The sequence below is a fragment of the Hydrosulfovibrio ferrireducens genome, from assembly GCF_046883345.1.
Classification (GTDB): domain Bacteria; phylum Desulfobacterota; class Desulfobulbia; order Desulfobulbales; family Desulfurivibrionaceae; genus Thiovibrio; species Thiovibrio ferrireducens.
On the sequence record NZ_JALKCW010000006.1, the window covers coordinates 1 to 57,209 of the forward strand.

Sequence of the window (57,209 nt, forward strand, 5' to 3'; positions counted from 1 at the left end):
CGCCAAACTCGGGCCGCTGAATGCCGGTTCCGCCAATTTTTACCTGACCGCCAATCTCACGGCTGTTCCCAAGATGGGCATCAAGGTGAAGAGCGGTCTTCTGGGGGATCTCGATCTCGCGGCCAGCGGCAATGGCCTGAAACTCGATGTGCCGGCGGATTGCCCGCTGCGGCCCATAGGGTTTACCGCGAATATTACGGATCTGAGCCTCACGGATTTTCCCATCACGCCTGATCTCAAGGATTGCTATTCCAAGGAAATCATGGGGGTGATCAATGGCACCGTCGCGATTGCCTCCGATGTCGGTGAAACCGTGGCGAATGGGGCAGCCGAGACCGCCAAGAACTTGAGCGATGAGGCGCAGAAAACCTACACCGCGCTGCATGTGGATCGTGTCGCTGCTTGGGGGCCGGCGCTGGCCACCCATGCCGCCGAGGTCAGGTCGGCAAAGGATGCCGTGCAGGCCGCGGACCAGGCCGTCAATGCGGCGGGCAAGCTGATTAAGGATTTGGGTGCGGAGATCGGCAAGCTCGATGACCGAATCCGTGATATATCCAACGAGATCGGAAAGCTGCTGAAAAAGCTCTGGAGCTTCGTTTCCGGACAGGTCAAGTCACTGAAAAAAGAGAAAGCAACAAAAGAGTCCGAGCGGGACAAAAAACGCACCGAACAGGCGGCGGCGGAACAGCGCAAGAAACAGGCCGAGGCGGTGAAGGCCGAGGCGAATACAGCCCTGCGGGAAATCCCCGGGCCGAATATCACCGGACGGGTGGCGGAACTCAATCAGCAGATGCTCGGGGTGCAGGCGCAGCAAGAAGTGCAAGCGCATGTGGCCATATACGCCGCCAACCTGGCCAGCGACTTCAAGAACCCAGGCAAGCGCAAAGAGATCTTGGGCGGAGTAGATGCCAAGGCGTTCATCGATGAACGCAAGACCCAATTTACAACCGATTACCCAACCCTGGCAAAGCTTATGGAGAAGGACAGCACCGGCAAGACGCAAATGGAGCAATTCGTTGATGGCTCAAAGAATGCACTGGTTGTGAAAGCGGTGTCGCAGAAGATCGAGGATGAGACCGAACGAAAGTTGCGGGAAACCGTGCCCACACTCCCGACCATGGATTTCGATGTCCCGGTCAATATCGTGTTTGGGGAGGGGAGCAATGCCCGCTGTTTGCAGGCGCCGGCACTCCTGCAATGTACGTATACCAACGAAAAAAACAAGCTCGTGCCGTGCACCGGCGCGCAGAATCAAGTTTTCAGGTTCCGCGCGGGGGGGGATTTGGTGGCTGGGAATGCCTGCATGATGTTTGTTAAATTTCCAACTGATCGAGGCTACACCACAGGCGGAATGCAATATCTGATGAAAGACTGTGTGGATGAGAAACTGAACTGGGCCAGTTATATTTTGTCTGCCACGAAATTCTTCTTCGATCCCATAGAGGGGAATTTCACCGCCTATTTCTCGAATCCTGGGAATCCCAAAGGGTTTGCGGCATGTATAACCGCAACCAACGATGTGTTGAACTTTACGAGTGAATGCTCAACACAAAAAGAGGGGACGAAGTGGCGTTTGGTTCCGGTGGGGCAGGTGAAGGGCAGGCAAGCCCCTCCTGTGCAGGCAATAAAGGCCAGGGGAGCGAAGCCGTCACCAGTGCCTCCGACAACCAATCTTGCGCCTCTGCAACTTCGCTGAGGCATGACTCAGCCATTGGAAAGGCAGGGACTCGATTGAGTGAGAGAAATGCCCCCGGATAGGTTTTTTCCCGACCTATGCCGGGGGCTTTTTTGTTTCCAGGCCGAGAAGTTTAGACGCAACCGGAATAAAAAAAGGGTTTCCGTGATGAACGGAAACCCTTGATATTTTCTGGCTGGGGGACAGGGATTCGAACCCCGATAGGCAGAGTCAGAGTCTGCAGTCCTACCATTAGACGATCCCCCACTATGTGCCGGGCAAAGAACCGTCGAAAAATAGAGGAACAGGGCGATTATGTCAAGGAGAATTGTGGTTCTTTAGCAGGTTTGTTTATGAGCAACTGAGAAGTCGGGACCGGAAAAAAGCATAACCAAGAAGGCATAACGGTCCAGCAGCACCGCAGATGCGCGAAAGAGGTCTGCGAAGTGTGCTATTGCACATGAGCAGGCCGATGACAAAGCAGATGCGGTGCTGCTGGACCGTTATGTTCAGGAAATCACCATGCCCGCGTAGCCAACTACCTGGTTGGTGTCGCCGCTGGCCTCGCCGGAGTCGGTGTACCGGATGAGCCTGGCCTGGGTTGCCCCCAACCGGAGGGCGGCGACCAGGGCGATGGTGGTGGGCATGATCCCGCACATGGTGATGCCCTTGCCCAGCACCGTGTTGTACAACCCTTCTGGGTCCAGGGCCTCAAGCCGGTGGATGGCCAGGGAATCCTTTGCCGTGGCGGACTCTCTGGATTCGTAATGGGTCATGTCCGAGCTGGCCACGATGAGGACGGGCTTGTTGTATTTCCGGATCGCTTCGGCGAGCGTCTCGCCTACTTCCTGACAGGCCTTGAAGGAGAGATGGGAGATCACCATGGGGGTCAGGGTCATGTCCGGCCGGAAATACTGCAAAAACGGCACCTGCACCTCCAGGGAATGTTCAAACCGGTGGGCCAGGGTGTCCGGTTCGATGAGGTCTGTCTGGGCGAGGAGGGTTTGGGCCAGGACGGTGTTGATCTGTATCTCGCCCAGGGGCATGTTCCAGGAGCCCGTGTGCATCAGGGATACCGGGGCGCCGTAGCCGTGGTGGTTGGGGCCCAGGAGCACGATGTCCTTGGGGATCTCCACCGCGGCGAAGGTTTCCCCTGCCACGGAGCCGGAGTAGATATAGCCGGCATGGGGCGAGACCACGGCCAGGGCTTTTTGTTTGGTTGCTGTGGAAGGGATGAGGCGTTCGAGGGTGCTTCTGAGGGTGGCGGGATCTCCGGGGTAAAACTGATGGGCAACCGCAGGCTCTCGTTTCATGGCGGACCTCCAGGACGCAACCGGGGGAAACAGGCAGAAAAGGTGTTTCACCCATTATAGTCCAGAACGCACTACTGAATCAAAAAGATATGCGGAAAAAAACAGCCTACGGGAGTTTAACCTGCCAGGAGGTTCCGGTGGGGCCATCCTTCAGCTCGATGCCCTGGGCTAAAAGCCGGTCGCGGATTTCGTCGGCGTGACCCCAGTTTTTTGCCTCACGGGCAGCGGTTCTGTCCGCGATGGCTTTTTCGATCTCCTCGGGGGTAATCGAAAGGGTCTTGAGGATTTTTTCCTGCTCTTTGCGCATGTATTGCACCGGCTCTTCGCTGAGCAGCCCCAGGGTGTTGGCCATTTCCCTGACGGTATTGGCGCCGTTTTTGAGCAGTTGCAGGTCGGATCTGGCCGGTTTACCAGGCAGATGCTGGCGGATTTTGTTGAGCAGCTTCACCCCTTCGAAGAGATGCCCCAAGGCTTGGGCCGAGTTGAAGTCGTTGTCCATGGCCTTGAGAAACCGCTCGGCCAGGGTTTCGATCTTCTCGCGGTCCGGTTTGGAGACGGCGGAGGCTGCCTGATCGTTGCCGGTGGCGGGAAGTTGTTCGATCTCGGCCAGGCAGGTGTATAGACGGTTGAGCCCGGCCACCGCATCGAGCATGGCCGCTTCCGAGTAATCCAGCGGGTTGCGGTAGTGGGTGGAAAAGATGAAAAGCCGCAGGGATTCCGGGGAAAACCTGTCGAGCACCTCCCGGATGGTGAGGAAGTTGCCAAGCGACTTGGACATTTTTTCGTCCTTGATCGTGACAAAGCCGTGGTGCACCCAGTATTTGACGAATTCTTCCCCGGTGACGCCTTCGCTCTGGGCCATTTCGTTTTCATGGTGGGGGAAGACGAGGTCCTTGCCGCCGCCGTGGATATCAAGCGAGTCGCCGAGGTACTTGCGGCTCATGGCCGAACATTCGATGTGCCAGCCGGGACGGCCCGGGCCCCAAGGGCTTTCCCAGGTGGGTTCCCCAGGCTTGCTCCCTTTCCAGAGGGCGAAATCCATGGGGTGTTCTTTTTTCTCGTTCACCGAGATGCGGGCGCCTGCCTGCATGTCTTCCAAGTTGCGGCCGGAAAGGGAGCCGTAGCCGCCGAACCCGGTCACCCGGTAGTAGACATCGGTGTCCACCTGGTAGGCAAGTCCCTTGCGGATGAGATCTTCGATCAGTTCGATGATCTCCGTCACATGTTCGGTGGCCTTGGGCTCGATGGTGGGGGGGAGAATGTTGAGAGAAGCCATGTCTTCATGGAACATGGCGATGAAGCGGCTGGAGAGCTCTTCGCAGGTGGTGTTCTGTTCCTGGGCCCGCTTGATGATCTTGTCGTCGATGTCTGTGAAATTGCGGACAAAGGTGACATCGTAACCCCGGTAGCGGAGGTAGCGGACGATCATGTCGAACACCAGGGCCGACCTGGCATGGCCTATATGGCAGTAGTCATAGGCGGTGATGCCGCAGACATAGAGCTTGACCTTGCCCTCTTCCAGGGGAATAAAAAGGGATTTCCGGCCGGTTTTGGTGTTGTAGATCTCGATACTCATGGTCTGTTCCATCGAGTTGCCATGCAAGACAGGAAGGCCGGGGCAGTGGAGCGTTTTTCGCTTGCCACCGCTTCTTTCTGCTGTGTTCGGGCCATTTCCCGGCATTGTTTCTGTATTTATGATAAAGGAGTTAGCCCCTTTGTAAAAAGATATGTTATATACCCGTTTCCAGGAAAGAGAGCAAGCCTTGTTGCGTGCATATGCAAATATCAAAACAGGGATTTTGCCCAAACGGTTGAGCTGTTGAGGAGTTTTGGCCATGGATATACTTGCGCAACGCACACTTGAAAACAACATGACCCTGACCGTCTATGACCAGTCGAAAAGAATGGTCGGAGACCGTTGGCTGATACGGATTATCTGTGAGGCGGAACTGCCGGTTGACGAGGGGTTTTTCTCCCGGGTGGTTGAGGAGGATAGCGCCCTGCAGGCAGAGGTCCGCGAGAGGATGGCCGGGTCGCTCACGTTTTCGGTCACCAAAGAGCGGACCTTCATCGCCGAGACCGAACGGGCGCCGCTGGTGGAACGCATGGTGACGGAGATCATGAGCAACATGGTGACCTACCTGAACAGGCCGGAATTTCCCGAAAGGCTCTTTGCCCGCAAATATGCGGAGCTTCGGGAAGCCTGCGCCACGGCCCGGCATTACCGGAACCTGCCGGAGGCAGAAGGGGAGGGGGACGCGGATGAGGGACCGGCCGATTTTTCCGCCTGTTTCAAAGACTAGGAGAGGCGCGCCAAGGCAGGGCTGGTGTACATGTTTTATTCTTGACAAACTTCCCGTATCACATAATATTCGCCTTTTTAGAGTGCCATAAATTCTGGTTGTCTCAGGTTTTTTTGCTTGTAATGTCCGTGCGCTATCCATTTGCCAGGGTCAGGAAATGACCGTGGCCGCTTTTCTTATATAAAGGAGAAACAATGAAAGTTCTGATCAGTGACAACCTGTCGCCCATTGGTGTTCAGATTCTCGAGGAGGCTGGGCTTGAGGTTGATGTGAAAACAGGCCTTTCCCCGGAGGAGCTTAAAGCCACTATTCCCGAATATGACGCCCTGGTCATCCGCAGCGCCTCCAAGGTTACCGAGGAGATCATCGCGGCGGGAGAAAAGCTGAAGGTTGTAGGGCGCGCCGGTATCGGTCTTGATAATGTCAATATCCCCGCGGCGAGCAAGAAGGGGATCATCGTGATGAACGCCCCGGACGGCAACGCCACCACCGCGGCGGAACACGCCATTGCCATGATGATGTCGCTGACCAGGAACATCCCCCAGGCCACCGCCTCCATGAAAGACGGCAAGTGGGAGAAGAAAAAATTCGGTGGCCGGGAAGTAACCGGCAAAACCGTGGGTATTGTCGGCATCGGCCGGATCGGCAGCATCTTTGCCGAGCGGGCCCAGGGCTTGAAGATGAAGGTTATTGCCTTTGATCCCCATATGCCCAAGGAATTGGTCGAGAAGATCGGCGTGGAGCTGGTGAGCCTGGACGAGCTGTGCAAGCGGGCCGATTTCATCTCCGTGCATGTGCCGCTCACCAAGGAGACCAAGCATCTGCTCTCCACCGAGCAATTTAAGATGATGAAGAAAGAGTGCGTCTTCCTCGATTGCGCCCGCGGCGGCGTGGTTGATGAGGAGGCCTTGTACGAGGCTCTTAAAAACGGAGAGATCCGCGGCGCTGGCCTGGATGTCTTCGAGGTGGAGCCCACCACCAAGGAAAACTGCAAGCTGCTGAGCCTGGATAATTTCATCTGCACCCCGCATCTGGGCGCTTCCACGGCGGAGGCCCAGGAGAATGTCGCCGTGGCCATTGCCGAACAGGTTGCGGCCTATCTGCTCCGCGGCACCATCACCAACGCGGTCAACGTGCCTTCCGTGAGCGCCGAGGTTCTTTCCCAAGTCGGCCCGTACATCACCCTGGCCGAGATGCTGGGTTCCTTCCACATGCAGATCGCCAAGGGCGGGGTTGAGGAAGTCACCATCGAATACTGCGGCGATCTCTCCGAAATGATCACCAGCCCGATCACCGTCGCCTTCCTGAAGGGGTTGTTTACCCCGATCCTCAAAGACGCGGTCAATTATGTCAACGCTCCCATCATCGCCCAGGAACGGGGCATCCGGGTGGTTGAGGCCAAGACCACCAAGAGCGACGACTTCCTCAATCTGGTGAACATCCGGGTGAAAACCACCGAGGGCGAAAATGTCCTGGCCGGAACGGTGTTCGGCAAAAACGAGCCGCGCCTGGTGCGCCTCAACGGCTTCCGCATGGAAGCCCTGCCCGCCGGGCCCATGCTCTTTGTGCAGAACAACGATGTGCCCGGGGTGATCGGCCTGCTCGGCACCACCCTCGGCAGTGCAGGGGTGAACATCGCCAGGATGACCGTCGGCAAGCAGCGGGAAGGGAACATGAACCTCAATGTTATCCTGCTCAACACCGATGAGGTGGTTCCTGACGCCCTGCTGGACAAGGTCCGTTCCCTGCCGAACATCAACGAGGCCATGGTTCTTGAGTTGCCGGAGTTGGTAGGGGCCTAGCGGATTGGTTTTTTCCTTTTGCCCTTTGGGATAGCCCATGACTGAAAACGAGAAAAACGAGAAAGAGTGCTGTCCGGAGGGGTATGTCCGGCAGGGCGGAAAATGTGTGCTGCCGGAGGTTACCTTTACCACCCTGATCATGTCGTTGAATACCTCGGCTCTTTTTCATCTGGGCGATCTCCAGGACCCGGAAACCGGCAAGACCGGGAGGGATCTCGTTTTGGCCAAGCATACCATCGACACCCTGCAGTTGCTCAAGGACAAGACCAAGGGGAACCTGACCGGCAAGGAGGAGGAGCTTCTTGGCCATGTGCTCGCCGATTTGAAACTGCGGTATGTGAAAGCCAACAGTTGATTCTTTTCCCGCCGCCAATATTCGAGATCGCCTGGGTTTCAATCCGCTGAAATCAGGCGATCTTTTTTTGTGGCGACCGGAAAGGGTGTACGGAGCCTGTGCTGAAGATGAAAAATGATGGCGCAATGGAGCTTGTCTGCGAGGCTCCGGCAAAAATAAATCTCTACCTTGCCATCAAGGGCAAACGGGCGGACGGGTTTCACGACCTGGAAACCCGGATGCTCAAAATCACCCTGGCAGATCGTCTGTGTCTTGCCGCACGGGATTCCGGCATCACCGTGGAGTGTCCGGGAAGCGAGCTGCCCGCCGGGGAAGGCAATCTTGTCCATCGGGCCGCGAAACGGTTTTTCGCCGCCCATGGCAGAGGCGGGGGCGTGCATATCGTCCTGGAGAAAAAAGTCCCCATTGCCGCGGGGCTGGGAGGAGGGAGCAGTGATGCCGCCGCTGTACTGCGCGGCCTGAATACACTCCACGGTTTCCCTTTTTCCTTGCGCCAGCTTGCGGACCTGGCGCGGCCGCTGGGAGCCGACGTGCCGTTTTTTGTGCATGATTGCACCGCGGCCTGGGCCACCGGGATCGGCGACGAGATCCAGGCCGAGGATATTCCCTTTCTCGGATGGATCGTTCTGGTAAACCCTGGATTTGCCGTGTCCACCAAGTGGGTGTATGAGAATTTTACGTTGACAACGGGTGGCAATCCATATATCTTAGGCCGCGACTTCGTGCATGGTAATGATGCATGTGCCGGGCCGGGGAATCTTCCTTTATATAACGACTTAGAGGCCGTGACCATCGGGAAATATCCGGAGCTCGGCCGCATCAAAGATGAGCTTCTGGCTGCTGGCGCCCACGGGGCATTGATGTCCGGCAGCGGCCCCACAGTGTTTGGTCTTTTTGCAGACGAGGCGCAAGCGCGGAAGAGCGTTGCTCGTTTTGCCCAGCGTTACGGCCGGAATGTCTTTCTGGCAAGACCACTGAGCACACAGGAAAAGCTTTAAGGCGTTGGGGCGTCGTCAAGCGGTAAGACACAAGACTTTGACTCTTGCACTCGCAGGTTCGAATCCTGCCGCCCCAGCCATTTTCTTATTCTCTGGCGCGCATATCTGGGTGAGGCGGGTCGAAGCGGCGGAAACACGATAACCCGAACTGCAGGCAACAGCATGAAAGATATGAAGGTCTTTGCCGGTAACGCCAACCCAGCCCTGGCTGGGGATATATGCAACTATCTCGGGGTGCCCCTGTCCAAGGCGGAAGTCCGCCGGTTCAGCGATGGGGAAATCTTTGTCGAGATCGGCGAAAACGTCCGCGGCCGCGATGTGTTTATCATCCAGCCGACCTGCCCGCCCGTGAACGACCATCTCATGGAGCTGGTGATCATGGTTGACGCCATGCGGCGCGCCTCTGCCCGCCGGATTACCGCGGTGCTTCCCTATTATGGCTATGCCAGACAGGATCGCAAGGTTGCCCCCAGGGTGCCCATCACCGCCAAGGTGGTGGCCGAGATGATGATGGTGGTCGGGGTGCGGCGGGTTCTGACCATGGACCTCCACGCCGGGCAGATTCAGGGATTTTTTAACATCCCGGTGGACAACCTGTTTGCCGCCCCGGTACTGCTTGATTACATCTCGCAGAAGTTGAGCAACGACGTGGTCATGGTTTCTCCGGATGCCGGCGGGGTTGAGCGGACCCGCGCATTCGCCAAGCGGTTGAATGCCAGCCTGGCCATTGTCGACAAGCGGCGGGAGCGGGCCAACGAATGCAAGGCGATGAACGTCATCGGCGACGTTTCCGGCAAGACCGCGATTTTGCTGGACGACATGGTCGATACCGCCGGAACCCTGTGCGCCGGGGCCGATGCCCTCATCGATGCGGGCGCTACGGATGTGTATGCCTGTTGTTCCCATGGCGTGCTTTCCGGGCCGGCCATTGAGCGGCTGGAAAAGTCGAAGATCAAAACCCTGATCATCACCGACAGCATTCCCCTGAGCGAAGCCGCCCGGAATTGCAAGAAGATCAAGGTGCTTTCCGTCTGCAAGCTGTTGGGTGAGGCGGTGAAGCGGATTCACAGTGAGGATTCTGTCAGTTCATTATTTGTCTAGTGAGTAAGACAGAGATATCTATACAACCGGAGGCCACTGCTATTGTGGCCGTTGCTGGTTTTTTGTTATGAGAATCGGTACATGAGGAGGTCAGTTCAATGTTACAAATCGATATGACGGCGCGGGTCCGGAAAACTGTTGGCAAAGGTGCGGCAAGGACAATGCGCAGGGCAGGGAACACTCCTGCTGTTATTTATGGTCCGCTGGGCGCTCCTGTTGCCCTGGAATGCAACACCAAGGATCTCACCCAGGGGTTGCTCTCGATCCACAGAAAGAATGCCTTCATCAATCTGGAGATTGATGAAGACGGCAAGAAATCGGTGCGCCACGTTATTACCCGGGAGATTCAGACGGATCCGGTGCAGGACAATGTTCTGCATGCCGATTTCTATGAAGTTTCCCTTGATAAGCCCATGGTATTCAAGGTGCCGCTCAAGTATGTCGGCAAAGCCAAGGGCGTTGACCTGGGCGGCGATATGACCATCGTCAAGAACAAGATCACTGTCTCCGGCAAGCTGCTTGATATCCCCGATGTTATCGAGGTTGATGTAGCTCCCCTGGATCGGGGCGTGGCTCTGACCTGCAAGGAGCTCGGTCTTTCCGCGGGCGTAACCCTGGTGACCGACCCGGATGCTGTTTGCGTTTCCATCTCCGGCGTTGCAGAGTAGACGCCGGAAATACGTTTCTTCAATACAGCGTTGTCAAAGCCGAAGAGAGGAGCTTCCTTTTTTCGGCTTTTTTTTATCGGGCTGGGCCGCAGGCGCGTTCCGATGGCGTAAGAGGAAAGAGGGCACTATCGTGTACGTCGTGGTTGGCTTGGGAAATCCCGGCAAGGAATATGCTGCTACCCGGCATAATATCGGTTTTATTTTCCTCGATTATCTGGCGGAAAAATACCGGTTTGCTTTCAAGGGAACAAAATGGCAGGCGGAAGCGGCAAAGGATCTTTCCTGGGGCTATCCGGTTCTTTTTGTCAAGCCGCAGACCTATATGAACAGAAGCGGCGTTGCGGTACGGGCGATTGCCGACTTTTATCAGGTTGAACCCAGCCGGATCATCGTGATCCACGACGATCTTGATCTGCCCCTGGGGCGGACCAAGATCATGCTCAACCGAGGGGCAGGCGGCCATAACGGCATCCGCTCCCTGATCGAGCATCTTGGCGGCAATGATTTCGTGCGGGTGCGGGTTGGCATCGGGCGTCCGGACAATGCGGAGCGGGTGAGTGATTTTGTGCTTTCCCGCTTTGGGCAGGATGAAGCGGAGATGGTGCGCGAAGAACTTGCGCGCATTGAGACCGGGGTGCGTCTTATCATGGAACAAGGGGCCGCCGCTGCCATGAACCGTGTCAATTCGGAGTAGTCGTAGTATAACGCCTTGTAATATCATGTTTTTTCAAGTTTGGATTGATAATCCCGAGATCTGTGGTATAGTGCCTCCTAATCTTCATTTCTTCGCCGGTGTTGGAGTGCTTCCTTGTAGAAAAAGGAACAGGGTGTTCCGTAATCGGCGAAAGGGAGGCACGTGTGTTTAACGTTGGTGATATGGCAGTATATCCGGCCCATGGCGTTGGCAAGATAGAGTCCATCGAGCAGCGGCAGGTCGGGGACAAGCAGCAATCCTTTTATGTGATGAAGATTCTCGATTCAAGCATGGTGATCATGATCCCCACCGCAGGGTGCAAGAATGTGGGGCTGAGAAATATCATCAGCTCCAAGGATGTGAGCAAGATCTACGACATCCTGAATGAAAAGGACGTGGCCATTGTTTCCCAGCCCTGGAACCAGCGGTATCGCGAGTACATGGAAAAAATCAAGACCGGGTCTGTTTACGAAATTGCCTCGGTGCTGCGCGATCTTTTTCTTCTGCGGGTGGACAAGGATCTTTCCTTTGGCGAACGCAAGATGATGGACACCGCCAAAAGCCTTCTGGTGAAAGAAATCGCCCTTGCCAACGAAGCCAGGGAAACCGAGACCCAGGTGGAAAAGAACATCGAGCAGATTTTTTCCTGATCCAGGCCTGTCTGGCCCATGGTTTTTTCGTAAATTGCTTTTGACCTTCCCGCCTGTGCTATCCTTCGGTAGCACGGGTGTTTTTTTGTATGCTGAAACGTTTCCCCCTATTTTCTTATGAAGCCACTTTTTTCTCCCCGGGATCCTATGATTGAGAAGAGCCTCTTTACCATCGAAAGGGGGGGGCAGCGTCTTGATCAGTATCTGGCAAGCCGATTCGAGCGGGAAGGATTGACCCGTTCGCGGATTCAGCAGCTTATCCGGAGCGGAATGGTATTGGTGAACGGGATTCCCCTGAAAGCCAAACATATTCTCCAGGCTGGGGACGCGCTTACGGTGACGATCCCGCCGCAACTCCCGTCCCACCTGATTCCCGAGCAGGTCGATTTCGTTACTCTCCACGAGGACGAGGATCTCATCGTCTTGATTAAGCCCCCCGGAGTCGTGGTGCATCCTGCCGCCGGACACAGCACGGCAACCCTGGTGCATGGCCTTCTCCATCATTGCGGGGGGTTATCCGGGATAAATGGGGAACTGCGTCCCGGGATCGTCCACCGGCTTGACAAGGACACCTCCGGAGTCATGGTGGTGGCCAAAACGGATTATGCCCACCAGTCCCTGGCCGCGCAGTTCAAGGAGCGCGAGGTGACAAAGATCTATCAGGCCTTGGTCGACGGCAGGCTCATCGGCGAATCCGGCAGGGTTGCGCTGCCCATTGGCCGTCATCCGGTGCATCGGAAAAAAATGGCGATTCGGGAAGATGGCCGGGAGGCCGTGACCAACTGGCGTGTGCTGGAGCGCTTTGCCCAGGGGTTGGCCCTTTTGGAGCTTGGCCTGGAAACCGGGCGCACCCATCAAATTCGGGTGCACATGGCCGCCCTGTCCCATCCGGTGGCCGGTGATCCGGTCTATGGCCGGAAAAACCCCTGTTATCAGGAGCTGGGGATAACCCGCCAATGTTTGCACGCTCATACCCTGGCCTTCTCCCATCCCAGAACCGGAGAGGATTTACGGTTTACCGCGCCGCTCTGGCCGGATATGCTGCAGGCCTTGGAGTTGTTGCGACAGGCGGGCGGCGTATAGGGGCCGTTAGGGAAACGAGTTCTCTTCTTGGTCATCGCCGTTTCGTTTGTTAGTATTTGAGTTATTTGTGAGGGTGCGACAGTGGTGCAGCAGGCGCGCAAAGCGGTGGTTGCCGTTACCGGGGGCATGGGCTCAGGCAAGAGTTCCGTGGCAGCCTATCTGTGTGAGATCGGCGGGGCCATGGGGCTTAGTGCCGATGCCCTCTGCCGTCAGCTCCTTGAACCAGGGGCTGCCGGTTGGTTGGCCATGCGCACGGCTTTCGGCGAGAGATTTTTTTTGGCGGATCAACGCATCGATCGACCCTTGTTGCGCACGGTTCTTTTTGAGGACCGCGAATTTCGCCAGAGGCTCGATGCCCTGCTTCATCCCCTGGTGCGAGACGAGATAGCCGGTTGTCTCGAGAGGGAGAGCGGCCACACTTCCGGAAAACAGACTCGCTTCGTGGTCGAAGTGCCCCTGTTGTATGAAGCGGGCTGGGAACATGATTTTTCTCAGGTTGTGGTGGCATATGCGGATGAGAAAACCTGTCTGCGCCGTCTTATGCTGCGGGACCGGATAAGCGAGGCTGCGGCCGTAAAGGCCATGGAGACGCAGATGCCCCTGGCGGACAAGACTCTCCTTGCGGATTACGTCATTGATAACAGTGGTCCCTGGCCTGATACCTGTTTGCAGGTTGAACATCTGCGAAACCTCCTGTGGTAGGGCGTTGACCGTGGCCTTACGGGCGGCGTTCCGCGGAGTATCCTGGCAAGTGTTGCGAGGAAACAGCAGGATGCGAGAAAAAAAGTGTTTAAGCAAATGATTTAAGGTTGTAAGATACTGTGACATGAGACCGCTTGCATATGTGCGGTAACGAATGACGGACAACAGAGCGGATATAAGGCGGCACTGATTTGAAAAGTTCGGGTTTTCAGGATTCGGCTGAAGATACAGAAAGGGGAGAGGCATGTGCTTTTTCGGAAAATGATTCCGTGCCCCACCAGCGGGCGGCAATGTCCTATCTTGCCGGGAGCCGTTTTTCGCAGACCTTTCTTGATTGTGCCAATGATTTGATCCAGAGCATCGACCGGAACGGGCGATTCCTTTATGTCAACCGGGCCTGGCGGGAAACCTTGGGCTATGATGAGGCCGAGATTGCCACCCTTTCTGTTTTCGATATCCTTGACCCGGAGTGCCGCGAGAATTGTGCCACCCTGTTTCGCGATATAGCCGCGGGCAAGATTTCGCACACCTACGAGGTGGTCTTTGTCGCCAAGAGCGGACGCCGCATCCCGGTGGAAGGAAAGATCAGCACCGATTTCAAGGATGGCGAACTGGTGGCGACCAGGGGAATATTTCGCGACATCAGCAAGCGGAAAGCAGCGGAAGACCTGTTGCGGGATCAGAAACTGCTCACGGAGAAACTGATCCGCTACTCCGCAGTGCCCATTTTTGTTTTGGACCCGCAGCACCGGGTCACCGACTGGAACCGGGCCTGCGAGATGCTCACCGGCATTCCCGCGGAACGGATGGTGGGAACTTCAAACCACTGGCAGGCATTTTATGGGGAAAAACGGCCGTGCCTGGCCGATTTGGTTATTGATTCCGCCGACCGGCACAATCTCGACGCCCTGTATGCCTCGGCCAAAAAATCCGAATTGCTGGAAGAAGGCATCCAAGCAGAGGAATGGCTGGACGCGGTGGGGGGAGAGCGCCGCTATCTCTCCTGCGATGCGGTGCCTATCTATAACCACAACAAGGAGCTTGTCGCGGTTATTGAAACCCTGCATGATCTTACCGAGCGCAAAAAGATGGAAGAGGCGCTCACCCGCCTTGCCACCACCGATACCCTGACCGGCATTTGCAATCGCGGTAAAATCGAGGAATCGTTGCGTCAGGAAATGGCCAGGTCCGCTCGATATGGCAGCCCCCTGACCATTCTCCTCTTTGATCTTGATTTCTTCAAGAAGGTCAACGACACCTTTGGCCACTCCATCGGTGACCAGGTTTTAAAAGAGGTGGCTGCCACCGTGGGTAAGCAGATCCGGGAAACGGATACCCTGGGGCGGTGGGGCGGCGAGGAGTTCATGGTGCTTTGCCCGGGGATCGTGGCCCAGGATGCGGTGGCCATAGCGGAAAAACTGCGGCAACGGGTGGAGGAGCTGCCGATTGGCGTCACCATCAGTTGCGGAATTGCCGGATGCCTGCCGGGGGAGAGCATGGACGGGCTGATCAACCGGGCGGACAAGGCGCTGTATGCGGCCAAGCACTCAGGCCGTAATCTGGTGCGGCTGGCCGCCTGAGATAAGGTCTTCCAAATTTTTCGGTAACTCAAGGAAGAGTAACCGCGGGCAGTGCTGCAGATGCGCGGAAGAGGCCTGCGAAGTGTGCTATTGCACACGAGCAGGCCGATGACAAAGCAGATGCGGTGCTGCCCGCGGTTACTTTTCAGCGGATCTCGTCGCTGTCCACATAGGCATAGGCGCTGTGCTTGTGGATGGATTCAAAGCTTTCCACACTCACGGAAAACCAGGTGATGGCCGGATGGGCCATGGCCTGTTCCGCCACTTTGCGCACCGCGTCTTCGACAAACATCGGGTTGTTGTAGGCCTTTTCCGTCACGTATTTCTCATCCGGCCGTTTCAGCAGGGAATACACCTCGCAGGAACCGCCCGCCTCGGCCATGGCGATGAGCTCTTCCATCCAGATAAATCCCGAATATTTGACAGTGAGATTCACCTCGCCCCGCTGGTTGTGGGCGCCGCAATCGCTGATCTCGCGTGAGCAGGGGCACAGGGTGGTCACCGGCACCCAGACCGAGAGGATGAAATCCTCATCCTTGCCGATGCCGCCGGTGAACCGGCAGGTGTATTCCATGAGCCCTGGGGTGCCGGTGGCCGGTGCCTTTTTTTCCAGAAAATAGGGAAAGGTCATCTCCACATGGGCTGATTCCGCCCGCAACTCTTCTTTCACCTCGGCCAGTAGATTCCGGAAAATCCGGTTGCTCATCTCGTCTTGATAGGTGTTCAGGACCTTGATGAAGGTGGAGACGCAGGATTCCCGGTACTGGCTCGGCAGGCTGACCTGCAGGCTGATGCTGGCCACGGTCTCCTGCATGCCTCCGGATTTTTCGCGCACCCGCACCGGATACCTGATATCTTTTATGCCGACGGTATTGAGTTTCATGGTGCCCAGATATATACACCATTTGCTTGCGTGCGGAAAGCGGTAAGCCATTGTCTAAAAATAACATGGCCGTTTTGGGCAGCCAGATGGCATAAGGAGCACGCCAGGCCGCGGATGGGGCTTGGCCCGAGGGCCTGAGCTGTGGTAGGTTGAAGGCAATGGGGGAGGGGGAATTAACGATGACAGAGACGCAGGTCCGGCTGGACAAATGGCTGTGGGCCGCCCGTTTTTTCAAGACCCGCGCCCAGGCCTCCCAGGCAGTGGCCGGGGGCAAGGTGCAGGTGGGCGGTTTGCGGGTGAAGCCCTCCCGGCTGGTGGCTGTGGGCGATAGGGTGCGGATTCAGAAGGAGCAGGAGGAATTCGCCATCGTGGTCCGGGCTCTCAGCTCCCAGCGGCGGGGTGCGCCGGAAGCGCAACTCCTCTATGAGGAAACGGCGGAAAGCATCGCTGCCCGCGCCGAGGCAAGGGAAACCCGGCGGCTCTTGCGGGTTGTTGGCGCTGCGCCGCCAGGGCGGCCAGGCAAGCGGGACCGGCGTTTGATCAGGAGGTTTACCAAAAAAGAGCAATAAGGCTCGGGGGCGGCAAGGACGGCTTTTTTTCGCCTGCCCATCTGTTTGCTTTGCGTCTTCGCCTCTTTGCGTTACAGTGTCGGTGCAAGGTTTGCGGGGTCGTCGCAACTCGAAACTTGCTTCAAACAGGTGCTTCGACAGGCTCAGCACGAACGGAATATCAATGCGTTAAGGCAATGCCCGTTCGTGCTGAGCCTGTCGAAGGGCAGTAATTTTGATATGGCATTCAGGAGAAAACCATGAAAAAGATAGAAAGGGCATTGATCAGTCTCACCGACAAATCCGGGATCGAGGGGTTTGCCCGCGAGCTTGAACAACTGGGGATCGAGATCCTCTCCACCGGCGGCACCGCCAAGAAGATGCGGGACAACAACATCAAGGTCAAGGATGTTTCCGAGTTCACCGGCTTTCCGGAGATGCTCGATGGCCGGGTCAAGACCCTGCATCCCAAGGTGCACGGCGGCATTCTCGCCCAGAAAACCAATCCGGACCATGTGCGGCAGATGCAGGAGCATGGCTTGCAACCCATCGACCTGGTGGCGGTCAATCTCTACGCCTTTGAGAAAACCGTGGCCAACCCGGCCTGCACCCTGGGCGAGGCCATCGAAAACATCGACATCGGCGGCCCCACCATGCTGCGTTCAAGCGCCAAAAACTTTCAGGATGTCACGGTGATCGTCGATCCGGCTGATTACCCGCAGGTGCTTGCCGAGATCAAGGCCACCGGCAACACCACCCTCAAGACCCGCTTCCGCCTGGCGGTAAAGGTCTTTGCCCTGACCAGCGCCTACGATACTGCCATCGTCAACTGGCTGAAGAGCGTTGATGTCGATGCCAACCCCTATTTCAAGGGAAGTATCTAATGTTTTCTACCCCTTGAATCGACAAGAAACCTAGTCCCCTCCCCCCTCGCGGGGGAGGGTTAGGGTGGGGGGGAACTCGTTACGGAGACGCCCACATTGTTACTTCACCCGCCCCCTAACCCCCTCCCGTCAAGGGAGGGGGGATGCGAAAAGAAAACACTACATTTCAAGTAGGTGGCGCAAATGAAGATGGCGGTATTGCTCTCCGGCTCCGGCCGGACCCTGGACAACTTTCATGACCGGATTGCCACGGGCGCCATGCAGGGAAGCATCGAGGTGGTGGTCTCCAACGTGCCCGATGCCCTGGGTCTGACCAAGGCCAAAAACTACGACTATCCGGCCTTCCATGCCAAGGACAATGAGGCCACCAATGCCATCCTGCAAAAGTACGGGGTTGAGCTGGTGCTGCTGGCCGGCTATCTCAAGCTCTACCAGCCCCCGCCCCATCTGCAACGGGCAGTGCTCAACATCCATCCCTCGCTGATTCCTTCCTTCTGCGGGGCCGGGATGTACGGCATGCGGGTGCATCGGGCCGTCAAGGCGCGCGGGGTCAAGGTGACCGGCTGCACGGTGCATTTTGCCAACGAGGTGTATGACGAGGGGCCGATTGTGGTCCAGCGATGTGTGCAGCTTGACGAGAGCGACACTCCTGACGATATCGCCCATAAGGTTTTTGATGCCGAATGCGAGGCATATCCCGAGGCGATCAACACGGTGGTGGCGCGGGGCATCGATTCGTTCTGGCCGTAACCCGGCGGGTGTTGTTTTTTAATCCTGGAGGAAAAATGATGGAAAAACGGATCATGTCGGCTGAGGACATAGACCGGTCATTGCACCGGATCGCCTTGCAGATCGTGGAAAACAACCACGGGGTTGCCAACCTGGCCATCATCGGCATCCATACCGGCGGGGTTTTTCTCGCCGATCGGATCCAGAAGCTGATCCAGGACCGGGAAAAGATCGAGCTGCCCACCGGCACCCTGGACATCACGCTCTACCGCGACGACTGGAGCCTGGCCAGCCAGAATCCCATTGTCAAGAAAACCAGCATCGCCTTTCCCATGGAGGAGATGGTCGTCGTTCTGGTGGACGATGTTATCTTTACCGGCCGCACCATCCGGGCCGCCATGGACGCCCTGATGGATATCGGCCGGCCGCAGTGCATCCAACTGGCTGTTCTCGTTGACCGGGGCGGGCGGGAGCTGCCGATCCAGCCCGATTATGTGGGGATGGATATCCCGGTCAAGGCCGATGAGCATATCCATGTGCGCCTTGCCGAAAAGAGCGGGAGTGATGAAATTGTGCTTGTTGGCCGGGATTAGTCTTTTGCCTGTGCCGGCTCAGGTGATACAATGCTTTCGGTAGCCTAGGGAAATCATGCAGTACGCTCTTGCCGGTCAGGGAAATCATGAGCCAGGAACCCCAGTCAAGCATGGATTTGCAGCAGATCAGGCTGCGGATTAGGGAAAAGCAGCGAAATTACGCGAGCTATAACCTTAGCCCTGCCCAGAACGACCTGTTGCGGGCGTTCTTCGACCTTGCCCAGGAATTCGACTCCAACGAGGATTTTTACCGGGTCTGCGTGGCAGCCCTTTCCGAGTTTCTCGGCTTGCACAGCCGCCTCTATCTGTTTGACAAGGATAAGGAAAAGCTGGTTCTTGTTTGCGAAAGCAAAAAAGGGCTGCGGGCAAAACCGGTTGCTGCCCCACCCCATGTCCGTTTGAGCTTCAAGAACTACGAGGGCGAGCATTCGCTGTTGGTGCCGATTCACAGCAAGCCCTCCACTGAAACGCAGGACGAAGGGCAGCAACCCATCAACATGCAGGTCATGGGGGTTCTTGAGGTCTATCCCCTGGAGAAGATCTCCAAGGCCGATCGGTTTTTTTTGCGCAAATACGCGAACCGCATCGGCTACAATCTGCATAATCGTCTGATTTCACACGAAAACATCAGGCATCTGCGGTTTATCAACAATCTGGTGATGGACATTGAGCACAACGTCATCACCCCCAACATGTATTTCAAGCATCTCTTCAACCAGCTCAAAGCCCGTATCGGGGATATCGACGAACTGGAAAAAATGATAGCCGGGTTCAAGGCCGCCCAGGGGGTGCCCAGCGGAAGCTGTGAGCTGGTGATCAGCAAGGTGAGCAGCCTGCACCGGAGCTTGCTTGAGAATCACCGGGAGTTGCTGGAGCACCATGCCAATTACAGCCTTTTCCTGGAGAGCCTGTTTAGGCGCGATCACTTTGCCCAGGGCCGTTTCGTGCTGCGCCCCAGGAAATGCTCCATTGACCGGGAGATTGTCGCTCCGCAACTCGATCATTTTCTGAGCAGATTCGGGGCCCGGGGGATTGCGGTGGAAAAGCCTCGGGATATGCAGGAGGAAGAACTTTTTCTGCGGGTGGATGTCGGGCTGCTGTCGCAGGTCTATGCCAATCTTTTTTCCAACGCGGTAAAGTACACCGGGGAAATAATAAGCCGCGACGGGAGGGCGAGAAAAGCCATCGCCTATGGCCGGGAGCTGCTTGCCGATTATTTCGGCCCAGGCAAGGGTGCGGTCAAATTCAATGTTTTCACCACCGGCGAGCATCTTTCCGAGACCGAGGCGAAAACGGTTTTTGCCGATGGCGTCCGGGGCGAACGGAGCAAGGCCGTGCCCGGCACCGGGCATGGCTTGGCTTTTGTCAAGCAGGTGGTGGAGATCCATGGCGGCGTCGCCGGCTACGAAGCCACGGAAGAGGGAAACAACTTTTATTTCATCCTGCCCCTGCCAGACCCGAACAACGTTCTTGTTGACCAGAGCTGAGGGGGAATTGCCCCGGCATGTTCCCCCTCAAGGATGATATTCCCTCCCAGCATTTTCCCGTGGTCAATCTCTGGCTCATCGTCGTCAATGTCCTCTGCTTCGTCTATCAACTGAGCCTTGGCCCCGAACTGGAAGGCTTTATCATTGCCCATGGTTTTGTTCCGGCTCGTTTCGTCGCGGAACTGACGGGAAACGGTATCTCCCTTGCCAGCTACGGTCCGGTTTTCAGCGCCATGTTTCTCCACGGCGACGTGCTCCATGTTTTTTCCAACCTGTGGATGCTGTGGATATTCGGCGACAATGTGGAAGACCGGATGGGGCATGGCCGCTATCTGGTGTTTTATCTTCTCTGCGGGGTTGGCGCCGCCTTTGCCCAGTTCTGGGCCAATCCCCAGGCCCAGGTTCCGATGATCGGGGCGAGCGGCGCCATTTCCGGGGTGCTCGGCGCCTATTTTCTCCTCTATCCCCAGGCCCGGATTCTCACCTTTATTCCGATCTTTATTCTTTTTTATCTGGTGGAGATTCCGGCCTACTTTTTTATCGGCTTCTGGTTTCTCATGCAGTTTCTGCAAGGCGCTGTTCAGCAGGTGGCGGTGGGCAGGCTGGCCGAGGGCGGGGTTGCCTGGTGGGCCCATGTCGGCGGCTTTGTGGCCGGGGTGTTGCTGCTGTATTTTTTCAAGCGGGGCAACGGGAAAAAGGCAGGGCAGGTGCGGGGGTAATTTGAAAGCGCAGCTTGTAGGAGCGGCTTCAGCCGCGAAACCGCAAGATATCGCGGCTGAAGCCGCTTCTGCGTTTCGTAAGAGTATTGTCGCTTTGAAATGGAATCAGCATACTCCGGAAGGCGGATATTTTTCCGCTCATTCCCCGCCCTTTTTGTTCTCCACATAATGGGCCGCGGCCAGGGCCGCTGTGCAGCCATCCGCAGCGGCAGTGACGATCTGCTTGGCGTATTTTTCCTTGAGATCCCCAACAACAAAGATGCCCGGGGTATTGGTTTCGCATTTGTCGTCAGCGATCACATAGCCGTTGGCATTCATCTTGGTTCCCGCCGGAACCAGGGAATTGTTCGGCTCAAAGCCGATAAAGACGAAAACCCCGTCGGTGGCAAGGGGGGCGGTTGTTCCATCCACGGTATTCTTGGTGATCACCCCGTTCACCCCCTGACCATCCGCCTGGATCTCAGCCAGCACCGTGTTCCAGAGTACGGTGATCCGTTTTTCAGCCAATACCCTTTTTTGCAGGATCATCCCGGCCCGGAAAGCGTCCCTGCGATGGGCTATGTACACCTGTTTGGCGAGCTTGGCCAGATAGAGGGATTCCTCCAGGGCGCTGTCGCCGCCGCCCACCACCACCACGGTCTTGTCGCGGAAAAAGAAGCCGTCGCACACGGCGCAGTAGGAAACCCCCCGGCCATAATTCTGGTCTTCCCCTGGAATGCCCAGCTTTTTCGGGCTGCCGCCGGTGGCAAGAATAACCGCGTGGGTGGCAAGGGTTTCGCCGTTGTCCAGGGTGACGGTGTGGCGATCCCGGCCGGGTTCAATACCAACAACCTCGCGATTCATCACCTCAAGGTCATAGGCGGCCGCATGCTGGGAAAATTTCACGGCCAGTTCCGCGCCGCTGATCTTTTCGGTGCCAGGCCAGTTCTCCACCTCGTCGGTGTTGTTGAGTTGGCCTCCGGGGATGCCCTTTTCGATGAGCAGTGTTTTCAGGGCGGCCCGCTGGGCATAGATGCCTGCGGTATAGCCGCCAGGGCCGCCGCCGATGATGATAAGGTCATGGATGGTGGATTCCGGCATGGTAAGTCCTCCTAATGCTGGGTGCAGGATGGCTCTTGGTTTGTCTGTTGATGGACTCTTGAGTAGCCCTGGATTTGCTTTAAACAGGTGCTTCGACAGGCTCAGCACGAACGGAATATCCATTTATCAAGATATAACTCCGTTCGCCCTGAGCCTGTCGAAGGGTGGTTGTTACGAGTATTCCGTCCTTTATTTGCTGGTAAAGGTGAAGGAGCCGTCCCAATCGTCCGGCGGCGGATTGATCGCGAAATGGGCGAGTCGATCGAGATAGAGGTCGTAAATTTTTAAGCGTGTTGTCGTGTTGAGGGCGAGGATGATTTCCGTCGCCTCTTGAAATTCACGGTTTGCGTAATGGCGCAGGGCCTCGGTAAAGGCCTCGGTTTCTTTTTTTAGCTCCGGCTCCGGTTCGCCCTCGCAGAGGGGCTCGTATATCCGCACCGGCATTTCCTTGCCCTTGACCCGGACCAGATCGAGGAGGCGGCAGTAAAATCCTTCTCCCAGCGCTGCTTTGGTGTATTCCGAGATGATGATGTTGGTGCCGTAAGCTTTATTCGCGCCTTCCAGCCGGGAAGCAAGGTTGACGTTGTCGCCCATGACCGTGTAGTCAAAGCGTTGGTCGCTGCCAAAGTTGCCCACGCTCATGATTCCGGTATTGATGCCGATGCGGATGTCCACCTCGGGTAAATCCCGTTTCTGCCAATCCGCCCGGAGTGTTTTGAGTTTTGCCATCATTGTAAACGCCGCCCGGACACAGTTTGCCGCATGGTCATCATCCTCAAGGGGTGCGCCCCAGATGGCCATGACTGCGTCGCCGATGAACTTGTCCACCGTTCCCTTGCTTTCTAAAACGATCCGGCTCATGGCCGTGAGATACTCGTTCATGAATCGGCCCAGCTCTTCGGAGGTCATTTTTTCGGAGATGGTGGTGAAGCCCTTGATGTCGCTGAAGAGCACGGTCAGGTTTTTTTGCTCCCCTTGCAGAGAGAGCCTTTCCGGGTGCTCCATGAGCTGGTGCACGATCTGGGGGGAAACGTAATGGCCGAAGGCCGAGCTGATGAAGCGTTTTTGCCTCCCTTCGAAAAAATAGTTGAACAGGGTGACCACCAGGAAGATGGTAAGGATGGTCAGCAGCGGATAGGAGAGGCCGACAAGCTGGCTGTGGCTGAAAAAGAAAAAATAGTTGCCGGCCAGGGTGGCCAGGATGAGCAACAGGCCGCCCAGGCCGCCGGCCAAAGGAGTGGCATAGGCGAGCAACGCGCTTAATCCAAAGCCGCCGATCAGCAGCAGGGCGTAAGTGATGCCGATTTCGGTGAAGATGTCGTGGGTGAAGGGATCGTGGCTCAGGATATTGTCGATGATATTGGCGTGGACTTCGACCCCCGGATAGATGTTGGAAAAGGGCGTGGCCCTGAGATCGAGAAGACCGGCGGCGGAGGTGCCGATGAGGACATATTTGCCCTGTACCCGATCCAGGTTTTTGCCTGCCAGGATGTCCACGGCGGAAAGGTAGGGATAGGTCTGACCCGGTCCCCGGAAATTTATGGTGATCTGGCCTTTTTCGTCGGTGGGGATAAAGGTTGTGCCCAATTCAACGCCGAGGACGTCCCTGGGGTAGGTTTGCCCCTGCCGGGAGACCTGGATGGTCGTCTCCTGCGCCCCGATGCCGATGCGCAGCATTTCCATGGCCAGGGATGGGTAGGGGATGTTGTCCATCATCATGAAGAGAGGAACCTTGCGCACCGTGCCCGCGGCATCGGGGAACACATTGAAAAAGCCTTCGCTTCGCCCTTGGGCCACGGCCACTACGTTGGTGATGGCCCGGTAGGCCCGGAACAGGGAAATATCCTCGTAGCGCAGGTTGTCTGGAGCAAGGCGGGTGGTGCCGGAGGGAAAGGGAATGTCCGTTTGGTTTTTCAGGCCGTCATCCTGGGTCTGGAAGACATAGCCCAGCACCGAGGGCGTTGCCCCCAGAGCCTTGCCCAGGGCGAGATCGTGATCCAGGCTCTCCTTTGCTTTCAGTTCCGCCATGGTTTCCGGCGGGAGTTGCATCGGTAGAAGCTGCTGCAACTCGTCGACAAAGTTTTTCGGCGAGGTGCGGTCCGCCTCGGCAAAAACGATATCCAGGCCGATAACCCGTGCCCCGGCTGCGCCGAGATTGTGAATCATCCTGGCCACGGTGTTGCGCGGCCAGGGCCATTGACCAACGGTCCGCAGGCTTTTCTCGTCGATATCGACAATGACGATGGGCTGGTTGGGCTTGACCGTACCCCGCCAGCGGAACATGGTGTCGGTCAGCCGGTTGTCCAGAGTTTCCAAAATCTCCGGTTTCCGCTGGCCAAAGGAAGCGAAAAGCAGGACGGCTGCCAGGGTAACCAGGCAGCCGACCTTGAAGGGGGAGAGGGTAAAGAATGGCTTGAGCCGGTGGCGGATCATCATCTCGTGGCGCTATTTTCCACGGAATTAATTAGGAGGAGCTTGGCTTCCGCCGAAGATACCAAGGTAACGGACGCCGGTGTTCATTTGGGCGTGGAAGTTGCCGCCCACTGCCTGGGCGGTATCGCCGTAGAAGGCGCCGTTAACCACGCTGGAAGTCGGCGCGATGGTGGAAACATCGGAGATGGTGGCGGCGAAGCCGGCACTGGTTACGGTGCTGGCAGCGGAGTTGATGGTCAAGGTGGCCTGGTCGAAGTTGATGGTGCCGTTAACCGGGTTTGCGGTGGCGCTAGCAAAGTTGATGCTTAGGTTGACGGTGCCATATTTATTCACGCCGGAGGCGGAGGTGAGTTGGGTTGCGTTTTGGCCGTCGCTGTCGAGCTGCACACCAAAGGCCTTGCCTGTGTAAGTGCCGGTGAAGGGTGTATTCAGGAGACTGTTGGTGATGTATGTAGGATCGGTCTGGTCTCCTGCCACAAAGAAGGACTGGGAGCTGAACAGGTGGTCCTTACTCTGGCTGCCAATGGGATCGTTGGGGTCGGTGTAGCCCATTTCCCAGTAGCCCCAGGTCAGGTATTCGGTGTGGGCACTGGTGATTTCCGGGGCGTCAGGGCCGGCGGTGTAAAGGAAATTGCCGTAACTGCTTAAGGCATAGTTGGGGTCGGCATCGGTAAGGATTGCCACCATCTGGTCGTTGAGCACATAGGCTGACTTGGTGAGATCCGTGGCATGGCCGATGGTGATATTGCTGAGCGGGGTGCCGCCGGACAGTTCGTTGGCGCTTAAGGAGCCACTGATCGTGCCGGTGGTCGGGTTGATGGACATGGCCAGGGTGGGGCTGTTGTTCATGAAGATACGGCTGGCCGTGCCGGTGGCGGTATTGTCTCCCACACCGACGACGAAGCCCGTATAATCAATGGAAGCGGTTGGGTAGGCGCTGATGGTTTCGGTAGTCGCGGCCCGGAAGGCGGCGCCGGTGGCTTGCCAGGTGGAGTGCAGGACGTTGTCGGTGATGTTGTAATCGGCGCCGGAGGCGGTAAAGCCCAACCCCTGGTTGAAGCTGCCGTACAGATTGGCGGAAGCTGTGCCGTAAGTGGCTGTCGGGCTCGTTCCGCTTGTCCCGCCGCCGCCCAGGATGATGACATTGGCGGTGCCATCGCTGTTCACGGTGCCGAAGAAGATGGCGCCGTCGTATTTGGTAATGGCGGCGTCCAAGTCGGAAGAGCGGCCGATGAGGCGGCGGTTGTAGTAGTTGACCTCGATGGAGGTTTTCTCCAGATCCGCATCGGGGTAAGCCGCCGAGGTGTTGTTGTAGATGAGGTGGCCGGTGAACATGTTGATGCCCGCGGTGGGGATGCTGGTCGAGGGGCTGCCGACGTAACCCAGCGAGCCTTGGAGAAAGGCTGAGGTAGAAAAGTAGGTTGTATTGTAAAAGAATTGACCGGATGGTTCGGCATAATTGGTGGTGGCTATGGTAAGCAGGCCTAGGTCCGGGTCATTGTAACTGAATGTGTCGGAAAAGGATGTGAAGCCGTCATAGCTTGAGATTGTCGGGTTGTAACCCAGATAGGTGTATGCCACGAAGGTCGGGAGAAAACTCGCTACAGGGACTTGATTGATATAAGAGCCACTGCTGAGGAGAGAGGTTTGGAATGTTCCGGTGTCGGAAAGGGTGGTGCTTACGGTGCCGCTATCCCAGGCGAGATAGGTGGAATAATAGCCAGAAAATTCATCGTACTGGATGTCCCGCGCGAAAGAGCGGTAATTGCCCGCTAGAGCGGTACTGTTGACCACCGTGGTGGCTGCGGTCTCGGTGGTCGTGGTGGTTTGGTCGTCTTGAGAGTTATCCACCACGATATCCTTCTTTATATCGTCCGGAACCGGGGGAACAAGAGGGGGGGGGGTGAATGTGACGGGGTCCAGGGGCGACGCGGTCTCCATGACCGGGTCCATGGTCGCTCCCCAACTGTTGAAGGTGGCTGTGTCATCAGGAGCCGGAGCGGTACTCCCTCCTTCCTTGGGAGCAGGGGCTTTTTCCGGACCTTTGCCTTTTTCTTCGCCCTTTTCCTTTTTCTCCTCTTTCTTTTCTTCCTTATCCCCAGCGCCGTTGCCGGACAGGGCTTTGTTCAGCTCACCCATTTCCTTGGCCGTGAATTTCATCGGCGGCAGCGGCGGCTTGGTCATGGCCACCTTGGTGCCGAAGCCGGGCTTGGTGATTTCCACGGTGCCAAAGGCGTTGGTTATGTCGATGCCCTTGCCGCCCTGGAAGACAACGGAGAGAAACTCCGGAGTGACAACCCCGGCGTACATGGAGCCGCGGATGCCGATGGTGGCGGTGGGGGTTTCGGTCTTGAAGTTCTGCGGCGCGGTCTTGGTCAGCGCCCCGCCCATGACCCGGAAGGTGCCTTCCTTGATTTGGGTTTTGAGGGCGCCATCGTTTTGCTCGGGCTGCCAGCGGTATTCGGCGATTTTCATGGTTGTTGCATTGCCGAGGTTGATCAGGGTGTTGTCGGTGAACATGATCTGCACCCGGCTGTGTTCCCTGGTCTTGATGGTGTCGTCTGCAAAGATGGGGGCTTTGATCGTGAGGGCGCGGCCTTTGCCCTTGGCGTCCAGGGCCTGCACGTCGCCGCGCGCCGCGACCACAGTGGCCACCTGTTCCGCGGCATAGGCCGGCGACCAGGCCAGGATGAAAACGAAGAAACCGAGGAACAGGGTGCTGGTGATGGATTGTTTCATGCGCGATCCTCCGGAAAAGGCGCGAGTAGGGCAGGTCTTGTGTGTGGCGGTCATGGCCTCAACCTGTGCAGTCATTGTAAAGATGGTTAAAAGGCGAAAGTCAGCTCCGCTGCGGTTACGTTCTTGTCATATTCATAGAGGGCGACGTTGGATTCCGCCTTGGTGTTCGTGTAGCTGATCTGGCCGGCCAGGCTGTGACGCTTGTCCTCTGCTTGCCAGAGCTGTTTCGATACGCCGCAGGAGAGGTCAAGGACATCATCGCTGCGGTTGTTGACATAGAGCGGGTCGGTTTTGTCATAATTGGTGTTTTGGAAACGGAAGCTGGCAAATAACCCGAAATCGAGGGGCAGTTGCCGGTCATAGCGGGTCAGGACCAAGAAACGGTCATAGCTGTTGTAATCGTGGGCGGCGTTTTCAAATTCCTTGCCCAGAGCGAAGGTGATCCGGTTCGGGCCCAGGGTGAAGATCGGACCGGCGGTGATCAGGTAGTTGTCCGCATCCCGGTCGCCGTCCTGGTAGTTGTTTTTTTGTTGCGCCGTGGCGCCGATGCTAAAGAGAATGGTCGGGTCCACCAACCAGGTCAGGCTGGAACTCAAGCCGTAGGCGCCCTGGTAGCGGTCGTATTCGAGATCGACCTGATTGACCATGCCCTGGACCTGCCAGAGATAGTTCTGCCCCTGAAAAACAGGGCCGGAGGCGAGGCTCAGAAAGTTGATGTCGTGGATGTTCTGGTTTTCGTAAAAGGCATTGTAGTTTACTGCCGTGGTTTTCCAGGCGTAGGGGCTGTCCTCGAATTTATAGATGTGGTTGGCCACCAGGGTGGTGTTGTAGATCTGATCGCTGATGGGTGTCTGGTCGATGGTAATCGGGATGGTGATGCCGGAAAGATTGATATTGACGCTGCCCTCGGAGGGCGCCACGTTGACGTTGTCGTCATGGCTGACGCCGAAGGTGAAAAGGCCGTTTACAAAATGGCGCTGCTCCGAGGCAGCGATGACGTCCAGAAAGTTTTGGATGTTTTTCCACACCTGCTCCGGCGGGTTGGTGGCCTGCACCTCTTTGAAATATTGTTTGGCCAGTTCGCGGGAGCCGAGGCGGAGGTGGGTGCGGGCCAGTTCGAGCTTGGCCCGGGCCAGGTCTGGTTCGGCAATGAGGATTCGGTCAAAGGCCATGACCGCTTCTTCCAGGCGTCCTGATTCGAAGGCCGCCCGTCCGAGATAAAAATTGACCTCCAGGTCGGCCGGATCTTGTAAAAAAGCCTTGTGCAGCTCCTTGTACGCATCCTCGAACTGGCCTTGGTCAAAATACTGTTTGCCCAAGGTGAAGGACGCGGACATCTCTGCGGCGACCACCATCGGCGGGAAAGAGAGCTGCAGGGCAATGAAGACAAAAGCGAAGAATCTCAATTGTGCCATGGCGGGTACCTGGTACGGCCTATGAAAAGGCCAAAAGGTTAGTAGGATGATAAAGTATACAGAATAAAGCCAAAATGGTGTAATTTTTTTCGGGAGTAAGTCTGTGCTTTCGTTTTCTGGCTTGCTGTTGGCGAAAGACGGGTGGTCTGGTAAAATAAATAGGTACGAGCGTTTTCCCCTTATGCGGGATGAAAAATACCGAGCGGAGGCTGGCCGTGTTGGTGAATGGTTGCAAGCAAAAGGTCGAAATGGAGTACCCTTGCCCCTGGGTGTACAAGATCATCGGCAGGGAACAGGGAGAGCTGCGGGGGGCCATCGCCGAGGTTGTTCAGGCTCGGGAATGTTTGGTATCCCTCTCCAATTCGAGCAGTGGTGGTAAATATCTCTGTCTGGACGTGGAGCTGGTGGTGCTCAGCGCCGAGGACCGCGAGGCTCAGTACCTGGCCTTCAAAGAACATTCGGCGGTGGTCATGGTGCTGTAGTTTTTTATCGCGCCGCACCCGGTCCGGCGCGGCGCGGTCTGTTTTTACTCCACCACCTCGAAACCGATGGCTGCAATGGCTTTTTTGATGTCGGCCATGGGGACATCCTTGCTCTGGTTGAAGGTGGCTTCTCCTTTGTCCAGGGCGATGTTCACCTCGCTGATGCCGTCGATGGCGTTGAGTGCGCTGGTAACCGAGGCTACGCAATGACCGCAGCGCATACCCTTGATCTGGATGGTTGGCATGGGAGACTCCTTGGTTGTGTTTGTGAGTAATGGTGGGAAAGGATTATAGTAAAAACTAAAGTATTGTCAGGCGCAAATGATTTTTTTTACACGTTTGCGCAATTTAACTGTGAAAGGGAAAAGCAATCAATACCGGAGCAATGTACACATGACACCGTCAACCGAAAAGCAGCGGGTCGCCATCCGGGGCATGCACTGTGCCTCCTGTTCCTCCCGCATCGAAAAGGTGCTGGCCTCCACCGAGGGTATCCGGGCGGCAGCGGTGAATCTTGCCGCCGAGAGCCTGGAGGTGGAGTGGGAGCCTAGTCGGCTCAGCCTGGCGGATATTGCCGGGATCGTCAAAGGGCTTGGTTTTGAGTTGGTGCTGCCGGAAAAGGAGACCAGGCTTACCCTGGCCATCACTGGCATGACCTGCGCCTCCTGTGCCGCCCGGATCGAAAAGGTGGTGGGAGATATGCCTGGGGTGCGGACCATGCAGGTGAATCTGGCCACGGAGTCGGCGGCGGCGGTCTTTGATCCGGAGGTGGTCAGCCTGCGGCAGATCCGAGAGGGTATCGAACGCCTTGGCTTCAAGGCCCAGGTGGCCTCGCTGGCCGGCGGCTCGGATTTTGAGCGCCAGCAGGAGGAGGCCCTCATCCGGCTTGTTGCCATGGAAAAGCGCCTCTATCCGGCCTTTGCCTTTGCCGTTTTGCTGCTGCTTCTTTCCATGGGCGAGATGGCCGGGCTGCCGTTGCCCGTGTTTCTCGCCCCCCATCACGCGCCGTTTACCTTCGCTTTTGTCCAGTTTCTTCTGGTGCTGCCGATCATGTGGTCGGGCCGGAATTTTTATCAGCTCGGTTTTCCGGCTCTCTGGCGGGGCGCGCCCAACATGGATTCGCTCATCGCCGTCGGCACCGGGGCCGCCTTTGTCTACAGCACCTGGAATCTGATCGAGATCGGCTTGGGCATCGAGGTTATGGCCAGGGTCATGGATCTCTATTTTGAGTCGGCCGGGGTGCTCATCGCCCTGGTTTCCCTGGGCAAGTACCTGGAGGCCCGTTCCAAGGTGCGCACCTCGGACGCCATCCGCCAGCTCATGGCCCTGGCGCCGGAGGAGGCGACCTTGCTGGTGGAAGGAGGGGAGGAGCAGAAAAAGATTCCCGTGGCCGAGATCGAGGCCGGCGATATCCTGCTGGTCAAGCCGGGTGAGCGCATCCCGGTGGACGGCTCGGTGGTCAAGGGCCGCTCCAGTGTGGACGAGTCCATGCTCACCGGCGAATCCCTCCCGGTTTCCAAGGAGGCCGGCGATTCGGTGGTGGGCGCCACCTTGAACAAAAACGGCTTATTGCAGATGCGGGCCGAGAAGGTGGGCCAAGACACGGTGTTGGCCCGGATCATCACCATGGTCCGCGAGGCTCAGGGCTCCAAGGCGCCCATCGCCAATCTGGCGGATCGCATCAGCCTCTATTTCGTCCCCATCGTCATCGTTTTTGCCATTCTCGCCGGGTTGTCCTGGTATTTCATCGGTCAGGCCGAGTTTTCCTTTGCCCTGCGGATCTTCATCGCCGTGCTGGTCATTGCCTGCCCTTGCGCCATGGGGCTTGCCACCCCGACCTCGATCATGGTCGGCACCGGGCGCGGGGCTCAGTTGGGGGTGCTGGTGAAAAGCGGCGAGGCGTTGGAGATGGCGCAGAAGATCGATGCCGTGGTTTTTGACAAGACCGGAACCCTGACCCATGGCCGTCCGGAGTTGACCGACGTGCAACCGATCGCCGCGGAGATGGATGTCGGCCAGATCCTCTCCCTGGTTGCCAGCGCCGAGAGCGGCTCGGAACATCCCCTGGCCGAGGCCATTGTCAACGCGGCCAGGGAAAAGGGCTTGACCCTGGCCGAGCCTTCTCATTTCGAGGCGGTCCCCGGCCGCGGTATCCGGGCCATGGTTCGGGAGCAGAATATTTTGCTCGGCAACCGGGAGTTCATGGCGGAGCAGAATGTGACCGGGCTTGGTATGGCGGTTGAGCAAATCGCCCACGGTTTTGCCGGGGACGGCAAGACCGCGCTTTACTGTGCGGCCGAGGGCAGACTTATCGCCCTGTTGGCCATCGCCGACCGGCTGAAGGCCGAGGTGCCCGCGACCATCAGCGCTCTGCAAGGAATGGGAATCAAGATCTTCATGCTTACCGGCGATAATGAGATTACCGCCCGGGCCATTGCTGCCCAGGCCGGGATCAGCGAGGTCTTTGCCCAAGTGCTCCCGGACCAGAAGGTGGAAAAAGTGGCGGCCTTGCAGGCAGAGGGGTTCCGGGTTGCCATGGTGGGCGACGGCATCAACGACGCCCCGGCCCTGGCCAAGGCGGATGTCGGCATTGCCATGGGCACGGGCATCGACGTGGCCATTGAGTCCGGCGATATCGTACTGATGAAGGGCCACCTCTCCGGCCTGCTCGCCGCGCTTTCCCTAAGCCGCGCCACCATGCGCAATATCAAGCAGAATCTCTTCTGGGCCTTTATCTACAATATCATCGGCATTCCGGTGGCTGCCGGGGTTTTGCATCTCTTCGGCGGACCCACCTTAAACCCCATGATCGCCGGCGGGGCCATGGCCATGAGTTCGGTTTCCGTGGTTTCCAATGCCCTGCGTTTGCGCTTTTTCAATCCGCCGACTGCCAACAGGAGCCATTAACCGGCGTTTTAAAATCCGGAGATTCACAGCCTCGGCTTGACAATCTTCAGAAATCTTGCGTAGATGATACTACTGGCCTCTTAATGTGCGGCTGGTTTTCCCCGATTGTATCGTGTCCGTTTCGAAAGGAGCATTGCATGAAAAAAATTGTTGCGAGTACGGTTATCATCGCCTCTGTCTGCGGAGTTTTTGGCGTCAGGGATCTTCTGGCGGAAAATACCACCACGCATGCGGTGCAAAAGGGCGACACCCTGTGGGATTTGAGCGGGGGGTATCTCAATAATCCGCTGCTCTGGCCGAAAATCTGGAGGCTTAATCCCGAAATTTCCAACCCAGACCTGATCTTGCCCGGCCAGATCGTCAGGATCCCCGGCTTGGATACAGCTCCGGCACGGGAAATATCCGTCGTGGAGATTGTTGCTCCGGTTGAGTCGGGGCCTTCCGCCCTTGCCCGGGCCGGAATGGCGTCCTCTTCCGAACCGCTGTCCATTGTGGTGGCGAAACAAGATCTGCCCAGTGACGGGGAACAGGCCCGGGCAGGCATGGGCAATATCCCGGCCCATTATTATGACCTGGGAGTAGGCATGGTCACCAACAATATCCCCAACGAGGGGCGGGTGTTGCATACCGAACAAGGCTGGCATGGCGCGGCTCTCGGCGAGACCATTCTGATCTCTGCCCCCGGCGCGCAGGTTGGCCAGCAATTCGGGGTATATCGGGATTTGGGCAAGGTCAAAGCCCTTTCCTATTTTGGTTCAAGTCCTGGACGGTTGCTGGCGGACATCGGCGTTATCGAGGTTGTTGTCTCGGACGGGACCCGGCAGCAGGGGATTATCCGGCGCGCTTTTGCCGAGGTGAAAAACGGTGATCTTTTGGGGCAGGTTCCTGTGTTCCCTAATGTTTCCGAACAACCGATCCAGCCCGGGCCAGCCTCTGCAACGGGATCGGTTGTGGCGTTTCATATGATGCGTCAATTTGCCGGACCCGAGGATATTGTCTATCTCAATATCGGCGCGGATCAGGGTCTTGCGCCCGGACACCTGTTGTCGGTTGCCGGGGCGGATCCCTCCGAGGGGAGGGCTTCCGGCGAAATTATGATCCTGCGGGTTTCGGCAACGACCGCGGCTGCGGTGGTGACGAAACGGAGCAGTCACGAGGTGCGCCGGGGAGATGTTGTCGGCCCTCCGGTTTTGTAAAATATCCGCCCCTGTTTTTGGTTTTTCCTGGGAGAGGGGAAAAGGCGAACTCCCCGGAGGCAGGAGCCGTTTTTGCTCTCTTAATCCTCACCGAAGGCGAGCTCCATGGATACCGAGAAAAGCCCCAACGTTTCCCTGTCCGGTCTGCTGGAGCGCGTTGAGATCTCGGCCATTTCCTCCATCAAAGGGACGGTAAGTGCAATATTGTCCATTATCAACGATCCTGGCGCCGGCTTTTCTGATCTCATTCAGCTCATCGAGGTTGATCCGCCGCTGACGGCAAAGATTCTCCGGGTTGCCAACTCCTCATACTACGCGCTCTCCAGGACCATCAGCGATGTCCAGCAGGCCCTGATCTGGATAGGTTCCGACACGCTCAAAGAAATCATCCTCACCCAGAAGATGAGCGAGCTTTTCCAAGACGGCACGTCCATTTGCGGCTATTCCCGACTCCAGTTGTGGCGGCACAGCCTGGCCGTCGCCCTTTTTGCCAAGACCGTTTACCGGCGTGAGTTCGGGGAGAAGGGAAACAATGCCTACGCCGCGGGATTGATGCACGACATCGGGGTCATTGTCGAAGACCAGCTCCTGCATCGGGACTTCATGCTGTTGATGCAAACCATGGAAAGTGCGCCCCAAGCCCTGTCCGTCGCCGAGAGTTCTCTCTTCGGATACGATCACGGCAGGGTCGGCAGAGCCCTGGCCGAAAGCTGGAATTTTCCGTCGGAACTCACGGAAGGCATAGGGTTTCATCATGATCCCGAGAGTGCCGGGGAAGAACACCGTCTGTTTGTCAAAGCAATCTTCATCGCCGACTATCTCATGTTTGAGCAGGGATATGGCTACGTGGCCATGCCGCTTCCCGAGAGGGAGATTCTCCAGCAATATGTCCGGGATCTTGGTCTGCAGGGGTATGCCTTGCGTCTTATCGGGGAGCTGGTCAGGGACGAGTTGGAAAGAATCGAGCAGAAAGGATATCTGAGCGCATGAGCACTCGCGACCCGAAGCTTTCCCAGCGCATTGACGAACTTGAAACACAGGTGCGCCATCTTGGCAACGAACTCCGCTTGACCAGGCAGGAGTATGAGGAGGCGACCTCCAGGTATCTGGATATTTACTGCAATCTGGAAAAGAAGGTCAGTGAGCGGACCAGGGAACTTGACGCCGCCAACAGACGACTCCTTGACGAAATCGAAGATCGCAAACGGACAGAGGCGGAGAAAGTGCAGCTCATTGACCAGTTGCAAAAGGCCATGCAGGAGGTGAAGGTTTTGAGCGGTTTTCTGCCCATCTGCGCCTCATGCAAAAAGATTCGGGATGACACCGGGTATTGGCGCCAGATAGAGGAATACATCAGCACGCATTCCAATGCCCTGTTCAGCCATGGGATCTGCCCGGAATGCACCAAAAAACTGTATCCGGAGTTCCACGAGGAAATGCAGCGGCGCGGGAAAAAGAAGTGATCCGGTTGCCGGAAGAATGATCCCGGCGGAGAAGTTGTCCGCCCTGGGCTCAGCGGTTGTCCGTCAGCCGGGCCACCGCATCCCAGATCCGGTGGGCGACTTCTTCCTTGCTCAAGAGCGGCACCTCTTCCTGCGCGCCATTGCGGTCCAGCAGGGTGACTCGGTTGGTGCCGACGCCAAAACCGGTTTCCGTTCCCCCAATATCATTGATCACAATCAGATCAAGATTCTTTTCCTTGAGTTTTCTCGCCCCCTCCTTGAGATGATCCCGGCTCTCCGCGGCAAAACCGACGAGTAAAGGGAATTTCGTAGCGCTTTCCTTGCGTTCTCCCAACTCCTTGAGGATATCCGGGTTGGCGACAAGCTGCAGGGAGAGTTCGGATTGCCCCTTTTTTATCTTGTGGTCCGCGGTTTCGGCGGGACGGAAATCGGACACCGCCGCGGCCTTGACGACAATGGTGGCCGCATCGAGGCACGCCAAGACATGGGTCCGCATCTCAAGGGCGGAGGTGACTTGGATGCATCGGACTCCCGGAGGGGCACTCAGGGAGGCGGGGCCGCTGATCAGGGTGACCGTTGCCCCCCGTTGTTTGGCCGCGGCCGCCAGGGCATAGCCCATCTTGCCGGTGGAGGGATTGCTCAAGAAACGGACCGGGTCAAAAGGCTCCCTGGTCGGGCCGGCGGTGATGAGCACCTGTTCCCCGGCAAGATCCTGGGGGGCAAAGGCGGTGAGGATGGCCTGCCGCACGTTTTCCCATTCTGTCAGGCGGCCGGGGCCTTCTTCGTTGCAGGCCATTTTCCCGCAATCGGGTTCGATAACCACATACCCGTAAGAGTTGATGGCGGCAAGGTTTGCTTGGGTGGCCGGATGCTGGAACATCGCGCTGTTCATGGCCGGGCACACCAGGACTGGCCCGGAGGACGCCAGGGTGATGGTGGCCAGCAAGTTATCGGCCAAACCATGGGCCAGCCGGGCGATGGTCTGGGCCGAGGCCGGGGCAATGACCAGCAGGTCATGCTCCCTGGCCAGGCTGATGTGGGGAATTTTTTCCGGCGCCTCGGCGGCAAACATGGAGGTGTGCACCGGATTGCCGGAAAGGGCCGCCATGGTCAGGGGGCTGATGAACCGGCAGGCGGCATCGGTCATGACCACGGTAACCCGGCAGCCTTCACGGCGCAGGGCGCGAACCCAGTCCGCCACCTTGTAGGCGGCGATGCTTCCGGTGATCCCGAGAAGGATCTTTTTGTCGGTGAGAAGAGACATGGCTTCGCGCCTGCTGATTTTTTTATAAACCGGAACCGAAGGGGTTTGCCTGTTTGGCGCCGCCTGCCGTGATGTCTTCCGTGACATAGATGGCAATCTCCGTGCGCATGAGCAGTTTATTTTCGGTCAGGACGATGGTGCAGGTCTTGTTCGGCTTGGTGAAGGCCAGCAGCACGTTTTTGTACCGGGTGGAGCCTACAAGCTTCCAGCCGTTTCTGGGCATGTTGTTGCTGAAAAAATCGGCGGACGAGGAGATGTCGACCCGGCCGTTGTATTGCAATACCCCGCCGGCAAAAGAGTCGGTCCGGACGACCATGCTTTTTTCCCGGTCCCAGTCGAACTCGCTGGGGATCAGGATGTCGGAGAATTCATTGGCCCGATAGGGCTGTTCCGTGGAAGAAGCGGCGGACGAGGCGAAAGGGTCCGAAGAGGGAACACCTTGATCGGTGCTGGCGCCCAGGCCCAATTCGGCGCAGCCGCTCAGGGCGGCAAGGCTTGCGAGCGCGAGAATGGTTGTGAGAAAAACAGTGCGGAACGGTTTGCATGGGGTTGTCATGAAAGGCCTCCTGGGAATGGGGTGAAAGACAATACGGTTATAACTCCTTGACGATGAATTCCGCCAAGGGTTTTCTCTGTGATTGCTGGTCCCGGCGACTCGGGTGGCCGATGGCGATGACTGCCATCAGTTCCAGATTTTCGGCCAGGCCGAGAATCCGGCTGACGTTTTCCCGGTTTTTCAGGATCTGCCCGAGCCAGACAGCTCCAAGATCAAGGGCCTCGGCAGCCAGCAGCATGTTCTGGATGCAGGCTCCGGCCGATTGCGCGTCTTTAAGGTCATCATGCACGGCCTCCTGGTCAAGATACACCGCGATCAGGGCAGGGGCGCCGGCAATAATGTGGCCATAGGTGGTTTGTTCGGCCAAACGGCCGCGGATTGTCGCATCCGTGACAATGACGAAGCGCCAGGGCTGGTTGTTCAGGCCGGAAGGCGCCCAGACCCCGGCCTGGATAATATCATAGAGCGCTCCAAGATCCACCGGTTGCCCGGTGAAGTTCCGGATACTGCGCCGCTGTTCGATGGCAATAAGAATCGACGAAGACATGGGGTTGAGTGCAGGTCGCGTTGTGATGACATCCGGCGAAAATTGTTCGGAACACCGTGAAATTTCACTGAAATCATAGTCGGTTGGGCAAGGGTTTGTCAAACGGTTTCCACGGAAGGGCTGTATTGCGGAAGAAATAAAAACCTGTTAGAAACTGCGGCCAAGGAGGCTTTCATGGAGAAGAGAACCAAAAAAACAGAAATTGTCCTGCCGGTTGCCGGTCATGGGACAGTCCTGATCGATACCCATTGCCACCTTGATATGTCGGCCTATCAGGCCGATTGTGAGGCGGTGCTGGCTCGGGCCTTGGCGGCTGGAGTCACCCGGATCATCACTGTGGGCATTGATCTGGAAAGCTCGCGCCGGGCCATCGGGCTGGCTGAACAGCATGCAGGCGTCTATGCCACGGTGGGGGTGCATCCCCATAATGTCGCGGAGCTTGCTGAGGGTGATTACGCAGAGTTGCGCGTGCTGTGCCGCCATCCCAAGGTCGTGGCCTACGGCGAGATCGGTCTGGATTATGTGAAAAATTATGCTCCGGTTGCCCTGCAAAAGGAACATTTCGTCCGGCAGGTCGCTTTGGCAAAAGAACTGCAACTGCCCCTGGTGGTCCACGACCGGGAGGCCCATGACGATATCATGGAGATGCTTGAAGCTGCCGGTCCGTTTCCCGCCGGAGGGGTGATGCACTGCTTTTCCGGGGATGCAACCTTTGCCAAGCGGGTGCTGGCCCTGGGTTTTCATATTTCCATCCCCGGGGTGGTGACCTTTGCCAAGGCCGGGATGCTCCAGGAGGCAGTGCGCGAGATTCCCCTTGACTCCCTGGTTCTTGAGACGGACGGGCCTTTCCTTGCCCCGGTGCCCCAGCGCGGAAAACGGAACGAACCGCGCCTGCTGCTTTTTACCGCCCACAAGGTGGCGGAGCTGAAAGGTCTCTCGCTGGAGGAGGTGGCCAGACAGACCACCAGGAACGCTGTGCGTCTTTTTGGACTTGAAGAACGGTGAAAGAGATGGGAACGGTGGCGGAAAATATCGAGGCAATCCGGGCCAGGATCCAGGCTGCGGCGCAACGGGCCGGGCGCGATCCGCATTCGGTGCGCCTGGTGGCGGTGAGCAAGCATCAACCGCTTGAGGCAATCCAGGAGGCCATGGCTGCCGGGCAGACGGTTTTCGGCGAGAACTACCTGCAGGAGGCCGAGGCCAAGATCGCGGCCCTTGGCCAGGCGGCGGCCTGGCATTGCATCGGGCATCTGCAGTCCAACAAGGCCAGGATCGCGGCGGAGATCTTTGACTGCATCGAAACCGTGGACCGGCTCAAGCTCGCCAAGGCGCTGGAAACGAGACTCGCCGAGCTGGGCAAGATCATGCCTGTCCTGGTGCAGGTCAACGTGGGCGGCGAGGCGCAAAAGGCCGGAGTTGCCCCGGAGGAAGCAGGGCAACTGTGCCGAGATCTGAAGCAGTTTCCGCACCTGAGCCTGCAAGGGCTCATGACCATGCCGCCTTTTGTCGAAGATCCGGAAGAAAGCCGGGGATATTTCCGCCGGCTTCGCTTGTTGGGGGAAGAGCTTGCGGCCCAGGGGTTTCTCGGCCGGGAGGGGGTGGTGGCGCTTTCCATGGGGATGTCCGGGGATTTCGAAGTGGCCATCGAGGAAGGCGCCACCTTGGTGCGGGTGGGTACGGCGTTGTTCGGCGAGAGGGACCAGGCGGTCTAGAAGGATGTTGAAAAAAGCCGTTCTGGCCTTTTTCAACCACGATCGGCCAGAAGTGAATTCTGTCCGATCTCACAATTTCATCGAGTTGGAACTCGTTGAAATTGGCGATCCATCCCTGGATCGCACGCAGGGCGTCGAAAAACAAGTTTTTCAACACCCTGCTAGAAATTTTTCTCAATGACCGCCTGGCCGGGTACAGGCGTGGTTTTTACGGTCGGAGTCTCAGCCCTGTTCAGCGGCTGCGCCCGCCGCCAGGTCCCATGCCGCTGCCAGGACCCATGCCGCCGCCAGGACCCATGCCGCCGCCACCGGGGCCCATGCCGCCACCCATTGCCGGCGGCTCATCGGGAAGGGTCACGCCGCGCTCTTTGGCAAGGGTTTTCATCCGTTCGTGGTGTTCCTTGCGGATTTTTTCGCGTTCCCCCACGGTCTTGGCGGCGCGCATTTTCAAACGATACTCCTCCCGCTCCTGCTGCGTCATCATTTGACTGCCGTAGATCTGCTCTTGCGTTTGGATTTGTTGCTGGGCGCGTACTTGATCGGCCGCTGCCGCAATGCCCAAGGAAAGCGCCAGAACAGCGATTATCGCGGACAGCATCATCAATTTTTTCAGCATATTGCCTCCTGTTACGTGTGGGTGCTAAAAAATGCGAAAACCCATCCCCCCCCCGGGGTGTTGGGGCAACGCCCTGTTGCTGGCAAGCGTGCTATTTTCCCGATGTATCGTTGGAAAATATCCCTGACAAACTCTTTGCTATCAGCATGGAGAATTCCGTCGCTGATGTCAATCAAGAAAAAGTTCATCGCAAAGAGGACGGCGTAAGTGCTGCCGCCTGATTTTGCCGGAGGCGGATCGGCTCCCGATCTGGTACAGTAGGACCATGGAAAAACAACCTGCACGGAACATGGAACTGCTTGCCCCGGCCGGCACCATCGAGGCCTTTGAGGCGGCGGTGGAGAGCGGCGCCGACGCCATCTATATCGGCGCCCCGGCCTTTAATGCCAGGGCTTTGGCTCGTCATTTCTCCCTGGCCGAAGTGGCGGCTATGATCGATCATGCCCACAAGAACCGGGTCAGGGTCTATCTGGCCATGAACAGCCTGATGAAGGAGGATGAGATCTCCAAGGCGGTGGAGGAGCTGGCCGCCCTTGAGGCCCTTAAGGCCGATGCCCTCATCATTCAGGATCTCGGCATCTCCTATCTGGCCCGGAAGTTTTTTCCCGGGTTGCGGTTGCATGCCAGCACTCTCATGGGCGCGCACAACTCCCTTAATGTGAGGCAGTTTGCCGAGATGGGGTTCAAACGGGTGGTTCTGGCCCGGGAGATGACGTTAAGCGAGATAGGGCAGATCCACAAGCAATGCCCGGTGGAGCTTGAGGTGTTTGTGCATGGAGCGCTCTGTTTCGCCTATTCAGGGTTGTGTCTGTTCAGCAGCTATCTTGGCGGCAAAAGCGGTCTGAGAGGCCGTTGCGTCCAGCCCTGCCGCAGGCGCTATACCTGGGGCAGCAAAGGCCGCGGGACTGGGGCTCCGGCCGGGTATCTCTTTTCCATGAACGATCTGGCCGGGCTTGAGCTGATTCCCCAACTGCGGCAGGCCGGGGTCAGTTCGCTCAAGATCGAAGGCAGGATGCGCAGCGCCCAGTACGTGGCTTCGGTGGTCAAGGCCTACCGGCTGGCCTTGGATAATCCCGCAACCCCGGCGGTGCTGACCGAGGCGAAAGAGCTGCTGGAGCAGGCCATGGGCCGCAAATCCTCGCTCGGGTATTTTAAAAAAGCCCAGCCAATGGACATCATCGCCCCGCAGCACTCGGGCAATATCGGCCTGTTTTTAGGCAAGACCGAAAAGGTCACTGGTAATCGCGCCCATATGACCCTCAAAGAACCGCTCCGGGTCGGCGACCGGCTGCGCATCCACCAGGAAGGCTCGGGCGAGCGGCAGTCCTTTACCCTCAAGGGGTTGTGGCAGGGAAAGGTGGCGCTGGAACAGGCCAAGGCAGGCAGCAAGGTGCAGGTGGATCTGCCGCCGGGGGCGCAATGGGGCGACAGTCTCTACAAGGTGGATATCGGCGAGCGCCGCCAGCAGCCAACCAAGAAGGGGATCCAGCCGGGGTTGTTCAGTAAAAAAATAGCCACTCTGGTTGATCCCCGCAAGCTGGCGCAGATCGCCCATTTCCTGGGAAAGCCGGTCAACAGACCGGCCATGGCCAAGACCCGGGAGGAGCGGCCTGTCCGCACTCAGAGTCAGGTGCGCGGCCAAGGTCAGCAGGGACAGGCGCAGGGCCGACGGGGCGTGGCCCAGGTGCAGCTTCCTTTGGAGTGGTGGCTGAAGATCGACGATTTTGACTCGCTGAAAGTGCAGTTGCCCACCCCGCCGTCGCGACTGGTCATCACTTTGTCCAGGCAGACCTTTGCCCAATACTCCCGGCAGCAGAAACGGCTGATCCCGTATCGTCGGCGGCTGGTCTGGGCGTTGCCTCCGGTGATCCTGGAGGAGGACCTGCAATTTTACCGCGACGCCATCGGTCATCTGCGCACCAGCGGATACAATGCCTGGCAGATCGGCCATATCGGCCAGCGTCTCCTTTTTGCGGCTGATGTCCAGGCGGTGGATGCGCCGGGCGGGGAAAGCCATCCGTCAGGCCGGAAAAAAGGGAGGGTTGGGCAACCGCCGAGCGAAAGGCTGCTTCTGTGTGGCGACTATACCCTGAATGTCTTGAACAGCCTGAGCGTCCAGGCCCTGGCCGGACTGGGGCTCGGCAATGTCCAATTGGCCATTGAAACCGACCGGCAGAACCTGTTCGATGTTTTCGGTCATAAAAACGCGTTGCCCATGGGCATGACCATTTACGGTCTGCCCCCGCTCTTCACTGCCCGGCTGGCCTCGCCCTTTTTTAAATACGATCAGCCCCTGGTCAGCCCCAAGGGCGAGGTGATCGTGCTCAAACAGTGCTGGGGCCAGACCGTGGCCGTGGCAGACCAGCCTTTTTCCCTTGTGCCGCACAGCGCGGAGCTTGCCGCCCGGGGTGTCGCTTACGGGGTGGTCGATCTCTCCCACCTGCACCCCAGGCCGGACGAACTGGTCGCGGTATTCCGCCAGTCCGGCCAGCCGGGACGCGGAGGGCGCAGGCTCAGAACCTTCAACTATACGGGGACGTTGTTGTGAATCAGGGTGAAGTTGTTTGTTGAGCTGTGTGCGGCCAACCTGGCCGCATTGTGTTCAGGCTCAGGAAAAACCCGATTTTGTGGAACAGCCCGAGAGCGCTCCCGAGGGGATGGAGCTTGAACCGGAGGAAATCCGGAAGCTTGAGGCGGAGATGGTTTTTTTCACAACGCTGCTGCCGCATTTCGGGCAGACCGGCTCAGGAGCGGTTTCCGAGGAGGTGACAATGGTCTCAAACAGGGACTTGCATTCCTGGCAGCGGTATTCATAGATGGGCATGTCGTTCTCCTTGAAAATTGCTGATCGGTTCTGCTTCCATGCATGAATAGAATTTAAGTCTTTTCTTAATCCTTGTCCAGGTTAAAATGGTTTTTGAGCGTGGGTGTTCTGAAAACTAAGGCGGAGAGCAGGGTGCAGAGGGCGACCAACCCGAGGATCAGTGCGAGACGCAGCCAGGGAAGCCCCTGGGACTGGCGGAACATGACAAGCTGACCTGCGGTAATAAACCACTCCACCGCGCCTGCTGCGAGCAGCCCTTGCATGAGCCTGGCCGCCAGCGGCCGACGGAGACAGAGCAGGCCAAGGGCAAGCAGCGCTCCCCCGGCAAGAAGGAGATGCCCTGCCCGGTAGAAATGGGCACCAAGCGCCAGCATGCTGAGAATAACGGGCAACAGTCCGAGCAGCTTCATGGGAGCCTCCCGTGCTTACAGCATTCCCGCCCCCAGCGCCAAGGCCATCAGCAGAAGCAGTCCGCCCACCAGGGTCTGTACCATGTGCAGGGTCATTTTTTTCAGAAAGCGCGAGGCGCAGAAGGTTCCCAGAAAGGCGGCGAGGGTGCCGGCCGCCACCAGGCCGAAGCCGCCTGCCGCCCGCATCACCGCCAAATCCCGGGAAACAAAAGTAGAGCCATACACCAGGATCCGGCTGATATCGACGATAATGGCGGAAAGGATCATGGTGCCGATGAGAGCCTCCTTGCTCAGTCCGGCCCGGAGCAGAAACGCGGTGCGCAATGCCCCCTGATGGCCGGACAGCCCCCCGAAAAAACCGGAAATGATTCCGCCGATGGGGATGAAGCGTGGCGGGAAAGAGAGTTTCTTCAAGCCCGGCCACAACTCGGCCAGGGCAAATCCCATGATCAGCACCCCAATGGCCGACTTGAGCCAGGTGATCGTAAACAGGCGCGAACCCAGGGAATAGTGCATGATCGGCGCCATACCGCTGAGTTGGTTGAGCAGCAGCGCGCCGAGTACGGCCGCCAGGGCGGCGGGCAGGGAGAATTTGAGAACGATCCCGAGATCGGCGTGTTTGCCGAACAGGGCGGCCTTGAAAAGATTGTTGGCCAGATGCACCATGGCCGTGGCCCCCACCGCCACCTCCAAGGGGAAGAACAGGGCAAAGGCCGGCATCAGGAGTGTGCCCAGGCCGAAACCGGAGAAAAGGGTCAGGCCGGAGACTGCGAGGGCCACGCTGCAGATGACCAGATAGCTCATGGGTTCTGAAAGTTTTTCTCCCAGGCAACACGGTGCTGGTTAGCCTAAAAAAAGCACGGGACGAGAAATTCTCCGCCCCGTGCTTTTTTTCGTTTTCAGCGGAGGTTGGGCAGCCCGCACTCAGCCCGCCTGTGGTTGGCTCTCTTCCTCGTTGTCGAGATGGATGGTGCTGATCAGCTCGGGTGGAATACGGCTGCGGATCTTTTTTACCGTGGAAAGAATAGTGTGGCCCGGATAATCGTCGCGGATCTCTTCGCTCTTGTCTTTATAGGAGGTGAGGACGAATTTTTTGTTTTTGACGTCGAACTTATGGGTCCAGTTGATTTCGATGGTTTCAGGGTTTTCCTCGATTTGCACCGGCAGTTTTTCACCGTCCTTGGCCACCTGAATGGCGTCCATGTCCGTGACCTCCAGAAGCCAGGCATCGCCGCTGGTGGTGGAGAAGAGAACGAAAACCCCCAGGGCCAGCACCGCTGCTTTTCCGGCCCTGGCGCTTTCCTGAATTTTTTCTACTTCCATCTTTACCGAGGGGATCGCAGGTCCGGCTGGAGCAGCGGTGCGGCTGCCCAGACAGCATTTCTTGAATTTTTTGCCGCTGCCGCAGAAACAGGGATCATTTCTTCCTATCTTTGCCATATGGAATCTCTCTTCTGAGTGTAAGGTTTCGTCTGTGATATGAAGCTTCGCCACTATGCCACGCCCGGCATGGTTTGTAAAGCCGCGCTTGCATCTTCCCGGACGGTCCGGGAGTTAGTTTTCCGGGGTCGTGTCCATGCGGACCATCTTCTCCTGGTCGCAGTAATATTGCACCAGTTGGGAGAATACTTCATCGCGGCCGGTGTAGATCTTGGTGTTGCTGTTTAAAATCTGCACCAGGGCTTCGCCGTAGTCGTCAACCCCGATGATGTTGTCGGAGATGGGGCTGTTGCCGCATTTGCCGGAGAGAAGGGTGTCCATGTACCGGTTGACATTGGCCCAGTACACCTGGTTGTTGCGGAAATGGGTATCCTCGCGCTTTGCCTTGTCGATGTTTTTGTCCATCATTTCCTGCATTTCCTGCTGGAAGAGGTGGTTGTAAATGCGGCCGGCAATCTTGGTCGGCGCGTTGCCCGAGGTGCCCACGCTCTTGAAGCCGCCCGTGTTGGTGGTTACGGAAACGAGCATGGTGATGGTCCGGTCCTTGTGGGTCAGCCGGTCGCGGTAGGGGTTAAAATGGCTGATGAACAGGGCGGACTTGTTCATCGGCGCGGTGCCGGTCTTGCCGGAGACCAGATTCTTGTGATGCTTGAATTCGGTTTTCATGGAGGAGCCGGTGCCGCGATTGCAGATTTCGTACAGGGCGCCCATCTCCGCCTCCCGTTCCTTTTTGGCGTCGAAGAGCGGGATCTTGGCGTACTGGTCGTCGAGGTCCCGGTCGTACACCGTCTTGCCGTTTATCTGTATCCGGCGCACAAAGGAGGGATCGCGGTACTGGCCGTCCAAAAAGGCATTGTAGATGCCAAGCCATTGCTGCACCGACACCGCCGAGGAGCCGATGCCGAAAGGCCAGTATTTGGCGTCTTCCCTGCTGTAGTCCAGGCCGACCTGGTCAAAGCCCTGAAGCATGGCGTTGCGGAGCATGGGGTTGGTGTAGAGCCTGGCGAAGATCGTGTTGATGGAAATCACCTGTGCTTCCAGCAGGTTGTATTCCTTGCCCATGGGATGGGTTCCGTCGTAGTTGTACCAGTTGCGGGGCATCCAGGTTTGTCTGCCTTCGCTGGCCACATACTTGTACTCGATGGGCTTGTCGGCAAAACGGTCGCTCATCTTGGCATTGTTCGCCACCATGGCGTAGTAGGCAATGATCGGTTTTATGGTGGAGGAGGGGGTGATCTTTGCCTTCTTGTTCATGATGTCGATGATCACCGATTCATGGTTGGCGCCGGTGTCGGCAGCGGCTTCGTTGGGATCGGGCGCCTCGTCCTCTTCTTCGTATTTTTCGCTGTTTTTGGTCTGCAGAAACTCCTTGCCGCCCACGTAGGCAACGATCTCGCCCTTTTGGTTGACGGCAAGGATGCCGACATTGATGTTGCGCTGCAGGTATTCGAGAAAGCTATTGAAATCGGAGTAGGGCGGGGTAAGGCCGCGGGAGGTGTAGCGCTCCTTGTCGCGCTGCCAGCTCCCCTGGTTGCTGGCGGCGAGAATTTCCTTAAAGTAGCTGCTCTGCAGGAATTCGCCGATGATTTCCTTCATCTTTTCGATCAGGGCCAGATCCGTGCCGGTTTCGATGGAAACGGCCCCTTTCTCCTCCAGCAGGAGCTGGGTGCCGGAAACCTCACGGCCATTGATGGTGTAGGTGCGGGAGGAAACCTCCTTGATGACGTTCCAGGAGGTCCACTCCTCCTCCCCGTACAGGGGCGAGCGGAAATCGCGGAAACCGATGCGGCGGATGGATTCTTCGTCGGTCAGCAGCCAGCTCCGGTACTGGTCGTCCGGGATTTCCTTCTGTTTCCAGAGGTGGGTGAGGGCGAGATTGATCTTGTTAAGGGCGCTTTTGGCGTGGCCCTGCATGGCAGGGGAGAGGTCGCCGAAGTTTTTGCCGTTGACGATTTCATAGAAGGCGACCTGGCGGTTGTGGTTGGGGATGAAGGAGCCGATGGTCACCAGTTGCTGCATGTTGAGGGCGGCCAGGTCTTTTTTGAAATAGTTGGTGGCAGCGGCCGGGAAGCCATAGATGTTGGCACCCACCGGCACGGTGTTGATGTAAAAGTTGAGGTTTTTTTCCTTGCCGAATTTGGCCACCATCATGTAGGCGATGATGATCTCCTCCAGCTTGTTGGCAATGGTTCGGTCCTCGTTGCCGAGGATCTTCTTGGCGTTCTGCATGACAATGGTGCTGGCGCCGCGGGGATCGCCTTGCAGGGTGTCTTTCACCGCGCCGACCAGATTCAGCCAACTGACCCCGGGGTGGATCAGAAAGAGATTTTCATACCAGGTGTTGTTGGGGTGGGGCAGGAAAAAGTGGTCTTCGCAGGCCAGCAGGGCCTTTTGGGCGGAGACGGGAAGCTGCTCGGTAACCTTGCGTTTTCCGTAGGATTTGATGATGGCGCCCCGGCTGTCCTTGATGTCGGCGGAGTGGGCATAGGTTTCCAAGTCGTCGGGCAGCCGTTCGATGGGGGCGGTGTCATAAATGGAGCGGGCGATGAGCACCTCGATGATATGTTGGGTCGGGCCGGGGATGTAGTTGAGGATGAAAAGAGTGACGGCAAGCAGGGCGCCCCATTTCATGAAACGAGGAAGCCAGTAGGCGGACCAGAACAGGACGCGGTTGAACGGGTTTTGCCAGGGATAGGTATGGCTGCCGCGCTTGTCGTCGTCCCGCATTTCCAGGTACTGGCGGTAACGGCCGCTGAGGCTTTTGCTTTTTTTGATCTTGCGGATGATGGCTTTTTCGTCAAGGCCCTTTTTGACGTCCTTGTCCGAGAAAATATGACGGTAGGCCTTGTATTTTATGGCCTGTTCCCTGGGGTCGAAGATTTTCCGCGTCCCTTGGGCGTCGGTCTTGCTTTCTGTTTGGGGAGACTCTGGCTGCTTTGGTTTTTGCACGGAAAGTTAAGGCCTCTGATTCTGCTTCAGGGTAATGTCCAGCCACCCTCAGTGGTCATCTCTGCACTACAGGCGAAACGCAAACAAAAAATGCGCAGGGCGCATCATGGACTGCGAGGGGATTTTTGCTTGGCTTCGGCAAGATTCTGTTACCCCCCCAGGTAAAGTGTTATAATACCCCATCTGAATATTTTTTACAGCACTGCTCTTGAACGTGTGTGTCGAAATATATGCCGGAGGCGTAAAAAAGGCACAAGGCAACAGGTCCGGACACGAAATTGTCCGGTGATACCGCCGCAAATCGCCGGTCGCTGCGGCTTCCTGCTGTAATCGCGGTTTCTTTGGGCGATGACAAAAATAGATGAAGTATTTTTTGGTTATGGTCGATGATTGGTGTAGCTGTTGCTTCAGGCCCGGCTGTTTGCGGTGATAACGGTTTTTTTGTTTTGTTGAGGATGTCGGATGATTTTTTATTGCGATAAATGCAGGTATTCCGTCGAGGTTGAAGATCGTCATGCCGGCAAGTCGGTGCCGTGCCCGAAGTGCAGGCATACCGTTGTCGTGGGGAAAAATTCGTCCGCGGCGGCAAGCGACGCCAACCGGGCTAAATTTTCCTGTGGCAGGTGCGGATTTCAGCAGATGGTGCCCGTTGCTTTTGTCGGCAAAAAAGCGCCCTGCCCGCGTTGCCACTCGGAAAAAACCCTTGTCCGGGCTGTAGGCCAACGGGAAGGGGGGCGGTCTTTTTTTTCCAGGTTCGGGCTCGGGCTCGCCGCGGTTCTTGTTGTTGCCCTGGTTGGGGGCGGAGGGTTTCTTTTTTGGGGCCAGGCAGGAGTTGGATTGCCCTCTTGGTTCCCCGCTGCTTCCTCCCCTGCGCCGGGCAGTTTTTCCAGCGAAACCACGCCGGCAAATAATGGTGCTCCCTCTCCGGCAACAGGCGTTGTCGAACCTTCCGGTTTTGTGGGCAAGGATTTTCATGGCGCGGATTTTGCCGGCAAGAATTTGCGGGGGCTCAACTTCCGGAGCGCCAATTTTGAAGGAGCGAACCTGCGTGATACCGATCTGCGCGGGGTGAACTTCAGCCAGGCAAATCTGGTGAATGCCGATCTCAGGCAGGCGGACCTCAGGGGCGCCATCCTTGTCGGCTGTAGACTTCAAAAAGCCGATTTGTCCCAGGCCCGGCTGGCCGAGGCAAACCTGACCGATGCCGATCTTGCCCGGAGTAATCTCCGTGGTGCTGATCTCCAGGAGGCGGTGCTGGCGGGCGCCATCCTGCTTGAATCGGATTGGACCGAAAGCGATGCCAGCGGCGCAGATTTTTCCGGGGCGACCTTCACGAAAACCAATCTTACCTCGGCCAACCTGAGCGAGGCAAAGCTGGGGAATGTAGATCTCACCGTCGCGATTCTTGCGGGGGTGAAGCTGTCCGGCGCCGTGCTCAACGGGGTGGATCTGCGCCGCACGCATCTGCGGGGAATTGCCTTGTCCAAGGCGAATTTGATCCGGGCGAATCTCGATGGCGCGGATATGCAGGGCGCAAATCTGGAAGAGGCGAATCTTTCCGAGGCGAGCGTCAACGGAACAAACCTGGGTAAGGCGAAGATGAATGAGGCGGTTTTGGTGCAGGCCAATCTCAATGGCGCGATCATGACCGGCGTAACCGCTGAAAAAGCCAATTTCCGGGGAGCCAATCTCACCAGGGCTGATTTGGCATCCGGGGAGTTTGGCGGCGCGAATTTCCAGCAGGCCAATCTCACCGAGGCCAACTGCGAAAAAGCTCTGATGGGGCGGGTTGATCTGACCGAGGCCAATCTCACCGGCGCCCGTTTGTCCGGGGTGGATTTCGGTGTCCGCACCCTCATGGTGAAAGCCAATCTCACCAATACCGATCTGCGCAAAGCCCGGTTGAACACGGTTGATTTCACCGGGGCGAATCTGAACAACGCCAATCTCGAAGGCGCGGATCTCACCAAGGCTAAACTGAACCATGCCTATCTGAACCGGGCCAACCTTGCCAAGGCCGAACTGGCCAATGCCAATTTGAGCAACGCCGACCTGAAGGGCGCGAACCTCTCCGGAATCAACCTGACGGCGGCGAAACATTTCGATCTCAAGAATCTGCGTGAGACTGTGCTGAGCGATGCAAAGCTGGTCAGCCTCGATCTGCGGAACGCCAATCTCATCGACGCCAACCTGAGCAATGCCGATCTTGCCAATGTGGATCTGGCCAACGCCGATTTGACCAATGCCGTGCTTGCCGGCGCCAATCTCCGGGATGGCGATTTGCGCTGGGCAGACCTTACCGACGCCGACCTGTCCCGCGCCATCCTGATCAATGCCAATCTCAATGACGCCGACCTGAACAGGACCAACCTGGAAGGCGCCGATCTGACCAAGGCCACCCTGTTGAATGTGAAAAATATCAAAAGGGCCAAGAAGATCAACACGGCAAAGGGGTTCACCCCTCCCGGCCCGGAGAGCAGTTTGGGGGCGACGACTGCCTCGCGGAGCAGCAAGGTTGCCGCGGCCGGGCGCCCGGCCAGGGACCCGGAAGCCTCGTCGGAGCCGGCCCGACCGGTGAAGATCTGGGGGTTGCAGATCGAAAGCGCCGGCCTGGTGCAGCAGCCGTTTCAGCAGGTTTCCGAATTGAGCGCTGCCTATGAAAATGTCCGCGATATCGAATTGAACATGAAAAAGCTCCAGATGTTTGCCGGGGGGGCGAACAATATCCCCGGCAAGATCGGGACCACCTTGGGAGCGCTGTACTCGGTCAATTTTCTGCCGGTGGACCAGGATCTACCCCTGGTTATCCGCTGGTACGGGCCGGACGGAAAGCTGGTGCGCACCGCAAACCAGCAGGTCAAGTACATGCAGCGGTTGGTTGAGGCTCTCACCATCACGGAAAAGATGCCGGTGCATGGAACCTGGACGGTCCAGTTCTTTCACCAGAACCGGAAGATCGGGGAACAGCGCTTTGAGGTCGTAAAGGGCAAGCAGTTGGAAGTCAGCCTTGCCAAGGACGGAGCGGTCTTGTAAGCAGCGGCCCCGTGAGGCCAGGGTGATTGCGGGCAAAGGCACCGGGATGATTTCCTTCCCGGCAGTTGTCCAAAAAAAAGGCGCAGCCACTCGGCTGCGCCCTCGTAAACTCTGTGTTGTTTCGCTATTCCGTTAGATCTCTTCGGAAAGCGCCATGACCATGGCGCCCTTGGCTGTGGTGTTGAGGGGGTCTTCGGCAATCCTGACCTCGGAGATTTCGATGGGCAGGTTGAATTCCTTGAGCGCCTTTTCGAAGTGCTCTTTAAAGCCGGTGGGCAGGGCGGTGCCGCCTGCCAGCACGATGGGGATGGGCTTGGCGATCTTCGGAATCTTGTCGGAAGAGTGCAGCACGTCCTGCAGGCTGTGGAGCAGGGTGTGGATCAGGTCGTCGTAATAGATCTGCAGGGCGGTTTCAACCCGGTTCTTCGGGGGTTTTGCCAGCCGGAAGGTGCTTTCCTTGATGGTCTTGACCTTGGTGGCCGGTTCGCCCACCGAGATGCCGACCATCTGGTCGATGTAGTCGCCGCCTTTCTGGATGCTGTAGGTGATGACCGGCACGGAGAGATAGGCCAGGCAGATGTTGCACATGCCGCCGCCCATGCTGATGCCGATGCCGGTGAAGTTGTCTTCCGCCAGCTCGGCCATGACCGTGGCCAGACCCTCGTTGATGGAGATGGGGTTGTAGCCCAGGGTGGCCAGGTACATCTTGATGATCGATTCGTGGTACACCACGGACTGGCCGCTGTCCACCGGGGTGCCCGGCATACTGAAGCAGATGACCTCGCCCGGATTCTTGGGACGCTTGATCAGGGTGCCGATGATGGCCTGAAGCACGTTGATCCCTTCGTCCTCGCGGGCGGAGAGCAACCCTTTTTCCATGGTGCGCCGGGTGTTGGTATTGAACATGTTGGCGAAGTTCTCGGCGGAATAGCCGAGGATGTAAAACATGTCTCCCTTTTCAAAAAAGGTCACCTCGTTGTCCACCAGGATCTTCTTGGTGAATTTTGAATAGGGGATGGTGAAGAATGCGTTGAGCTGCTTGATGGTGTGGATGTTCTTTCCCTTGTTCTGGGCCATGACGATATGGCTGGTGCCGATATCAAGGCCTACCGGACCCTTGGGGCGCTCGGCATCCTCGCCGGTTTCCTTTTCACGGGAGACCACGGTTTTCTGCGATGCTTCAATGGCATTGTCAATGTTTCCCATTTCTTCCGTCATTCGTATGCTCCTCCTTGGTCCTCTCTTCCCCGCCTGAGAGCGGTAGCCTGCCCCGTAGCCTGTCGCTTGCGCGCCGCCGATGTTTTTTCTGCCTGTTGTTGCGTTCTTTCCTGCAGTTTTACAGGAAAATTGGTATTATTGTACTTATCTCACTGTAAAAATTCTACATTATTTTCGATTGGTTCAGCATTCTTCTTGAAGAAATTATAAAAAAATATCTCCCGCATGGCGGATCAGGGGTGGAGCCGGTTGGATTTTTTCCGGCAACCCTCTTGGGAACAGGCTCTTCACACGCATGGAACAGGAAAGGAACATTCAGTATCCGGCGGAGCTGCCCATCGTGGCGCACCGGCAGGAAATCATCGCGGCGATCCGCGCAAGTCAGGTGGTGGTGGTTGCCGGGGACACCGGATCCGGCAAGACCACCCAGTTGCCCAAGATGTGCTTGGAGGCCGGGCGCGGCAGGCATAAAAGGATCGGCTGCACCCAGCCCCGGCGGATTGCGGCCATCACCGTGGCCGAGCGGGTTGCCGAGGAGCTGGGCGTCCATGGAGACTTGGCCGGCTACAAGATCCGGTTCAAGGACCAGACCAGCCGGAATACCCGCCTCAAATTCATGACCGACGGCATCCTGCTGGCCGAGGCGCACCACGACCGGAATCTTTCCGCCTACGATACCATCATCATCGACGAGGCCCACGAGCGGAGCCTTAATATCGATTTCCTCCTCGGCCTGCTGAAGCAGCTTCTGGCCCGCCGCCCGGATCTCAGCCTGCTGATCACCTCGGCCACCATCGACACGGCCCGGTTTGCCAAGCATTTCTCCAATGCCCCGGTGATCGAGGTTTCGGGCCGGACCTATCCGGTGGAGGTCCGCTACCAGCCCCTGGATCCGGCCAAGGAGGAGGAAGGAGAGCAGAGCTATGTGGATCAGGCGGTGGAGGCGGTCTGCGCTTTGCACCAGCACGAAGGGGAGGGGGATATCCTGGTCTTCATGCCCACCGAGCGGGATATTCTGGAAACCGTGGAATCGCTGCACGCCAAGCTTGGCCGGCGCCACGCCGCGCCCGTGGTGTTGCCCCTGTTCGGCAGGCTCTCCCCTGGCGACCAGAAGAAGATCTTTCAGCCGGTCAAAGGGCAGAAGATCGTGGTGGCCACCAATGTGGCCGAAACCTCCATCACCGTGCCCGGTATTCGCTATGTGGTTGATACCGGTCTGGCCCGCATGGCGAGCTACAATGTCCGGGCCCGGACCAGCAAGCTGCCCATCGTTGCTGTTTCCCGGGCGAGTTGCGATCAGCGCAAGGGCCGGTGCGGCCGGGTGGGGCCGGGGGTCTGCGTCCGTCTTTTTGCCGAGGAGGAGTATCGCAACCGGCCGGAATACACGCCGCCCGAGATCCTGCGCACCAACCTGGCCGAGGTCATCCTGCGGATGATCAGTCTCAAATTGGGTGAGCCGGCCAAATTCCCATTTCTTGATCCGCCAACGGGTCGCGCCATCCAGGACGGCTATGGACTGCTCACCGAGCTTGGCGCCCTGGATCGCCAGCACCGCCTTACCGCGCACGGCAGGCTCATGGCCCGTCTGCCCCTGGACCCGAGGATCTCCCGGATGATCATCGAGGCCCGGGACCACAACGCCCTGCGCGAGGTGACCATCATCGCCGCGGGGTTGAGCATCCAGGACCCGCGGGTCCGGCCCGCGGACAAGGAGGCGGCGGCGGATGCGGCCCATGCCCGTTTTACCAAGGTTCCCTCGGATTTTCTTTTCTTCCTCGCTCTTTGGGACGGGTACCACTCCACCTTTGACAAGCTGCAAAGCCTTTCCCGGATGCGCAAGTTCTGCGTCAGTCATTATCTCTCTTTTTTGCGGATGCGTGAATGGCGCGATATCCACGAGCAGATCTGTCAGGTGCTTGGCGAGGAGCCCGGCTTTGTGATGAACGCCCAGCCCGCTTCGCCCGAGGCCATCCACCGGGCGATCCTGAGCGGCAACCTCAGGAATATCGCGGTGAAAAAAGAGAAGAATCTCTATCAGACCGGGGGAGGCAAGGAGGTCATGATCTTTCCCGGCTCCAGCCAATACGGCAAGACCGGGGACTGGCTCATGGCCGCCGAAATGGTGGAGACCTCGCGTCTCTACGCCCGCACCGTGGCTGAGATCAACCCCGAGTGGATCGAGCCTCTGGCCGGGGAACTGTGCCGCTCGTCGTATTCCGAACCCCATTGGGAAAAGGGGCGGGGCCAGGTGGTTGCCTTTGCCAAGATCAGCCTTTTCGGGCTGGTTATTGTGCCGAGGCGCAAGGTGAATTTTGGCTTGATCAAGCCGGAGGAGGCGCGGCGGATTTTTATCCAGTCCGCCCTCGTGGAGGGGGAGCTGAAGGGGGAATACCCCTTCCTTGCCGCGAATACGGCGTTGGTGGCGGAGCTGCAGGAGATGGAAGACCGGCTGCGGTTGCGCACCATCATGGTGGATGACCAGGCCCTTTTTGACTTTTACGAGGAACGGATTGGCCCGGAGGTCCGCGATCAGCGAAGCCTGAATCAGTGGCTGAAAAACCCAGGCGCTCAAGAACTCCTGGTTATGACCGCCGATGATGTCCGGCGGCAATTGCCCGAGGCTGGAGTGCTGGAGCAGTTCCCTGTAACCTTGCCTGCTGGCGAGTGTGAGCTTACGCTTTCTTACCGCTTTGCCCCCGGGGAGGAGGACGACGGGGTGACGGCCCGGATTCCCCTCAGCCTGGCGCCGCATCTGCGCGCTGATCTTTTTGAATGGCTGGTGCCGGGCATGCTGGCAGAAAAGGTGGTTTTCCTGCTCAAGGGGCTGCCCAAGGGGTTGCGCAAACAACTGGTGCCCATTCCCCAGACCGCAACGGAGATTGTCCGGGATCTGCCCTTTGGCAGGGGCTCATTGTACCGGGCCTTGGAACAGGTGATCGCCGACTCCTTCAAGCTGCGCATTGCCACCCGGGACTGGCCCCTGGCCGATCTGCCGCCCCACCTCAGATTTCGTTTCTGCCTGCTGGATGGGCAGGGGAAGATCGTCAGCGCGACCAGGGATTTCAGCGCCTTGAAAAGCGGGGCAACGGGGCAGGTCCAGGTGTTTGGTTCCGCGCAAATGGCCGAGCTGAAGGCGCGCTGGGAACAAAAAAATCTCACTCCGGCCCAGTTGGGCCAAACGCCGGTATCCCTGCCGGTTCCTGGGGTAAACGGGACTTTGCAGGGCTATGTTTATCCCGGTCTGTGTTATGATGATCAAGAGGGACTGGGGCAGCGTCTTTTTGCCCTGGAAAACGAGGCGCGGCAGAGCACCAGGCTGGCGCTGCTGTCTTTGTATTCCAAGGAGTTTGCGCTCCAGCTCAAATCCTTGCGCAAAGATCTGGCTATTCCTCGCTCGCATTGGGCGTTGTATGAAGGATTGGCCACCCATGAGCAGATCAATCAAGATGTCTGGGATTTTGTTGTGTATACGGTGTTCGACATTCGCGACGGCCTGCCGCCCTCTGCCGGGCAATTCGCCGCCAAGATCGAAGAGCTGCGGCGTCAGGGGCTTTCCCCCCTCTGCCGGGAAATCTTTGCGGCGGTTGACCAGGTATTGCAGGAGCGGCGAACAACCCTGGACGCGATTGCCAGGCTTTCCGGCAAAGGCGGTTCGGCAAGCGGAGAGGAGGCACGGCTTGCCGACTACCGCCGGCAAGTGTCGCGGATTGTGCCTGCTGATTTTTTGCAGAAAACCCTCCTTTGCCGGCTGCCGGCCATGTGCCGGTATTTGAAAGCCCTGCGTATCCGGCTTGAGCGGGCTCGGGTTTCCCCGGGCAAGGATGCACTCAAGGCGCAGCAGGTGGCAATCCATGAGGAGCGTTATGCCAGGGCCGTTGCCGGCAAGGATCTCTCCGGCGCCCTGTTGGAACGGTTGCGTGAATACCAGGAGATGATTGAGGAGTTCAAGGTTTCCCTGTTTGCCCAGGAGCTGGGGACAGCCTTGCCGGTTTCCGCCAAGCGCCTTGATAAGAAATGGCAGGAGATTGACCAGCTCTGTTGACGGCTCACTGCTACGTACTTCTCTGTATTTTTTGGGGCAGAGTATTTTGGGTGTGAAAAAAAAACGTTTTATTGCTAGGTTGCGAAATCGTTTCGTCGAGATGTGCACTCTGTCAGGATAAGCCGCCATACATGGAAAAAACGGATTTTTTCTCACCGGATACGGAGATTCAAGCGCTTCTCCATGCTGTGCAAACAGGGGTTTTGCTGTGCAGTGGAGCATGTTCGGTCACCTTTGCCAACAGCGTTGCCCAGGATTTTTTTAGCCGGGCGGGGCTGGATGCGATCGGGCAGCCGTGCCATAAGGCATTGTTTGGCAGCGAGGCGCGGTGCGAAGGGTGTCCGGTCGAGAGAGCCGACCTTGAAGGCAAGCGCCAGGCGGTTACCCTCAAAGCGCACGAGGGCGACATCTACCTGAAGATATTCTGTCAGATCTGGCAGGGACAATGTCTGCTCACACTCCACGATGTTTCCCAGGAGATCAGCCTTCTCAGGCGCAGCGATCTTGACCGCAAGGAATTGCAGGCCAAGAACATCCTCCTCGAACGCCGTCGGCGGTTGAACCAGGAAGAGCAGCAGTTTCTCACCCAGATCATGGACAACCTTCCGGAAGCCCTGCTCGCCGTGGATGAGAATTTTTTGGTGCAGCGGAAGAACAAGGCGGTTCTTGACCTGTTTCCCCGGCAAATGGGCGGCCACTGCTATGCTCTGTTCGGCAACAGCGCCCCATGTCTTGACTGCCCTGCCCAGCGCGGTTTCAGCGAGGCCAATGGGCAGAAAAAAAGCCACGAAACAGGGGGACGGGTCTACACGGAAATATTTTCCGTCGCCCCCAACGGTAAAGGCGGGTTGCTGCTGTTTCGAGATATTACCCGCCAGGTCGAGTTGATTGGTCAGATTCGCGGACAGCGCGAAGAGATCGCAAGCAAGAACAAGGTGCTCTCGCTTCTCGTGGATTTCGGTATCTACATGCAGAAGGAGGCCGGGATCAAAGAGGTGGCCGGCTATTTTCTCGACGCGATCCTGCCGGATCTCCATGCCGGTGCGGCCGGCCTTATAATCAACGACATCCGGGCAGGAAATATCTGGCTTTCCCATCAGAGCGGGATGACCACCGAGGAGTGGAAGACCGTGACCAAGGCTTGCATGTCCCGGGATCAGCAACGATTCAAGTCCGACGGGCTTCTCGCCGACACGGTTCTCCCTTGGCCGAACAGCACGCAGATTCCCCTCATGGGAGCCCAAGGGCAGAGGGTGGGGCTGGTGTTGCTGGAAGGAAGCATCAACCAAGAGGCGCTGGGCATTCTCCGCCTGGTCACCGAACCGTTGGGCGCCTATTTTCACAACCAGCTCCTGCTGCGGCAGCTTGAGGAAAAGGCGAACAAGGATGCCCTGACCGGCCTCTTCAACCGCGGCTATCTGACCCAGTCCCTGGAAGAGGCGCAGGAAAAGTTTCATGGATACGGAATCCATCATGCCCTGGTGCTGGGGGATGTCAACCAGTTGAAGAAAATCAATGATCAATACGGCCATGAAACCGGGGACCGGCTGATCGTTGCGGTTGCCGAGGCCCTGCGGAGCACCCTGCGCAATACCGATATCGCGGCGCGGACCGGCGGTGATGAATTCATTGTTTTGCTCAACAACAGCGCGGACGAGGACGCGGGGTATTTTATCGAAAGGCTGCAAACCCGGGTTTTTTCCAGCCTCACCCTTCCCTTGCCGGACGGGAGCGAATTTCCGGTCACGGTCAGTCTGGGCAAGGCTGCAACCGACAAGCATCCTCCCGAAGCTCTGGCCAAGGAGGCCGACAGGCAAATGTATGCCGCCAAAGAACGGTTTTATGCCACGGCTTCCCGCTACCGATAGGCTGCTGCCGCTGAAGGGGGATTGTGTGGTGGTTTTTGTGAAAAATCAACCATTTCAGTTGCTTTTCCCGTGATCTTTCGGTAGGGTTTTAGTGTTAAATCGTCGCACAAGGAAGCAAAAAGCCCTTGGCCGCTCAGGGAGTTGCCTTGAACGTTTCATGGGATGATCAGTCAGCAAAAAGGGAACAACATGGCAAAGGTCAATGATTCACACTTGGAAAAAAGCATCGCCTCCCTGGTGGAGATCAC

Annotated in this window: 49 protein-coding genes, 2 tRNA genes and 1 pseudogene (1 of these 52 running past the window's edge); 32 read left to right on the top strand and 20 right to left on the bottom strand. The window is 57.6% G+C overall.

Going from position 1 to position 57,209, the window contains the following annotated elements:
* Nucleotides 1-73: 73 nt before the first annotated feature.
* Nucleotides 74-1,696 (top strand): hypothetical protein, encoded by a 1,623-nt coding sequence (locus tag MWR57_RS01465; protein ID WP_423123010.1) that lies wholly within the window; start codon nt 74-76, stop codon nt 1,694-1,696.
* A gap of 172 nt (nt 1,697-1,868) precedes the next feature.
* Here MWR57_RS01465 and MWR57_RS01470 read toward each other — a convergent pair.
* The 3 genes from MWR57_RS01470 to cysS all read right to left on the bottom strand — a co-directional run bounded on the left by MWR57_RS01470 (nt 1,869) and on the right by cysS (nt 4,564).
* A tRNA-Gln gene (locus MWR57_RS01470) sits at nt 1,869-1,942 on the bottom strand.
* Between the two features lie 242 nt (nt 1,943-2,184).
* Nucleotides 2,185-2,988: an AmmeMemoRadiSam system protein B gene (gene amrB, locus MWR57_RS01475; protein ID WP_423123011.1), complete on the bottom strand. Its 804-nt coding sequence runs from the start codon at nt 2,986-2,988 to the stop codon at nt 2,185-2,187.
* A 106-nt stretch (nt 2,989-3,094) separates the two neighbouring features.
* Nucleotides 3,095-4,564 carry a cysteine--tRNA ligase gene (cysS, locus tag MWR57_RS01480; protein WP_479723931.1) on the bottom strand — a complete coding sequence of 490 codons (1,470 nt, stop codon included), beginning with the start codon at nt 4,562-4,564 and terminating at the stop codon, nt 3,095-3,097.
* A 259-nt stretch (nt 4,565-4,823) separates the two neighbouring features.
* Between cysS and MWR57_RS01485 the strand changes: the two genes are divergently transcribed.
* From MWR57_RS01485 to MWR57_RS01540, 12 genes are all read left to right on the top strand, one after another.
* Nucleotides 4,824-5,291 (top strand): hypothetical protein, encoded by a 468-nt coding sequence (locus MWR57_RS01485; protein ID WP_423123012.1) that lies wholly within the window; start codon nt 4,824-4,826, stop codon nt 5,289-5,291.
* 194 nt (nt 5,292-5,485) lie between these two features.
* Entirely contained in the window at nt 5,486-7,093 is a 1,608-nt protein-coding gene (serA, locus tag MWR57_RS01490) for a phosphoglycerate dehydrogenase (RefSeq protein WP_423123013.1), read from the top strand.
* Nucleotides 7,094-7,130: 37 nt separating this feature from the next.
* Nucleotides 7,131-7,448 carry a DUF1844 domain-containing protein gene (locus MWR57_RS01495; RefSeq protein WP_423123014.1) on the top strand — a complete coding sequence of 106 codons (318 nt, stop codon included), beginning with the start codon at nt 7,131-7,133 and terminating at the stop codon, nt 7,446-7,448.
* 107 nt (nt 7,449-7,555) lie between these two features.
* Nucleotides 7,556-8,446 carry a 4-(cytidine 5'-diphospho)-2-C-methyl-D-erythritol kinase gene (gene ispE, locus MWR57_RS01500; RefSeq protein WP_423123015.1) on the top strand — a complete coding sequence of 297 codons (891 nt, stop codon included), beginning with the start codon at nt 7,556-7,558 and terminating at the stop codon, nt 8,444-8,446.
* A gap of 5 nt (nt 8,447-8,451) precedes the next feature.
* Nucleotides 8,452-8,526: transfer RNA gene (locus MWR57_RS01505), tRNA-Gln, on the top strand.
* Between the two features lie 82 nt (nt 8,527-8,608).
* Nucleotides 8,609-9,547 carry a ribose-phosphate pyrophosphokinase gene (locus MWR57_RS01510; protein ID WP_423123016.1) on the top strand — a complete coding sequence of 313 codons (939 nt, stop codon included), beginning with the start codon at nt 8,609-8,611 and terminating at the stop codon, nt 9,545-9,547.
* A gap of 98 nt (nt 9,548-9,645) precedes the next feature.
* Nucleotides 9,646-10,215 carry a 50S ribosomal protein L25 gene (locus tag MWR57_RS01515; RefSeq protein ID WP_423123017.1) on the top strand — a complete coding sequence of 190 codons (570 nt, stop codon included), beginning with the start codon at nt 9,646-9,648 and terminating at the stop codon, nt 10,213-10,215.
* Between the two features lie 130 nt (nt 10,216-10,345).
* On the top strand, nt 10,346-10,909 hold the full coding sequence (gene pth / locus MWR57_RS01520) for an aminoacyl-tRNA hydrolase (protein ID WP_423123018.1): 564 nt from the start codon (nt 10,346-10,348) through the stop codon (nt 10,907-10,909).
* Nucleotides 10,910-11,073: 164 nt separating this feature from the next.
* Nucleotides 11,074-11,559: a CarD family transcriptional regulator gene (locus tag MWR57_RS01525; protein ID WP_423123019.1), complete on the top strand. Its 486-nt coding sequence runs from the start codon at nt 11,074-11,076 to the stop codon at nt 11,557-11,559.
* Between the two features lie 147 nt (nt 11,560-11,706).
* Entirely contained in the window at nt 11,707-12,642 is a 936-nt protein-coding gene (locus MWR57_RS01530) for an RluA family pseudouridine synthase (protein ID WP_423123020.1), read from the top strand.
* A gap of 81 nt (nt 12,643-12,723) precedes the next feature.
* Nucleotides 12,724-13,344, top strand: a complete 621-nt coding sequence (coaE, locus tag MWR57_RS01535; RefSeq protein WP_423123021.1) for a dephospho-CoA kinase — start codon at nt 12,724-12,726, stop codon at nt 13,342-13,344.
* 269 nt (nt 13,345-13,613) lie between these two features.
* Entirely contained in the window at nt 13,614-14,924 is a 1,311-nt protein-coding gene (locus tag MWR57_RS01540) for a sensor domain-containing diguanylate cyclase (RefSeq protein ID WP_423123022.1), read from the top strand.
* 145 nt (nt 14,925-15,069) lie between these two features.
* Here MWR57_RS01540 and folE2 read toward each other — a convergent pair whose 3' ends face one another.
* On the bottom strand, nt 15,070-15,807 hold the full coding sequence (gene folE2 / locus MWR57_RS01545; RefSeq protein ID WP_423123023.1) for a GTP cyclohydrolase FolE2: 738 nt from the start codon (nt 15,805-15,807) through the stop codon (nt 15,070-15,072).
* A 179-nt stretch (nt 15,808-15,986) separates the two neighbouring features.
* Between folE2 and MWR57_RS01550 the strand changes: the two genes are divergently transcribed.
* From MWR57_RS01550 to MWR57_RS01575, 6 genes and pseudogenes are all read left to right on the top strand, one after another.
* On the top strand, nt 15,987-16,376 hold the full coding sequence (locus MWR57_RS01550; RefSeq protein ID WP_423123024.1) for an RNA-binding S4 domain-containing protein: 390 nt from the start codon (nt 15,987-15,989) through the stop codon (nt 16,374-16,376).
* 239 nt (nt 16,377-16,615) lie between these two features.
* A pseudogene (locus tag MWR57_RS01555) lies at nt 16,616-17,191 on the top strand (IMP cyclohydrolase); the annotation flags it as partial.
* Nucleotides 17,192-17,422: 231 nt separating this feature from the next.
* Complete coding sequence (gene purN / locus MWR57_RS01560; protein ID WP_423123026.1) at nt 17,423-17,989, top strand: phosphoribosylglycinamide formyltransferase; 567 nt, start codon at nt 17,423-17,425, stop codon at nt 17,987-17,989.
* A 35-nt stretch (nt 17,990-18,024) separates the two neighbouring features.
* Nucleotides 18,025-18,561 (top strand): bifunctional pyr operon transcriptional regulator/uracil phosphoribosyltransferase PyrR, encoded by a 537-nt coding sequence (gene pyrR, locus MWR57_RS01565; protein ID WP_423123027.1) that lies wholly within the window; start codon nt 18,025-18,027, stop codon nt 18,559-18,561.
* Between the two features lie 86 nt (nt 18,562-18,647).
* Complete coding sequence (locus tag MWR57_RS01570) at nt 18,648-20,048, top strand: sensor histidine kinase (protein ID WP_423123028.1); 1,401 nt, start codon at nt 18,648-18,650, stop codon at nt 20,046-20,048.
* Between the two features lie 17 nt (nt 20,049-20,065).
* A complete protein-coding gene (locus MWR57_RS01575) occupies nt 20,066-20,767 on the top strand; it encodes a rhomboid family intramembrane serine protease (protein ID WP_423123029.1) in 702 nt (233 codons plus the stop codon).
* Nucleotides 20,768-20,905: 138 nt separating this feature from the next.
* On the opposite strand, the gene trxB is transcribed toward MWR57_RS01575, so the two are convergent.
* The 4 genes from trxB to MWR57_RS01595 form a co-directional block, all read right to left on the bottom strand.
* Nucleotides 20,906-21,847, bottom strand: coding sequence for a thioredoxin-disulfide reductase (gene trxB, locus MWR57_RS01580; RefSeq protein WP_423123030.1), 942 nt, complete (start codon nt 21,845-21,847; stop codon nt 20,906-20,908).
* A gap of 189 nt (nt 21,848-22,036) precedes the next feature.
* Nucleotides 22,037-24,283 (bottom strand): CHASE2 domain-containing protein, encoded by a 2,247-nt coding sequence (locus MWR57_RS01585; RefSeq protein ID WP_423123031.1) that lies wholly within the window; start codon nt 24,281-24,283, stop codon nt 22,037-22,039.
* A 24-nt stretch (nt 24,284-24,307) separates the two neighbouring features.
* Nucleotides 24,308-27,019, bottom strand: coding sequence for a FecR domain-containing protein (locus MWR57_RS01590; RefSeq protein ID WP_423123032.1), 2,712 nt, complete (start codon nt 27,017-27,019; stop codon nt 24,308-24,310).
* 86 nt (nt 27,020-27,105) lie between these two features.
* Complete coding sequence (locus MWR57_RS01595) at nt 27,106-28,434, bottom strand: porin family protein (RefSeq protein WP_423123033.1); 1,329 nt, start codon at nt 28,432-28,434, stop codon at nt 27,106-27,108.
* A 215-nt stretch (nt 28,435-28,649) separates the two neighbouring features.
* On the opposite strand from MWR57_RS01595, the gene MWR57_RS01600 reads away from it, so the two are divergent.
* Nucleotides 28,650-28,916, top strand: a complete 267-nt coding sequence (locus MWR57_RS01600; RefSeq protein ID WP_423123034.1) for an HP0495 family protein — start codon at nt 28,650-28,652, stop codon at nt 28,914-28,916.
* A gap of 44 nt (nt 28,917-28,960) precedes the next feature.
* Here MWR57_RS01600 and MWR57_RS01605 read toward each other — a convergent pair whose 3' ends face one another.
* Nucleotides 28,961-29,161 (bottom strand): heavy-metal-associated domain-containing protein, encoded by a 201-nt coding sequence (locus MWR57_RS01605; RefSeq protein ID WP_423123035.1) that lies wholly within the window; start codon nt 29,159-29,161, stop codon nt 28,961-28,963.
* Nucleotides 29,162-29,309: 148 nt separating this feature from the next.
* On the opposite strand from MWR57_RS01605, the gene MWR57_RS01610 reads away from it, so the two are divergent.
* From MWR57_RS01610 to MWR57_RS01625, 4 genes are all read left to right on the top strand, one after another.
* Nucleotides 29,310-31,823, top strand: coding sequence for a heavy metal translocating P-type ATPase (locus MWR57_RS01610; protein WP_423123036.1), 2,514 nt, complete (start codon nt 29,310-29,312; stop codon nt 31,821-31,823).
* A gap of 137 nt (nt 31,824-31,960) precedes the next feature.
* Nucleotides 31,961-33,019 carry a LysM peptidoglycan-binding domain-containing protein gene (locus tag MWR57_RS01615; protein ID WP_423123037.1) on the top strand — a complete coding sequence of 353 codons (1,059 nt, stop codon included), beginning with the start codon at nt 31,961-31,963 and terminating at the stop codon, nt 33,017-33,019.
* 105 nt (nt 33,020-33,124) lie between these two features.
* Complete coding sequence (locus MWR57_RS01620; RefSeq protein WP_423123038.1) at nt 33,125-34,009, top strand: HDOD domain-containing protein; 885 nt, start codon at nt 33,125-33,127, stop codon at nt 34,007-34,009.
* The gene (locus MWR57_RS01625; RefSeq protein ID WP_423123039.1) at nt 34,006-34,482 is read left to right on the top strand and encodes a coiled-coil domain-containing protein; all 477 of its coding nucleotides are present in this window, start codon (nt 34,006-34,008) and stop codon (nt 34,480-34,482) included. Before MWR57_RS01620 ends, MWR57_RS01625 begins: the two co-directional genes overlap by 4 nt.
* 49 nt (nt 34,483-34,531) lie before the next feature.
* On the opposite strand, the gene coaBC is transcribed toward MWR57_RS01625, so the two are convergent.
* The 3 genes from coaBC to MWR57_RS01640 are packed head-to-tail and all read right to left on the bottom strand — an operon-like array spanning nt 34,532 to nt 36,849.
* Nucleotides 34,532-35,746, bottom strand: coding sequence for a bifunctional phosphopantothenoylcysteine decarboxylase/phosphopantothenate--cysteine ligase CoaBC (gene coaBC / locus MWR57_RS01630; RefSeq protein WP_423123040.1), 1,215 nt, complete (start codon nt 35,744-35,746; stop codon nt 34,532-34,534).
* 22 nt (nt 35,747-35,768) lie between these two features.
* Nucleotides 35,769-36,302, bottom strand: coding sequence for a hypothetical protein (locus tag MWR57_RS01635; RefSeq protein ID WP_423123041.1), 534 nt, complete (start codon nt 36,300-36,302; stop codon nt 35,769-35,771).
* Between the two features lie 37 nt (nt 36,303-36,339).
* On the bottom strand, nt 36,340-36,849 hold the full coding sequence (locus tag MWR57_RS01640; RefSeq protein WP_423123042.1) for a nitroreductase family protein: 510 nt from the start codon (nt 36,847-36,849) through the stop codon (nt 36,340-36,342).
* 174 nt (nt 36,850-37,023) lie between these two features.
* Here MWR57_RS01640 and MWR57_RS01645 point away from each other — a divergent pair, with 174 nt between their 5' ends.
* From MWR57_RS01645 to MWR57_RS01655, 3 genes are read left to right on the top strand one after another with little or no spacing between them, the layout of a single operon-like run.
* Nucleotides 37,024-37,854 (top strand): TatD family hydrolase, encoded by an 831-nt coding sequence (locus MWR57_RS01645; RefSeq protein WP_423123043.1) that lies wholly within the window; start codon nt 37,024-37,026, stop codon nt 37,852-37,854.
* Nucleotides 37,855-37,859: 5 nt separating this feature from the next.
* Nucleotides 37,860-38,561: a YggS family pyridoxal phosphate-dependent enzyme gene (locus MWR57_RS01650; RefSeq protein WP_423123044.1), complete on the top strand. Its 702-nt coding sequence runs from the start codon at nt 37,860-37,862 to the stop codon at nt 38,559-38,561.
* Between the two features lie 4 nt (nt 38,562-38,565).
* Entirely contained in the window at nt 38,566-38,742 is a 177-nt protein-coding gene (locus MWR57_RS01655; RefSeq protein ID WP_423123045.1) for a hypothetical protein, read from the top strand.
* 51 nt (nt 38,743-38,793) lie between these two features.
* On the opposite strand, the gene MWR57_RS01660 is transcribed toward MWR57_RS01655, so the two are convergent.
* Nucleotides 38,794-39,177, bottom strand: a complete 384-nt coding sequence (locus tag MWR57_RS01660) for a hypothetical protein (protein WP_423123046.1) — start codon at nt 39,175-39,177, stop codon at nt 38,794-38,796.
* A 265-nt stretch (nt 39,178-39,442) separates the two neighbouring features.
* Between MWR57_RS01660 and MWR57_RS01665 the strand changes: the two genes are divergently transcribed.
* Entirely contained in the window at nt 39,443-41,725 is a 2,283-nt protein-coding gene (locus MWR57_RS01665; protein ID WP_423123047.1) for a peptidase U32 family protein, read from the top strand.
* A gap of 60 nt (nt 41,726-41,785) precedes the next feature.
* Here the strand turns inward: MWR57_RS01665 and MWR57_RS01670 are convergent, their stop codons facing one another.
* The 6 genes from MWR57_RS01670 to MWR57_RS01695 all read right to left on the bottom strand — a co-directional run bounded on the left by MWR57_RS01670 (nt 41,786) and on the right by MWR57_RS01695 (nt 47,490).
* Nucleotides 41,786-42,001 (bottom strand): FmdB family zinc ribbon protein, encoded by a 216-nt coding sequence (locus tag MWR57_RS01670; protein ID WP_423123048.1) that lies wholly within the window; start codon nt 41,999-42,001, stop codon nt 41,786-41,788.
* A 65-nt stretch (nt 42,002-42,066) separates the two neighbouring features.
* Nucleotides 42,067-42,411, bottom strand: a complete 345-nt coding sequence (locus tag MWR57_RS01675) for a hypothetical protein (RefSeq protein ID WP_423123049.1) — start codon at nt 42,409-42,411, stop codon at nt 42,067-42,069.
* Nucleotides 42,412-42,426: 15 nt separating this feature from the next.
* Nucleotides 42,427-43,215 carry a TSUP family transporter gene (locus MWR57_RS01680; RefSeq protein WP_423123050.1) on the bottom strand — a complete coding sequence of 263 codons (789 nt, stop codon included), beginning with the start codon at nt 43,213-43,215 and terminating at the stop codon, nt 42,427-42,429.
* A gap of 120 nt (nt 43,216-43,335) precedes the next feature.
* Nucleotides 43,336-43,851 (bottom strand): YecA family protein, encoded by a 516-nt coding sequence (locus MWR57_RS01685; protein WP_423123051.1) that lies wholly within the window; start codon nt 43,849-43,851, stop codon nt 43,336-43,338.
* Between the two features lie 114 nt (nt 43,852-43,965).
* Complete coding sequence (locus tag MWR57_RS01690) at nt 43,966-46,800, bottom strand: transglycosylase domain-containing protein (RefSeq protein ID WP_423123052.1); 2,835 nt, start codon at nt 46,798-46,800, stop codon at nt 43,966-43,968.
* A gap of 66 nt (nt 46,801-46,866) precedes the next feature.
* Nucleotides 46,867-47,490, bottom strand: a complete 624-nt coding sequence (locus tag MWR57_RS01695) for a hypothetical protein (RefSeq protein ID WP_423123053.1) — start codon at nt 47,488-47,490, stop codon at nt 46,867-46,869.
* Between the two features lie 147 nt (nt 47,491-47,637).
* On the opposite strand from MWR57_RS01695, the gene MWR57_RS01700 reads away from it, so the two are divergent.
* On the top strand, nt 47,638-49,833 hold the full coding sequence (locus MWR57_RS01700; protein WP_423123054.1) for a pentapeptide repeat-containing protein: 2,196 nt from the start codon (nt 47,638-47,640) through the stop codon (nt 49,831-49,833).
* A gap of 132 nt (nt 49,834-49,965) precedes the next feature.
* On the opposite strand, the gene MWR57_RS01705 is transcribed toward MWR57_RS01700, so the two are convergent.
* Nucleotides 49,966-51,051: a disk-shape morphogenesis protein volactin gene (locus MWR57_RS01705; RefSeq protein WP_423123055.1), complete on the bottom strand. Its 1,086-nt coding sequence runs from the start codon at nt 51,049-51,051 to the stop codon at nt 49,966-49,968.
* Between the two features lie 295 nt (nt 51,052-51,346).
* On the opposite strand from MWR57_RS01705, the gene hrpA reads away from it, so the two are divergent.
* The 3 genes from hrpA to MWR57_RS01720 all read left to right on the top strand — a co-directional run.
* Nucleotides 51,347-55,093: an ATP-dependent RNA helicase HrpA gene (gene hrpA / locus MWR57_RS01710; RefSeq protein ID WP_423123056.1), complete on the top strand. Its 3,747-nt coding sequence runs from the start codon at nt 51,347-51,349 to the stop codon at nt 55,091-55,093.
* Between the two features lie 131 nt (nt 55,094-55,224).
* Nucleotides 55,225-56,961, top strand: a complete 1,737-nt coding sequence (locus MWR57_RS01715) for a sensor domain-containing diguanylate cyclase (RefSeq protein WP_423123057.1) — start codon at nt 55,225-55,227, stop codon at nt 56,959-56,961.
* 189 nt (nt 56,962-57,150) lie between these two features.
* Nucleotides 57,151-57,209 carry the start of a protein phosphatase CheZ gene (locus tag MWR57_RS01720; protein ID WP_423123058.1) on the top strand. The gene runs 577 nt beyond the window's last position, so the window shows 59 of its 636 coding nt (coding positions 1-59); the start codon lies at nt 57,151-57,153; its stop codon lies off the right edge, out of view.

Bases quoted from the DNA above. Each gene is read 5' to 3' on its own strand.
- MWR57_RS01680 (WP_423123050.1), bottom strand. From the start codon at position 43,215: ATGAGCTATCTGGTCATCTGCAGCGTGGCCCTCGCAGTCTCCGGCCTG.
- amrB (WP_423123011.1), bottom strand. From the start codon at position 2,988: ATGAAACGAGAGCCTGCGGTTGCCCATCAGTTTTACCCCGGAGATCCC.
- MWR57_RS01590 (WP_423123032.1), bottom strand. From the start codon at position 27,019: ATGAAACAATCCATCACCAGCACCCTGTTCCTCGGTTTCTTCGTTTTC.
- MWR57_RS01550 (WP_423123024.1), top strand. From the start codon at position 15,987: ATGACAGAGACGCAGGTCCGGCTGGACAAATGGCTGTGGGCCGCCCGT.
- MWR57_RS01530 (WP_423123020.1), top strand. From the start codon at position 11,707: ATGATTGAGAAGAGCCTCTTTACCATCGAAAGGGGGGGGCAGCGTCTT.
- cysS (WP_479723931.1), bottom strand. From the start codon at position 4,564: ATGAGTATCGAGATCTACAACACCAAAACCGGCCGGAAATCCCTTTTT.
- MWR57_RS01655 (WP_423123045.1), top strand. From the start codon at position 38,566: ATGTTGAAAAAAGCCGTTCTGGCCTTTTTCAACCACGATCGGCCAGAA.
- MWR57_RS01575 (WP_423123029.1), top strand. From the start codon at position 20,066: ATGTTCCCCCTCAAGGATGATATTCCCTCCCAGCATTTTCCCGTGGTC.
- MWR57_RS01705 (WP_423123055.1), bottom strand. From the start codon at position 51,051: ATGACGGAAGAAATGGGAAACATTGACAATGCCATTGAAGCATCGCAG.
- MWR57_RS01675 (WP_423123049.1), bottom strand. From the start codon at position 42,411: ATGAAGCTGCTCGGACTGTTGCCCGTTATTCTCAGCATGCTGGCGCTT.
- MWR57_RS01570 (WP_423123028.1), top strand. From the start codon at position 18,648: ATGAGCCAGGAACCCCAGTCAAGCATGGATTTGCAGCAGATCAGGCTG.
- MWR57_RS01665 (WP_423123047.1), top strand. From the start codon at position 39,443: ATGGAAAAACAACCTGCACGGAACATGGAACTGCTTGCCCCGGCCGGC.
- MWR57_RS01615 (WP_423123037.1), top strand. From the start codon at position 31,961: ATGAAAAAAATTGTTGCGAGTACGGTTATCATCGCCTCTGTCTGCGGA.
- purN (WP_423123026.1), top strand. From the start codon at position 17,423: ATGAAGATGGCGGTATTGCTCTCCGGCTCCGGCCGGACCCTGGACAAC.
- MWR57_RS01515 (WP_423123017.1), top strand. From the start codon at position 9,646: ATGTTACAAATCGATATGACGGCGCGGGTCCGGAAAACTGTTGGCAAA.
- coaBC (WP_423123040.1), bottom strand. From the start codon at position 35,746: ATGTCTCTTCTCACCGACAAAAAGATCCTTCTCGGGATCACCGGAAGC.
- MWR57_RS01660 (WP_423123046.1), bottom strand. From the start codon at position 39,177: ATGCTGAAAAAATTGATGATGCTGTCCGCGATAATCGCTGTTCTGGCG.
- MWR57_RS01650 (WP_423123044.1), top strand. From the start codon at position 37,860: ATGGGAACGGTGGCGGAAAATATCGAGGCAATCCGGGCCAGGATCCAG.
- MWR57_RS01610 (WP_423123036.1), top strand. From the start codon at position 29,310: ATGACACCGTCAACCGAAAAGCAGCGGGTCGCCATCCGGGGCATGCAC.
- ispE (WP_423123015.1), top strand. From the start codon at position 7,556: ATGAAAAATGATGGCGCAATGGAGCTTGTCTGCGAGGCTCCGGCAAAA.
- MWR57_RS01640 (WP_423123042.1), bottom strand. From the start codon at position 36,849: ATGTCTTCGTCGATTCTTATTGCCATCGAACAGCGGCGCAGTATCCGG.
- MWR57_RS01625 (WP_423123039.1), top strand. From the start codon at position 34,006: ATGAGCACTCGCGACCCGAAGCTTTCCCAGCGCATTGACGAACTTGAA.
- MWR57_RS01605 (WP_423123035.1), bottom strand. From the start codon at position 29,161: ATGCCAACCATCCAGATCAAGGGTATGCGCTGCGGTCATTGCGTAGCC.
- MWR57_RS01585 (WP_423123031.1), bottom strand. From the start codon at position 24,283: ATGATGATCCGCCACCGGCTCAAGCCATTCTTTACCCTCTCCCCCTTC.
- pyrR (WP_423123027.1), top strand. From the start codon at position 18,025: ATGATGGAAAAACGGATCATGTCGGCTGAGGACATAGACCGGTCATTG.
- MWR57_RS01645 (WP_423123043.1), top strand. From the start codon at position 37,024: ATGGAGAAGAGAACCAAAAAAACAGAAATTGTCCTGCCGGTTGCCGGT.
- MWR57_RS01485 (WP_423123012.1), top strand. From the start codon at position 4,824: ATGGATATACTTGCGCAACGCACACTTGAAAACAACATGACCCTGACC.
- trxB (WP_423123030.1), bottom strand. From the start codon at position 21,847: ATGCCGGAATCCACCATCCATGACCTTATCATCATCGGCGGCGGCCCT.
- hrpA (WP_423123056.1), top strand. From the start codon at position 51,347: ATGGAACAGGAAAGGAACATTCAGTATCCGGCGGAGCTGCCCATCGTG.
- MWR57_RS01685 (WP_423123051.1), bottom strand. From the start codon at position 43,851: ATGGCAAAGATAGGAAGAAATGATCCCTGTTTCTGCGGCAGCGGCAAA.
- serA (WP_423123013.1), top strand. From the start codon at position 5,486: ATGAAAGTTCTGATCAGTGACAACCTGTCGCCCATTGGTGTTCAGATT.
- MWR57_RS01670 (WP_423123048.1), bottom strand. From the start codon at position 42,001: ATGCCCATCTATGAATACCGCTGCCAGGAATGCAAGTCCCTGTTTGAG.
- MWR57_RS01510 (WP_423123016.1), top strand. From the start codon at position 8,609: ATGAAAGATATGAAGGTCTTTGCCGGTAACGCCAACCCAGCCCTGGCT.
- MWR57_RS01495 (WP_423123014.1), top strand. From the start codon at position 7,131: ATGACTGAAAACGAGAAAAACGAGAAAGAGTGCTGTCCGGAGGGGTAT.
- MWR57_RS01620 (WP_423123038.1), top strand. From the start codon at position 33,125: ATGGATACCGAGAAAAGCCCCAACGTTTCCCTGTCCGGTCTGCTGGAG.
- MWR57_RS01635 (WP_423123041.1), bottom strand. From the start codon at position 36,302: ATGACAACCCCATGCAAACCGTTCCGCACTGTTTTTCTCACAACCATT.
- MWR57_RS01595 (WP_423123033.1), bottom strand. From the start codon at position 28,434: ATGGCACAATTGAGATTCTTCGCTTTTGTCTTCATTGCCCTGCAGCTC.
- MWR57_RS01715 (WP_423123057.1), top strand. From the start codon at position 55,225: ATGGAAAAAACGGATTTTTTCTCACCGGATACGGAGATTCAAGCGCTT.
- folE2 (WP_423123023.1), bottom strand. From the start codon at position 15,807: ATGAAACTCAATACCGTCGGCATAAAAGATATCAGGTATCCGGTGCGG.
- MWR57_RS01465 (WP_423123010.1), top strand. From the start codon at position 74: ATGGGCATCAAGGTGAAGAGCGGTCTTCTGGGGGATCTCGATCTCGCG.